This window comes from Gemmata palustris (assembly GCF_017939745.1).
In the GTDB taxonomy this organism is placed as follows: Bacteria; Planctomycetota; Planctomycetia; order Gemmatales; family Gemmataceae; genus Gemmata; species Gemmata palustris.
In genome coordinates this window covers 1-57,671 of the sequence record NZ_JAGKQQ010000001.1, presented here as the reverse complement: position 1 = coordinate 57,671, position 57,671 = coordinate 1, and the positions used below count along the sequence as shown (strand labels likewise).

The 57,671-nt window shown below is 64.5% G+C and carries 52 protein-coding genes (1 of these 52 running past the window's edge); 23 read left to right on the top strand and 29 right to left on the bottom strand.

The window, feature by feature from the left end; translation table 11 throughout:
• The 6 genes from J8F10_RS00270 to J8F10_RS00245 form a co-directional block, all read right to left on the bottom strand.
• A protein-coding gene (locus tag J8F10_RS00270) for a hypothetical protein (RefSeq protein ID WP_210651472.1) crosses the window boundary here: on the bottom strand, positions 1 to 51 show its beginning. It extends 330 nt beyond the left edge of the window; 51 of the gene's 381 nt are visible here — the first part of the coding sequence; the start codon lies at positions 49 to 51; its stop codon lies beyond the left edge, outside the window.
• Between the two features lie 551 nt (positions 52 to 602).
• Positions 603 to 818, bottom strand: a complete 216-nt coding sequence (locus tag J8F10_RS00265) for a hypothetical protein (RefSeq protein WP_210651471.1) — start codon at positions 816 to 818, stop codon at positions 603 to 605.
• Positions 819 to 954: 136 nt separating this feature from the next.
• On the bottom strand, positions 955 to 2,166 hold the full coding sequence (locus J8F10_RS00260; RefSeq protein WP_210651470.1) for a hypothetical protein: 1,212 nt from the start codon (positions 2,164 to 2,166) through the stop codon (positions 955 to 957).
• A gap of 140 nt (positions 2,167 to 2,306) precedes the next feature.
• Positions 2,307 to 2,666, bottom strand: coding sequence for a hypothetical protein (locus tag J8F10_RS00255; RefSeq protein ID WP_210651469.1), 360 nt, complete (start codon positions 2,664 to 2,666; stop codon positions 2,307 to 2,309).
• A gap of 54 nt (positions 2,667 to 2,720) precedes the next feature.
• On the bottom strand, positions 2,721 to 2,942 hold the full coding sequence (locus J8F10_RS00250) for a hypothetical protein (RefSeq protein ID WP_210651468.1): 222 nt from the start codon (positions 2,940 to 2,942) through the stop codon (positions 2,721 to 2,723).
• A gap of 222 nt (positions 2,943 to 3,164) precedes the next feature.
• Positions 3,165 to 3,401, bottom strand: coding sequence for a hypothetical protein (locus tag J8F10_RS00245; RefSeq protein WP_210651467.1), 237 nt, complete (start codon positions 3,399 to 3,401; stop codon positions 3,165 to 3,167).
• A 142-nt stretch (positions 3,402 to 3,543) separates the two neighbouring features.
• Here J8F10_RS00245 and J8F10_RS00240 point away from each other — a divergent pair, with 142 nt between their 5' ends.
• Complete coding sequence (locus J8F10_RS00240) at positions 3,544 to 4,011, top strand: helix-turn-helix domain-containing protein (RefSeq protein ID WP_210651466.1); 468 nt, start codon at positions 3,544 to 3,546, stop codon at positions 4,009 to 4,011.
• Between the two features lie 156 nt (positions 4,012 to 4,167).
• On the opposite strand, the gene J8F10_RS00235 is transcribed toward J8F10_RS00240, so the two are convergent.
• Positions 4,168 to 5,391, bottom strand: a complete 1,224-nt coding sequence (locus J8F10_RS00235) for a GIY-YIG nuclease family protein (RefSeq protein ID WP_210651465.1) — start codon at positions 5,389 to 5,391, stop codon at positions 4,168 to 4,170.
• Between the two features lie 106 nt (positions 5,392 to 5,497).
• Between J8F10_RS00235 and J8F10_RS00230 the strand changes: the two genes are divergently transcribed.
• Positions 5,498 to 5,989 (top strand): fasciclin domain-containing protein, encoded by a 492-nt coding sequence (locus tag J8F10_RS00230; RefSeq protein WP_210651463.1) that lies wholly within the window; start codon positions 5,498 to 5,500, stop codon positions 5,987 to 5,989.
• A gap of 100 nt (positions 5,990 to 6,089) precedes the next feature.
• Here J8F10_RS00230 and J8F10_RS00225 read toward each other — a convergent pair whose 3' ends face one another.
• Positions 6,090 to 6,317 carry a BON domain-containing protein gene (locus J8F10_RS00225; RefSeq protein ID WP_210651460.1) on the bottom strand — a complete coding sequence of 76 codons (228 nt, stop codon included), beginning with the start codon at positions 6,315 to 6,317 and terminating at the stop codon, positions 6,090 to 6,092.
• Positions 6,318 to 6,631: 314 nt separating this feature from the next.
• On the opposite strand from J8F10_RS00225, the gene J8F10_RS00220 reads away from it, so the two are divergent.
• From J8F10_RS00220 to J8F10_RS00210, 3 genes are all read left to right on the top strand, one after another.
• Complete coding sequence (locus J8F10_RS00220) at positions 6,632 to 7,483, top strand: DUF4337 family protein (protein WP_210651458.1); 852 nt, start codon at positions 6,632 to 6,634, stop codon at positions 7,481 to 7,483.
• A gap of 5 nt (positions 7,484 to 7,488) precedes the next feature.
• A complete protein-coding gene (locus tag J8F10_RS00215) occupies positions 7,489 to 9,447 on the top strand; it encodes a hypothetical protein (RefSeq protein ID WP_210651456.1) in 1,959 nt (652 codons plus the stop codon).
• A 280-nt stretch (positions 9,448 to 9,727) separates the two neighbouring features.
• Positions 9,728 to 11,389, top strand: coding sequence for a hypothetical protein (locus J8F10_RS00210; RefSeq protein ID WP_210651453.1), 1,662 nt, complete (start codon positions 9,728 to 9,730; stop codon positions 11,387 to 11,389).
• A gap of 169 nt (positions 11,390 to 11,558) precedes the next feature.
• Here J8F10_RS00210 and J8F10_RS00205 read toward each other — a convergent pair whose 3' ends face one another.
• Complete coding sequence (locus J8F10_RS00205) at positions 11,559 to 11,717, bottom strand: hypothetical protein (RefSeq protein ID WP_210651452.1); 159 nt, start codon at positions 11,715 to 11,717, stop codon at positions 11,559 to 11,561.
• A gap of 197 nt (positions 11,718 to 11,914) precedes the next feature.
• On the opposite strand from J8F10_RS00205, the gene J8F10_RS38175 reads away from it, so the two are divergent.
• Positions 11,915 to 14,599 (top strand): ATP-binding protein, encoded by a 2,685-nt coding sequence (locus J8F10_RS38175; protein WP_246522719.1) that lies wholly within the window; start codon positions 11,915 to 11,917, stop codon positions 14,597 to 14,599.
• 845 nt (positions 14,600 to 15,444) lie between these two features.
• Here the strand turns inward: J8F10_RS38175 and J8F10_RS00190 are convergent.
• Together J8F10_RS00190 and ilvD are read right to left on the bottom strand one after the other, a co-directional pair.
• Positions 15,445 to 15,855, bottom strand: coding sequence for a hypothetical protein (locus tag J8F10_RS00190; protein WP_210651451.1), 411 nt, complete (start codon positions 15,853 to 15,855; stop codon positions 15,445 to 15,447).
• Between the two features lie 17 nt (positions 15,856 to 15,872).
• Positions 15,873 to 17,555, bottom strand: a complete 1,683-nt coding sequence (ilvD, locus tag J8F10_RS00185; RefSeq protein ID WP_210651450.1) for a dihydroxy-acid dehydratase — start codon at positions 17,553 to 17,555, stop codon at positions 15,873 to 15,875.
• Between the two features lie 263 nt (positions 17,556 to 17,818).
• Between ilvD and J8F10_RS00180 the strand changes: the two genes are divergently transcribed.
• Positions 17,819 to 18,007, top strand: a complete 189-nt coding sequence (locus tag J8F10_RS00180; RefSeq protein WP_210651447.1) for a Flp family type IVb pilin — start codon at positions 17,819 to 17,821, stop codon at positions 18,005 to 18,007.
• Between the two features lie 79 nt (positions 18,008 to 18,086).
• Here the strand turns inward: J8F10_RS00180 and J8F10_RS00175 are convergent, their stop codons facing one another.
• Entirely contained in the window at positions 18,087 to 18,620 is a 534-nt protein-coding gene (locus J8F10_RS00175; protein ID WP_210651446.1) for a TlpA family protein disulfide reductase, read from the bottom strand.
• Between the two features lie 31 nt (positions 18,621 to 18,651).
• Complete coding sequence (locus J8F10_RS00170; protein ID WP_210651443.1) at positions 18,652 to 19,191, bottom strand: TlpA family protein disulfide reductase; 540 nt, start codon at positions 19,189 to 19,191, stop codon at positions 18,652 to 18,654.
• A 156-nt stretch (positions 19,192 to 19,347) separates the two neighbouring features.
• Here J8F10_RS00170 and lepA point away from each other — a divergent pair, with 156 nt between their 5' ends.
• The 10 genes from lepA to ggt all read left to right on the top strand — a co-directional run bounded on the left by lepA (position 19,348) and on the right by ggt (position 32,944).
• Complete coding sequence (gene lepA, locus J8F10_RS00165) at positions 19,348 to 21,150, top strand: translation elongation factor 4 (RefSeq protein ID WP_210651442.1); 1,803 nt, start codon at positions 19,348 to 19,350, stop codon at positions 21,148 to 21,150.
• A gap of 301 nt (positions 21,151 to 21,451) precedes the next feature.
• A complete protein-coding gene (locus tag J8F10_RS00160) occupies positions 21,452 to 23,074 on the top strand; it encodes a S26 family signal peptidase (RefSeq protein ID WP_210651438.1) in 1,623 nt (540 codons plus the stop codon).
• Positions 23,075 to 23,237: 163 nt separating this feature from the next.
• The gene (locus tag J8F10_RS00155; RefSeq protein WP_210651436.1) at positions 23,238 to 25,004 is read left to right on the top strand and encodes a S26 family signal peptidase; all 1,767 of its coding nucleotides are present in this window, start codon (positions 23,238 to 23,240) and stop codon (positions 25,002 to 25,004) included.
• A gap of 31 nt (positions 25,005 to 25,035) precedes the next feature.
• Complete coding sequence (locus J8F10_RS00150; RefSeq protein ID WP_315854047.1) at positions 25,036 to 25,458, top strand: acyl-CoA thioesterase; 423 nt, start codon at positions 25,036 to 25,038, stop codon at positions 25,456 to 25,458.
• Positions 25,459 to 25,729: 271 nt separating this feature from the next.
• Positions 25,730 to 26,269: a MotA/TolQ/ExbB proton channel family protein gene (locus tag J8F10_RS00145; RefSeq protein ID WP_210651434.1), complete on the top strand. Its 540-nt coding sequence runs from the start codon at positions 25,730 to 25,732 to the stop codon at positions 26,267 to 26,269.
• Entirely contained in the window at positions 26,266 to 26,778 is a 513-nt protein-coding gene (locus J8F10_RS00140) for a hypothetical protein (protein ID WP_210651425.1), read from the top strand. The genes J8F10_RS00145 and J8F10_RS00140 overlap by 4 nt, the downstream gene beginning before the upstream one ends.
• A gap of 25 nt (positions 26,779 to 26,803) precedes the next feature.
• Positions 26,804 to 27,472, top strand: a complete 669-nt coding sequence (locus J8F10_RS00135) for a hypothetical protein (RefSeq protein WP_210651423.1) — start codon at positions 26,804 to 26,806, stop codon at positions 27,470 to 27,472.
• 224 nt (positions 27,473 to 27,696) lie between these two features.
• A complete protein-coding gene (locus J8F10_RS00130) occupies positions 27,697 to 30,162 on the top strand; it encodes a hypothetical protein (RefSeq protein ID WP_210651420.1) in 2,466 nt (821 codons plus the stop codon).
• 121 nt (positions 30,163 to 30,283) lie between these two features.
• Positions 30,284 to 31,189 carry a methylenetetrahydrofolate reductase [NAD(P)H] gene (metF, locus tag J8F10_RS00125; RefSeq protein ID WP_210651419.1) on the top strand — a complete coding sequence of 302 codons (906 nt, stop codon included), beginning with the start codon at positions 30,284 to 30,286 and terminating at the stop codon, positions 31,187 to 31,189.
• A gap of 81 nt (positions 31,190 to 31,270) precedes the next feature.
• A complete protein-coding gene (gene ggt, locus J8F10_RS00120; RefSeq protein ID WP_210651418.1) occupies positions 31,271 to 32,944 on the top strand; it encodes a gamma-glutamyltransferase in 1,674 nt (557 codons plus the stop codon).
• Positions 32,945 to 33,006: 62 nt separating this feature from the next.
• Here the strand turns inward: ggt and J8F10_RS00115 are convergent, their stop codons facing one another.
• Together J8F10_RS00115 and J8F10_RS00110 are read right to left on the bottom strand one after the other, a co-directional pair.
• Entirely contained in the window at positions 33,007 to 33,963 is a 957-nt protein-coding gene (locus tag J8F10_RS00115; protein WP_210651413.1) for an ornithine cyclodeaminase family protein, read from the bottom strand.
• Between the two features lie 88 nt (positions 33,964 to 34,051).
• Positions 34,052 to 35,248, bottom strand: coding sequence for a pyridoxal phosphate-dependent aminotransferase (locus tag J8F10_RS00110; protein ID WP_210651405.1), 1,197 nt, complete (start codon positions 35,246 to 35,248; stop codon positions 34,052 to 34,054).
• Between the two features lie 97 nt (positions 35,249 to 35,345).
• Here J8F10_RS00110 and J8F10_RS00105 point away from each other — a divergent pair, with 97 nt between their 5' ends.
• A complete protein-coding gene (locus tag J8F10_RS00105) occupies positions 35,346 to 36,674 on the top strand; it encodes a glycosyltransferase family 4 protein (protein WP_210651403.1) in 1,329 nt (442 codons plus the stop codon).
• An 82-nt stretch (positions 36,675 to 36,756) separates the two neighbouring features.
• Here J8F10_RS00105 and J8F10_RS00100 read toward each other — a convergent pair whose 3' ends face one another.
• From J8F10_RS00100 to polA, 13 genes are all read right to left on the bottom strand, one after another.
• Positions 36,757 to 37,737 (bottom strand): DUF1559 domain-containing protein, encoded by a 981-nt coding sequence (locus tag J8F10_RS00100; RefSeq protein WP_315854046.1) that lies wholly within the window; start codon positions 37,735 to 37,737, stop codon positions 36,757 to 36,759.
• Between the two features lie 48 nt (positions 37,738 to 37,785).
• Positions 37,786 to 38,226 carry an LPS translocon maturation chaperone LptM gene (gene lptM / locus J8F10_RS00095; protein ID WP_210651401.1) on the bottom strand — a complete coding sequence of 147 codons (441 nt, stop codon included), beginning with the start codon at positions 38,224 to 38,226 and terminating at the stop codon, positions 37,786 to 37,788.
• Between the two features lie 75 nt (positions 38,227 to 38,301).
• Positions 38,302 to 38,445, bottom strand: a complete 144-nt coding sequence (locus J8F10_RS00090; protein ID WP_210651399.1) for a hypothetical protein — start codon at positions 38,443 to 38,445, stop codon at positions 38,302 to 38,304.
• 187 nt (positions 38,446 to 38,632) lie between these two features.
• The gene (locus J8F10_RS00085; protein WP_210651397.1) at positions 38,633 to 39,700 is read right to left on the bottom strand and encodes a sulfate/molybdate ABC transporter ATP-binding protein; all 1,068 of its coding nucleotides are present in this window, start codon (positions 39,698 to 39,700) and stop codon (positions 38,633 to 38,635) included.
• A gap of 28 nt (positions 39,701 to 39,728) precedes the next feature.
• Positions 39,729 to 40,619 carry a sulfate ABC transporter permease subunit CysW gene (gene cysW, locus J8F10_RS00080; RefSeq protein ID WP_210651395.1) on the bottom strand — a complete coding sequence of 297 codons (891 nt, stop codon included), beginning with the start codon at positions 40,617 to 40,619 and terminating at the stop codon, positions 39,729 to 39,731.
• Between the two features lie 3 nt (positions 40,620 to 40,622).
• Positions 40,623 to 41,456 carry a sulfate ABC transporter permease subunit CysT gene (cysT, locus tag J8F10_RS00075; protein ID WP_210651393.1) on the bottom strand — a complete coding sequence of 278 codons (834 nt, stop codon included), beginning with the start codon at positions 41,454 to 41,456 and terminating at the stop codon, positions 40,623 to 40,625.
• Positions 41,457 to 41,761: 305 nt separating this feature from the next.
• Positions 41,762 to 42,931 carry a transposase gene (locus tag J8F10_RS38170; RefSeq protein WP_246522717.1) on the bottom strand — a complete coding sequence of 390 codons (1,170 nt, stop codon included), beginning with the start codon at positions 42,929 to 42,931 and terminating at the stop codon, positions 41,762 to 41,764.
• A 147-nt stretch (positions 42,932 to 43,078) separates the two neighbouring features.
• Complete coding sequence (gene ribH, locus J8F10_RS00060; RefSeq protein WP_210651391.1) at positions 43,079 to 43,543, bottom strand: 6,7-dimethyl-8-ribityllumazine synthase; 465 nt, start codon at positions 43,541 to 43,543, stop codon at positions 43,079 to 43,081.
• Between the two features lie 95 nt (positions 43,544 to 43,638).
• The gene (locus J8F10_RS00055) at positions 43,639 to 45,213 is read right to left on the bottom strand and encodes a protein kinase domain-containing protein (RefSeq protein WP_210651388.1); all 1,575 of its coding nucleotides are present in this window, start codon (positions 45,211 to 45,213) and stop codon (positions 43,639 to 43,641) included.
• A gap of 290 nt (positions 45,214 to 45,503) precedes the next feature.
• Entirely contained in the window at positions 45,504 to 47,321 is a 1,818-nt protein-coding gene (rho, locus tag J8F10_RS00050; RefSeq protein ID WP_390891088.1) for a transcription termination factor Rho, read from the bottom strand.
• Between the two features lie 203 nt (positions 47,322 to 47,524).
• On the bottom strand, positions 47,525 to 48,142 hold the full coding sequence (gene coaE, locus J8F10_RS00045) for a dephospho-CoA kinase (RefSeq protein WP_210651387.1): 618 nt from the start codon (positions 48,140 to 48,142) through the stop codon (positions 47,525 to 47,527).
• Complete coding sequence (locus J8F10_RS00040) at positions 48,139 to 48,852, bottom strand: Uma2 family endonuclease (protein ID WP_210651386.1); 714 nt, start codon at positions 48,850 to 48,852, stop codon at positions 48,139 to 48,141. Before J8F10_RS00040 ends, coaE begins: the two co-directional genes overlap by 4 nt.
• Before the next feature lie 18 nt (positions 48,853 to 48,870).
• Positions 48,871 to 51,825, bottom strand: a complete 2,955-nt coding sequence (polA, locus tag J8F10_RS00035; RefSeq protein ID WP_210651385.1) for a DNA polymerase I — start codon at positions 51,823 to 51,825, stop codon at positions 48,871 to 48,873.
• Positions 51,826 to 52,686: 861 nt separating this feature from the next.
• On the opposite strand from polA, the gene J8F10_RS00030 reads away from it, so the two are divergent.
• On the top strand, positions 52,687 to 54,360 hold the full coding sequence (locus J8F10_RS00030) for a hypothetical protein (RefSeq protein ID WP_210651384.1): 1,674 nt from the start codon (positions 52,687 to 52,689) through the stop codon (positions 54,358 to 54,360).
• A gap of 569 nt (positions 54,361 to 54,929) precedes the next feature.
• Here J8F10_RS00030 and lexA read toward each other — a convergent pair.
• Positions 54,930 to 55,541: a transcriptional repressor LexA gene (lexA, locus tag J8F10_RS00025; protein WP_210651382.1), complete on the bottom strand. Its 612-nt coding sequence runs from the start codon at positions 55,539 to 55,541 to the stop codon at positions 54,930 to 54,932.
• 189 nt (positions 55,542 to 55,730) lie between these two features.
• Here lexA and J8F10_RS00020 point away from each other — a divergent pair, with 189 nt between their 5' ends.
• The 4 genes from J8F10_RS00020 (at position 55,731) to J8F10_RS00005 (ending at position 57,642) form a co-directional block, all read left to right on the top strand.
• A complete protein-coding gene (locus J8F10_RS00020; protein ID WP_210651379.1) occupies positions 55,731 to 55,982 on the top strand; it encodes a hypothetical protein in 252 nt (83 codons plus the stop codon).
• 206 nt (positions 55,983 to 56,188) lie between these two features.
• Complete coding sequence (locus J8F10_RS00015; protein ID WP_210651377.1) at positions 56,189 to 56,347, top strand: hypothetical protein; 159 nt, start codon at positions 56,189 to 56,191, stop codon at positions 56,345 to 56,347.
• Positions 56,348 to 56,638: 291 nt separating this feature from the next.
• The gene (locus tag J8F10_RS00010) at positions 56,639 to 56,875 is read left to right on the top strand and encodes a hypothetical protein (RefSeq protein WP_210651375.1); all 237 of its coding nucleotides are present in this window, start codon (positions 56,639 to 56,641) and stop codon (positions 56,873 to 56,875) included.
• A 176-nt stretch (positions 56,876 to 57,051) separates the two neighbouring features.
• Complete coding sequence (locus J8F10_RS00005) at positions 57,052 to 57,642, top strand: TIGR02996 domain-containing protein (protein WP_210651373.1); 591 nt, start codon at positions 57,052 to 57,054, stop codon at positions 57,640 to 57,642.
• Positions 57,643 to 57,671: the final 29 nt, after the last annotated feature.

The following is a 57,671-nucleotide window of genomic DNA, read 5'->3' as shown; positions in this document are numbered from 1 at the left end:
GAGGTCGTGGAGTTGGCGGAGTTCCTCGGGCGTGAAGCGGGGCGTCGGCATGGCTCGTCCTGCCTTGAGGTTGCGTCGACGACGGGTTGGGGATTTCCTATCCCGCCCTCGAAACACTGCTAGCCCCCAACAAACCGTGAACTGACCTCGACCTGGCTCGGGTCGCACTCGCTTTCATTGACCCCGCCGCCGGGGCGATGTACCGTCACTTGGTGGCCTCTACGTTGTGGTGACCGTGGTGGCTTCGGTGTGTCCGGACAGTGGGCTACGGGCCGGGGAGTGGTTCCCCCGGCCCGTAGTCATTTCCTCGCGGCGATCGGCCGCACATTCTCAGATCGCAACTGCTCAAGCCATAAACGAACGCGCGGGTCCATCACGGGTGCGGTCAGCGCTGCCGCCAACGCGGCGCCGAGTGGGTCGGGCGCACGCGCCTTCGGCTTCGTTTCAGTGGCTTGTTTGCACTTTCGATGTCTCACGGCGTTCAGGGGCATGGGCTGCATTCCAATAGTTAATTGCGATCGAATTTGATAAATTAATAGGTATAACATATTGCAATGAGCAAAATGAAGCGCGGTTAGTACCGCGCTCCAGATTCACCAGGTTCAGGCCGCGATCGGTTCGGGCTGCAGCTTGATGAGCCCCTGAGCGATCAGCCGTGCCTTGATCGAGTCGATCTTGTCCGAGGGGTACAGGAAGTACCGCCCGGCTTGCACAGCCTCAGGAATGTGGCCCTTGAAACGTAACCGCTCGAGCTTCGCGAAATGGACTCCAAGGCGGTCGGCGGCGTCCTGTCGGAGCAAAAGCGTCTGGGAACCCATCTTCAGTCTCCCGTTAAGCGTCATGGCATGCGGTACGCCACTAGTATCGCTCAGGAATGCGCTGAAACCCGCCGTCAAGCGTGCAACGGGTGAAACGGTTTCTGCAACGTGATGCAAGAAGCGAAAGAGCCGATTATTAGGGCCAAATCGCGTAGCCCTCGCCCTGAAAAGGGCCCGGATCTTCAGGCGTCCTGATGCAGTCGCGGATGTTGTCGTCCTTGAGCTTTGCCTTAATCCTGCTCACGTGGCTACGGAAGCTCGTCCACGGAGCCGCTAAACCCTTCAAACGAAGCCCATCCTTGCCGGCTGACATCAGGGCTTCCAGAGCCCTTTTCTCCCCGGGAGTGATCGGGATGCCTGATGACGTCTCGATGAGCACGAGCTGGTAGTCTTCGATTCGGTAGATCCCAAATATGTCAGCCCAAACTATCTGCCCAGTGCTGGGCAGATTGCCGAGCCCTTTTCTCTCCTCTTCCTGTGGCTCACGAAGATCAACGGTGAGTTCCTGGCTGGCCTCGGCCGTTCCTCCTTCTGCTTCCGAGTGGAGACCAGATTGACTGGCACGGCTATGTCGGTCCGCTTCGTTTGCTCTGAAAACCAGATCATTGACAAGATCTATAAGCAAATCATCAGCGTATAATGTAGGGAGCGGATCAGCTACGTAGCCCCGGAAAGCTAACTCAAGCACAGCATCGCGGCAGAATTGGAGCAAGTCACGCCGCCATCGAGGTAGGTGGTTGAGTTCTGCAAACTGGTAATAGGGCTCGTCCGGTTGTGGGTCGTGAATGGGCTCATATCGCAAGAGTTTCCCGATCCACTCACAGGTTTCTTCATTTAGCCGATTCTGCTGCACAGATTTGTTAATTCGCAGGACGAAATCACTTATGCGCAGGCTGTTGGCCTCATAGAGCACTTCGGACTGACTCATTCCGCTGGCTTCGCAGAAGTCAAAAACTGAAGGAATCGCTTTCAGGTAGTAGTGGGCTGGAATGACCTCCGGAAGTTCAAGAAGCAAAAAATCCTTCGGAGCCCGGTCCAACTCCCTGCCCAAAGGCTCCCAGCTCTGCGTCTCTCTGACGGCAAAGGCAAGCGTCCGAAGATCTGCTACGGTTTTAAAGTACCCCCTGCCGCTGAACAGAATGTCTCTCCATTCGCCGACCCATGCCAAATGTAGCATTTCAGGTAAGCAACTCAGGTTTCGCCATTTACCGAAAGAGATGCGGGTTGAGGCGTTTTTCCATTCAGATCGCAAGTTGAGCGCAGTCATGTACTTAGATTGAAACGATTCGTTCCAAGCCTTTAACAACTCGGTAGGTGACGGAAAGCGTAGACCGTTGCTGTTCGACATCAGTATCCCTCGTACATGGAGTAGCCGCGCCGGCGGCGGCCTCGGGCGAGCGGGTACGAGACCGCCGTTCCTCGGCCGCCGCCTTCACCGAGTAGCTACTCCCGGTGGCGCGGTGGTCGCACAGTTTACACTCAGTCCCCTCACCGCGCGAACCGCGGTTTGCTCTTCAGCGTGTCGGACTTTTCGGGCACCGGCCACATCACGTCGAAGATCGTGACGTAGATCATCGGTAGCACCGTGCGTAGCGCTCCAACGCCCCGGAAGATGTCGTCCAGCCGAATGCCCTCGTCCTCGGTCAGTTCCGGGGCGAGGCCGGCGTCGCGGAGCTCCTCTCTGAGCCGCTCTCGCTCCTCCGGTTCCCTAAAGTCCTGGAGCTTGTCGCGGACCTGGAGGACGAGCTGGCACAGCTCGGCGCCCATGATGTTCGGGCCACTCGCACTGAACACGTCCGCGCGCGAACGCGGCTTCTGTTCCTGTTGCTTCTTCCCTTTGGCTTTCATGCTGCCCTCCGGTCGGACGTATACCGTTGTTGGTTCGTGGTGATCCCGGGCAGTTCAAGCGCCCAACCGCTCCCGCACGATGTTCAGCACCGGTTGCCAGATCCGGAGCTCCTCCGCCGTGCCTTGGGTGTGCTCCGGGCCGCAACCAGTAGGGGACCGTTCGGTATTAGGATTCAGCCCCGCTGCGACGATAGCGGCGACTCGCGCAGCTTCGGCCGCGGCATCGTCGGGCCACTGCTCGAGGAACCGGTCCACCTCGGTGGTTAGCAGTCGCAACGCGGCACCGATCCGGGCCGCAGACTTCCCGATGTCGCTCGCCGTGACCGCAAGCCCACGCGCGTGCTTTCGTATTGCTCACACGCTCGGCGTGAAAGTTGACGAGTTCTCAGCATGTGACGAAGTAGTCCTGCCAACCAAATCGGGAGAGAAATCAGCCCCGGGGAAAAAGCCCCCGAAGAAGTAGCCCGGCGTCACACGTCCGCCGAGCCGCTCCCAATTTCACGCGGTCTTCAACTCCGTTTCGCTCGGCTCCTCGGCGATCTCGGCTTCCAGTTCGACCACCTTCGGCTTCGGCACTTTGACCTTCACCGCAACCATCCGGGTCGCGTTCGGGGCCAGTTCGGCGATATTCTCTTCCCAACGGGTCTTGAGATCGTCGGTGTCGGTGCCGATCTCAAAGTTCCCGTCTGCGTCAACCATCACCACCAAATCCACCTCAACCATTTCCGTTGCCATGTTCGTCACTCCTTGTCCGGCGTCCCGTTCGCGTCACGATGGAAATATAGGTGCGGTATAGGTGAAATGTCAATACGGAACCGGGAGAATAATTTGGTGCAACTTAGGTGCGTTGCTAGGATGGGTTGAAGGAGGTGCCGCGATGCCGATTCGACCGTCGAAGAACGTCGTTCAGAAGATGATCGAGTTCCCGCCCGACCAGGTGGCCGAGGTGGAGAAGTTCGCAGCCTCCCGCGGCGAGTCGTTCAAGAGTGTCGTGTTGCACGCGCTTCGGCGCCATCTCAAGTACCCGCCTCCGCCGCCTGATCCTGCGCCGACAGAACCGCTTCCTCCGGAGAAACAGGGAAGCCACGCAGGTTACGTTTTGCAAGAGTACCGCTCAGAACATAATCTGAGTGTCGCCCAGGTGGCTGAATCGCTGGGGCTCACTTCAGAGCAGGTTGAGGCACTCGAGGCCGGTCGAGAGGCGACCGTTGGCGAAGCTGTGCTTATCGCGCACGGAATCGGTGACCCGTTCACGTTTCTGAGTAGCCCCGAGCGCGATCAGTGGTCGAAAGCTAAAGCAGCAAGGGAAACAGCAGTGAAAGAATCGCGAAAGCGAAAGAAGTGATCTACCGGAGTGTTCCAAAATGTTGAGGTGCTCCGGTTCATCCGCGCGAAAAACGAGTGGGTGTTTGCTCGAATCGTAGTGCGCGAAGTGAGTGCAGCGGGCCAAGTGCAGCGCGTTGTTTTGCGGCTTTTGCTACCTGATCCGGCTCCATCCGTATCACGGCGCGGGCGTTTCGCGGGGCGCCCCCTCGGTCGCGCACACCTCTTCGGCCTTCGCACGCGGGAGCAGTTTCGCGCGCTCGTCGGAATACTTGCGGAACCAGGACGAGACGAGGAGCACGCTGTCCACCGCGACGTCCGACAGCACCGCGGGCGCGGGGTGATCGGCGAACGTGGCCGCGAGCAGCGCCGACACCGATTCGGCCGAGCCCGCGGTCGGCGGGACCGCAACCGCCTGGACCTCACCGCGGTGGATCAGGTACCAGCGCGAGCGCCCGTCAGCGCCGGTGAGCGGGTACACGAACGAGTTGCGGTCGCGCGCGGTGCGCAGCAGGCTGAGCCGGTCGTCGAGCCACTGGAGCGCCTGGAGCTTGTCGCGAAGGGACGTCGCCTTCTCGAACTGAAACTCGGACGCGGCCTCTTCCATCTGGCCTTGGAGCGTGCGCAGCACCGACCGGTTGCGCCCATCAAGGAACGCTTTCACCGCGCGGACCCCGTCGGAATAGTCCTTCCGCGAGCACGCGCTCACACACGGCCCGCAGCACGTTCCCAGCTCAAACCGCAAGCACTTCGCCCCGCGATCCGGGTCGAACAACTCGCCCTGCTCCGCGAACGACAGCGCCACCGTTTGCGGACAGTCGCGGAGCTTGAACCAGTCGTTCAGTCGGCGCGCCGCGTCGTCGGACTTGCCCCATTTCACAAGTGGTCCGTAGGTTCCGAGTTCCTTCCCGGTCGGCGTAGAAGTGACATAAACGTAGGGAGCGGGGGTGCGCCCCACGCAAATGTAATGGTGCCGCTGAAAGCCGGGCACGCCCAGCACGTTGTACCGCGGGCGCAGGCGCTGAATGAGTTCGAGTTCGCGGAGCAGCGCAGCGAACTCGTCCCCACACTGCTCCCACACGAGCCGCTTCGTCTGCTCGATGATCTTCCCGGCCTTCGGGTCGCGACTGTTCTCGCGGAAGTAGCACAGCAGCCGGCTGCGCAGGTTCTTCGCCTTGCCGACGTAGATGAGCCGGTCGCGGCTGTCGAGCATCCCGTACACGCCGGGCGCTTTCGGGGCGTTCTTCTTCGTTCCGCGTTTCAACCGGCTAAAGCGCTTGCCCCGGACCTCGAACACGGGAACGACCTCGCTGGCCGGGCGGAACCGGCTCGGCCCGAAACCGTCGAAGCCGTCCGCGAAGAGCCGCGGGTGCGAGCGCCCGTCCCTGGGTGTGCGGCTCATATTTAATGTTCGCGCCTTGTTCGGGTTGGTGTACGCAGGTATTCTAACACTCAACCTGCCCGCGCGCGAACTCCGAAAACGGTCCAAAACACGGGAGTGCGGTTTCATGCGTCCCAAACTCACCGCCGGTGCGGTACTCGCCACCGTCCTCGCGCTCGCACTGCCGGCGCGCACCGCCGACACCGGCACGATCTACGACACGCTCACCACGCGCGACGGGCACACGGTTCTGTCCGTCGCCGTGAAGGAAGCCGCCGAATCCGCCGCGCTCAAGGGCACGACCCAGTACACGCTGTTCGCGCCGCTCGATTCGGCGTTCAAAAAACTCGACGACACCACGATTGGTGAGATCGCGACCAAAAAGGACGTGGTGCAACGGCTCCTCCGCTCGCACCTCGTCATGGGAAAGTACACCACTGCGGATCTGAAGAAACTGGACGGCAAAGAACTGAAGACGGTCCACGGGAACGTACTGAAGGTGGAGGACACGAAAGACGGGTTGCTCGTCGGCGGGGTGAAGATCGTGACCGCAGATATCGTGTGCAGCAACGGAGTTATTCACACAACCGACGCGATACTCCCAATGCCGAAAGAGTGAGATTCACCCTGTCACTTTCTGCGTGAATCAAAAATTCGCGCCCGCGCCGTCCCAACAATTATTGGGACGGCGCGGGCGCGGCTGTTTATCTCATTCCGTTTCAGGCCGCGTCTGCAGCGCAGACTTCCACGCGGTTCAAGAGTCTCCGCACGCCCACGGCGATGCGAATGGTTTCCTGTGCCATTTGCTTGAGGTAGTAACTGGACACTTGGCCCGTGAGGACGACCTCGTTCTCGTTTTCGGTCACGCGCAGGCGGCGGAGTTGACCGAGGGGGCTGCTCGTCAGCGCGTCGATCAGTTCGGATGTCATGATCGGGCAGGTGTTCATCGCGGCGCTCCTTCGGGGGTAGATCTCGGACGAGGGCTTCCGAACCGAAAGTGCGGCTGCCGGTTATGGGGGTTACCGGCGGTCGCGGAAAAACGAGTTCCGCTGCAAGATCGGACAGACTTCAAAGAGATAGGACGGGAGTCCTTCCAGATGCGATGCGAATCGAAAATCCGTTTTTCAACTACGGATGCTATACCCCGTCGGTAACGATTGCAACGACTTTCGGGATAATTCCGATAATTTTCTGCACCTTGAACGCCGCGCCGCGTGCCCGTAGACTTCCGCGGCTGCCGAAGCAAGCCCCGGAGCCGTTCATGGCGAACACGCACGAGCACCTGGAACACGCCGAACACGCCGAACACCACGCCTCCGACCCGTTCAACCAGCGGGTCGCGGTTTCAATGGCGATCGTCGCTGCGATCCTCGCCGCAATCAGCATGGTGGGGCACCGCACGCACAACAAAGTGTTGCAGCTCCAAGGGGACTCGAACCGACTACTCGGTGACGTCAACCGGATCATCGGCGACGCGAACAGAATCGGCACAGACGCGGGGCACGCCGAGGTGGAAAAGAGCAACCTGTTCGCGTGGTACCAGTCCAAACGGCTCCGTCAGTCGGAATTCGAGATATCTGCGGCACTGATGGAACTCGTGCCCTCCCCCGAAATCGTGCGCAAGGACGCCGACGAAGACACGAAGAAGAAAGCGACCGAAATCAGCGCGGCGCGAGCGAAGGCGGCCACCGACTGGAAGAAACGGGCCGCTGAGTACAACAAATCGAACGACAAGAAGGACAATTTACCGGACCTGCTCGAACGGGGTGACGAGGCCAGTAAGCGGGCCGAGAAGCTGCACGCCGAGGCGACCCGCGTGGGGACCGAGGCCGCCAAATTTCGCCAACAAGCCGCCGAAAAGAGCGAAGAAGCCGAACACGTTCACCACCAGGCCGACCGGTTCGATGTCGCGCACCTGTCGGCCGAAATCGGTCTGGTGCTCTGCTCAATCGCCCTTCTAACCAAGAAGCGCGCGTACTGGTTCATCGGACTCACGGCCGCGGTGGTGGCAATCGGGTTGACCGCGTCCGCGTATATGATTCCTCATCACCCGCACGCGGCGCCCGATGCGCCCGTTCACGCCACTCCCAACGAGCAGGGGAAGCCCCACTGACCGCGATGACCGAACCCGAACGCCCCCGCCCGTGGCGCCTTTGGCGCTCCGCGTCCCTCGGCTGGCTCGTGACCGGCGCCGTTCTCCTCGCCGGCGTGCCGCTATTTCTGGCGATGCCGCCGTGGTGCGACGTCACGCTCTACCAGATGGCGGCGCGCAATATCCTCAACGGTGGTGTCCACTACCGCGACATCTTCGACACCAACTTGCCCGGTTTCGTGTGGGCAATGGCCGGGTTGAAGCTGGTCTTCGGCTGGAACTACGAAGCCCTCCGTGCGGTCGATTTGCTCGTGATCGGCTCATCGGTCGCGCTGCTGTGCGGGTGGGTCCGGCGCTGCGGCTCCCCGAGTTACACGGTCGCGTGGCTGGTGGCCGCGGTCGCGCTGTATTACCCGTTCACGACCGAATTCAGCCACATCCAGCGCGACCCGTGGATGCTCCTCCCCGCGGCGCTCGCGGCCCGATTGCGGTTGCGGCGCGTAACGGGGGAACCTACCCCCCTAACCCCCTTCCCTAAAATGGAAGGGGGAACAGAACTAAAGACACAGACAACCGCGCCGCAAGCGCCGATTTCAAGCCCCTCTCCCCTTGGGGGAGGGGTTGGGGAGGGGTCGCTTCTCCGTTCTTCCATCCTCGAAGGATTCCTGTGGGGCGCGGCGGTGTGGCTGAAGCCGCACATGGTGGTGCCCGCGTTCGTGGTGTGGGTGACGTCGGCAGTCTTCCTCGCCCGGCGCGAACCACTGACCCGCGTGCTCGCGGACCTCGGGAGAGTGATTACCGGCGGGTTGCTCGCGGGGGCGCCGGGGATCGCGTGGCTGATCGGCACCGGCGCGTGGCCGTACTTCCTCGACATCTTCCTGAACTGGAACCCCGCCTACTTCGCCGATTCCGGTTCGCTCTACGATCGGGGCGGAACGCTCTTCAAGTGTTTCCGCCCGTGGAGCCTCCTGCACCACGTTGCGATCGCCCTCGCGGTGCTCGCGCTGTGGGAATCGCGCGTCTGGTCGCGCAAACCCGGCCGGCCCGCGCGCCTTCCGCGCCCGCGGTGGTGGTACGCGCCCGCCGAAAGTGAGCGCGTCGCGTCGGCCCGCGCACTGTTGGCCGCGTTCTACCTGGGCTGGCTGGCACAGGCGGTGTTCCTGCAACGGGGGTTCGAGTACGTTCACGCGCCGCTGCTGCTACTCGCGTTCGCGGTGATCGCGAGCCAGCGGTGGTGCTTCGGGTTCATCTACCTACTGTGGTTCGTTGCGGTGGGCGCGCTGATGAACGGCGCGGAGGTGTACCCGCCCGCGGCGCAAGTGGCGGACGCGCTCAACCCGGAATGCCCCTACGTGAAGTTCGCTAAGCACCCGCTCGCGGACCGGTCGGTGATGAAGTTGTGGCCGCGCGCGTGGACCGAGGGCGGGTCGCCGGAACTCCGCGACCGGCTCGGCCAGTACACCGACATCCACTGCGGAACGAAGTGGTGCGAACTCACTGATGTGGCGAACTACTTGAAGACGATCGATCCGCCCATCGGACCGGGCGAACTCAACTGCTGGCACGACAGCACGCACCCAGTGTACCTGATGCTCGATGTGGACCCGGCCACGCGGTACATGCACTACGGCACAGTGTTCGCTATTCGGGAGAAGGCCGAACTCCCGCCGGGCGAGAAGCCCAAGCGCCAACAAATCGTGGACGCCGTGGCCAACTCCCGTCAGCGCTACGTCGTCAGCGACCTGCTCCGTACTTGCTGGAACGGGGACACGCCGTACCACGCGAGTTCGTGGGCCGACGGCGACCCGCTCCCGGTGTGGTTACCGGCGAACGAGCGCCAAAAGTTCCCGTGGAACCAGCCGGTCGTGTTTCGCTCCGGGCGCTACGTCGTTCACAAGATCGATCCGAACATTCCACTCGGCACGATCCGCGTACCCGATTGGGACACGTTGGACCAGCTCCCGTTCTTCGGCCCGAACGAGTAAGGGGCGCACCGGAGCGCCTCCGGACTTGAATCGGATTCCGCTTTTTCGCGCGCCGCCGCCAGGGATTTTTGGTTCCCCGCGGGCGCAACAAATCGATTAGCGCGACTGTGCGGATTAGTGCGGCGCGGTTGTATCACCTGCACAGCGGGTGCCGCGCAGCGCGCCATCACGAAGTGCGATCAGCACTTGTGTCCGCCCGGACGCAGTTTACAATCAATATCAATGCCTCACGCACTCGCGCGGCATCAAATTCCCATCCCACCGTCGCCACGAGTTTCCCATGGCGCAGCAGATGATTACGCTCGAGGAAGCCGCGGAACGACTCGGCATCTCCCCCGAGGAGATGAAGAAGCGGCTCAAGACCGATTCCGAGTTCAAGAAACTCAGTCAGATCCGCGACGGGTCCACCGTGCGGTTCAAAGTCACGGCCATCGACGAACTCGGGCGCCAGCTCGGGCTGGCCAGCGAGGACGGGCTCCCGATGGCGGAGCAAGAACTGGAGCCCCCGGGCTCGGACGACTTCAAGGTGGTCGAGGACAAGCACAAGGCGCCCAAGAAGAGCGCCTCCGACGAAGCGCCGTTGGACTTCGGGGCCAGTGACGACGAAGTGTTCTCGCTCGCCGACGATCCCAAACCGGCCCCGCCGAAGTCCGGCAAGATCGCGCCGAAGGCCCCCAAGAGCATGTCCGATAGCTCCCACGGCAGCTCGGACAGCGACGTGCGGCTCGACAGCGGGAAGCTCAAGAAGGTCAAGGCCCCCGAGCCCAAGAGCGACGAGGCCGCGATCCCGACCGAAGAAATCGCGCTCGATTTCGGTGGCCCCGGTAGCGCGATCATCAAGGGTGGGAGCTCGGCCAAATTGTCCGCCCCCAAGAGCGGGAACTCGTCCGGCAAACTCGACCCGAGCAAGGGCAAGGGCGGGAAGTCCGGTAAGCCGCCGGTGGAGAACGACAGCAGCGAATTCGAGCTGAGCCTCGACGCGGACAGTGACGACTTCGACCTCCAGATGAACCCGGACGGCGACGAGGTGGACCTCGGCGCCCTGCCCAAGGGTAAGGGCGGGAGCGACAAGCGCAGCAGCGCCAGCGGGATCAACCTCAGCGACCCGGCCGACAGCGGCATCTCGCTCGAGAAGAGCAAGAACAAAAAAAAGGTCGAGGAAGACAGCGACGAATCGGACGTCGATTTCGAGCTGAGTCTCGATTCGTCCGCGGTCTCGTCGAGCACCAAGCTCGGTGCGCCCAAGTCGGGCAAACTGGTGCTCGATTCGGACTCCGACAGCGAGTTCGAGCTGACCCTCGACGACTCCGGCGGCTCGCTCGAGCAAGCCGCAATGGAATCCGAAGCGCTGGCGGAAGAGGACAAGGGCGACATCTTCGAGACCGACTTCGAGATCCCCTCGATGCCGGACGAGTCCGGGTCCGAAGCGGTCGCGCTCGAATCGGACACGGACCTGGAAAAGTCCGACTTTGAACTCGAGATGGCCGACGGTGACGATAGCGGAGAGGAGTCCGGTAGCGAAGTCGTGCTACTCGAGGACGAAGAGGCAGAGAAGCCCGCACGCGGAAAGGGCAAAGCGAAGCCCCAGCCGCTTAAGGGGAAAAAGAAGCCCGTCGTGGACGACGACGGCGACGTCGATCTGGCCGACGACTCGGTAACTGACGAGGACGACGCCTCGGCGTCCAAGGCCCTGCGCGGCGCGAAGGCCGGGCGGCGCGGGAAGGCGGATGCCGAGGATGAAGAAGTGCTCGCCTCGACCAAGCCCTGGGGCATTGTCCCGGTGCTGTTCCTGGCCCCGGCGCTCCTCTTCACGCTCGTCGGTGCGCTGATGGGCTTTGAGCTGCTCCAGACAATGTGGGGGTATCAGCAGCCGCGCAAACCGGCCGCACCGATCGTTCGCGGGCTCGCCACGCAACTCGACATGGAACTCCGCGATCAGTAATTCGCGCAGGCAACTACGAACACCGGGGGCCGTGGGGATAAATTCCCACGGCCCCCGGTGTTCGTAGTCGGAATTGGACTTCTTGAGGCTCTTCACCAAGTTCCCTCATCGCGGTTCGCCCATCTCTGAGGCGAACCGCGATGAGCGGGTGGTACCGTTCTGCGCCCACTCACCGAGCCGGCGCACCAGTGCCGGTAATCGGCGTCCACGACGGCGGATCACTGCACGGGAACGATTCGTCCGATGCCTCATCGACCACGTCGAGCGATTGAACCCGTTCCGTCGCTGCGAGAGTAATTTTTTCGGCGTCGGTGTTCATGACGTTCATGGTGTGCATCCTGTTTATTGGTCAACCGCTCGGCAGACAGCCGGCGGGCTTTGCCGAAATGGGAAGCAATCACCGTGCCAGCGGCCCGACACTTCGGTAAACGGTAGAATCCTGAAAACCGGGCGTCGAGGCGGGCTACTTACGGTTGGGATCGGTCCTTTGATTGCAAGTTGTTGCGACGGCATTGGGAGAGTCGAATGCGTCAGCGATTCGATCGCAACACGGTCATCGGGCTGGTCGTACTCGCGGCCATGATGGTGGGCGTTCCCGTCACTACCTATTTCAACGCCCGGGACCTTCGCAACGACGCCATCGACGCGGCCCACAGCCACGAAGTGATCGACGCGGTCGCCGCCGTTCGGTCCGACGCCCGCAAGCTCCAGGCCGCGCAGCGGGCGTACATCATCACCGGGGGCGAGGACCGGTTGCCGCCGTACCACGAAGCGATATCGGCACTCCGCGTCAGCGGCTCCCAGCTCCGAACCTTGACCGCAGGCGACCCGGACCAAAACCAGCGCACGGAATCCGCGGTGCGGGAGATCGAATCCGGGATCGCCAGTCTGGACGCGGTCACGACCCTGCGCCGCGAAAAGGGCCTCGGCGCCATCCTCGAGTTCTCCCGCGGTCGGGAGAACCGGAGTTTCGTGGACCCGCTACTGGAGACGCTCGCGGCGATGGAGGGCTACGAGCGGGATCGGCTCGCCGCACGGAACACCGAGACCACGGAAGCGTATACTCGTACCGTCTACTACGGGATCGCGGGGGCGGTCCTCGGGCTCGTCGCGCTCGGGATGTTCGTGTGGCTGCTCGCCCGGAGCTTGCGCGCGAGCGCCGCGGCCGCCGCTCTGGTCCGCGAACAGCGGGAGTGGTTCCGTACCACTCTCGGCAGCGTCGGGGACGCGATCATTGCGACCGACACCGCCGGGAACGTGACCTTCCTCAACCCGGTCGCCGAAAAACTCACCGGCTGGCCCACCGCGGACGCGGTCGGGCGCTCGCTGCACGAAGTGTTTCGCATCGTCAACGAATCAACCCGCGCCCCTGTGGATAACCCCGCGCGGCGGGCGCTGGCCGAAGGGGTCGTCGTCGGGCTGGCGAACCACACGATCCTGATCGCGCGGGACGGGACCGAGCGCCCGATCGACGACTCGGCCGCGCCGATCCGGGACGGCGCGGGAGGGGTGACCGGGGCGGTTCTGGTGTTCCACGACATCACCGACCGGAAGCGCGCCGAGGAGTCGATGCGGTTCCTGGCGGACGCCAGTTCGCAACTGGTCGAACTCGTCGATTACGAGAGCACGCTCCGGCGGATCGCGAACCTGGCCGTCGGGCGGTTCGCCGATTGGTGCGTGGTGGACCTCGTCGACGATGCCGGGAACCGCCGGCGCCTCTCATCGAACCCCGAAGCGCTTGCCGTCGCGGGTCCGCGGCCCGTGGACCCGGCGCTCGGCCCCGACCCGAACGCGCCCGACGGCATCCCGCACGTCCTGCGCACCGGCGCGCCCGACGTGGTGCCGGACCTCGACGCGCTCGACCCGCGCGCGGCCCCACTGGGACCGGACCGGATCGCCCGGCTCCGGGGCTGGGGCATCAAGTCGTACCTGGCCATTCCCCTCGCGTCCCGCGGGCGGACCATCGGGGGCGTCACCTTCCTCAGCACCTCGGCGGCCCGGCGCTACGGCCCCGCGGAACTGGTGGTGGCCCAGGACCTGGCCGCCCGGATCGCGGTGGCGATCGAGAACACGATCCTGTACCGGACCCTCCAGGAACAGGACCGGCGGAAGGACGAGTTCCTCGCGACCCTCGCACACGAGTTGCGGAACCCGCTCGCGCCGATCCGAAACGGGCTCCAGATCCTCCGCATCGGGCGCCCGCCCGGCGACCCGGCCGAGCGCACCCTGGCCATGATGGACCGCCAGATCGGGCAGATGGTCCACCTGGTCGACGACCTGATGGACGTGTCGCGCGTGTCGCGCGGGAAGGTGATTCTGCGGAAGGAACGGGTCGGGGTCCGCGCGCTCGCCGAGGCCGCGGTGGAAACGTCCCGCCAGATGATCGAGACCGGAAAACACGAACTCGTAGTGTGCGTGCCGGCGGACCCACTATTCGTGGACGCGGACCGCACCCGACTGGTGCAGGTGCTGGCGAACCTGCTGAACAACGCCGCAAAGTACACCCCACCGGGCGGGCGCATCGAACTGTCCGCGGAGCCGCGGGGTGCGGACGCGGTCGTCCGCGTCACCGATAACGGGCTGGGCATTCCAACCGAGATGCTGCCCAAAATCTTCGAGATGTTCACGCAGGTCGGGAGTTCCCTGGATCGGTCTCAGGGCGGGCTCGGAATCGGCCTCACACTGGTTCGGCGCCTGGTCGAGTTGCACGGCGGCACGGTGTCGGCCGAGAGCCCCGGCCCGAACCGCGGGAGCACGTTCACGGTTCGCATCCCGCTCGCTGTCGAAGCGGGCACAGCGAGCACACATCCCCCGGGAACCGCTGAACCGTCCGCGGGCGCACCGAAGTTGAACATCTTGGTCGTGGACGACAACCGGGACGCGGCCGACAGCCTGGCGCTATTACTGGAAGTGAAGGGCCACGAGGTGCGGATGGCCCACGACGGCCCCGAAGCCCTGCGCGTACTCGAAACGTTCCGCCCGGACCTGATCGTGCTCGACATCGGCTTGCCCGGGATGAACGGGTACGAGGTCGCGCGCCGCGTCCGCGGAAGCACGGAACTGCGCGCCGTCACCCTGGTCGCGCTGACTGGCTGGGGGCAAGAAGAGGACCGGCGCCGCACCCGGGACGCGGGCTTCGACTACCACCTCGTTAAACCCGCGGACGTGACGGAAATCGAGAAGGTACTGAAGACGCTAACGAAAAAATAATCACCGCACCACGACACACTTAAACAAATTAGCCCATTCGCAATCAACCGAAATTATCATCGAAATACGTTCCCAATCCAAATACTATCATCTCTACTAGCATGGGTAACATTTGCTAACAATTTTGCCCCCGGGCGTTGCGAGGGCAGGCGAAGTTCGTGGCATTTCGCCAATTCCCGAGATTTCAAGCCGATTGACCTTTTTGTCCCGCACGGCACGCCGTGCTTGCGGCTAACATTCGCTAACAATCTATGCGTTTCCGCTCCTGATACCGGATCGTGCGAATTGCCGTATTTTCTGTAGCCGGCCTCTGTCAGCAGATGCAAACTTGGGCTGTAATTGGCTTCGGATTGCGCCCTCTCGCGTTGTCCTCCCCGGTCCGGTCAGCGGAGCTCTCGCGTGCCTTCGCATCGGGGCCGTCGAGAAACATGTCGATGCTGGATGGGCGTCGGTACACGAACCCGGTGGCTTCCATTGCGATTATCGCCGCGTCAAAATCCGCGCGCCGGAGAAGAATGTCCACGTCCCGCGTATTGCGCACTGCCACCTGATCGACGCGACCGACCCATTCGGCCACCGCGTTCCCGCCGATCACGGCTTAGGACACATTTGCCCCATCGAGTGCGGCCACCGCACGCCGCAACCGGTCCCGTACTTGCGCCGCGGCGAGGGCCACCCTTTCCCAACCAGAGACAGTTGAGTTTACCATCGCACGTCCTCCAACCTGCACTCTACCAGATTCGCGCCGGTCCAACACGCACACGCCAAGAGCCGCGCGAACGATCACGGGCGTCTTTGGGGGCTCGGGAACAGATCAACCACGAAATCGCTGTGACAGTAGATGCCTACAACGGCTCCCAGCCGACCGTTGTGTCTAATTGCCCCTGCCAGAAGTCCCAAACCACGCGGAGCGCGGCCGCCTCTTCGAGAAGGTAGGCGCGCGGAAGCGTCGTGGCGACGCCCCCGCAGATGATGGTCACTTCCTCGTCCAATTGGAGCGGGTTGGCGAGCGATTGGAACTGGAACCCATCGGCCCGCTCGTAGAGCGCAAAGAACAGCCCGTCGGAGCCATCAATCAGCAGGAACGAGCCGTCTTGGGCCGTAACCGTGATCCCGGCGAACGCGCGCTCGCGCCTCTGGGTCGTGTCGAACCCGTCAAGGAATCGCTCCCACGACGGGTTCGGAATCGTTGAGGAGACGAGTCGATTTTTCTCGTCGTACTCGTGCATTTCGATCGCGCGGATCATCGAGCTCATCACCTCAGTTCGTCACCTCAGCTCGTCACAGCGCCTTCGCTCGCGGACTTCACGAGCCGGGCGTACTTCGCGAGCACGCCGCGCTCGACGCGGAGGGCCGGCGCCGTCCACTTGCCCTTACGCGCCTGAAGTTCCGCGTCCGGGACGTTCAGCGTGAGGAGTTTCGCGTCGCCGTCGATGGTGATCGAGTCGCCGGGCTGCACGAGCGCGATCGGACCGCCGGTCCACGCTTCCGGGGCGACGTGGCCCACAACGAGCCCGTGCGTACCGCCGCTGAACCGGCCGTCGGTGATGAGGCCCACGCTTTCGCCCAGGCCCTGACCCATCAGCGCGCCGGTGATGCTCAGCATCTCGCGCATCCCGGGTCCGCCCACCGGCCCCTCGCCCCGAATGACGACAACGTCGCCGGCCACGATCTTCCGTGCCTTGATCGCCTCGAAGCACGCCTCCTCGCCGTCGAAGACTTTGGCGGGGCCGGTGATCGAGCGCTGCTTCAGCCCCGCGACCTTCGCCACGGCGCCTTCCGGGGCGAGGTTGCCCTTCAGGATCACGTGAATGCCGTGGCTGAAGAGCGGCTCCTCGAACGGGCGCACCACCTTTTGCGGCTTCGCGAACACGCTCGGCACGTCCGCGAGGTTCTCCGCGAGCGTGTTCCCCGTCACCGTGATGCAGTCGCCGTGCAAGTACCCCTTGTCGAGCAGCGCCTTCAAAACGGCCGGGGTGCCGCCGACGCGGTAGAGGTCGAACATCACGTACTTGCCGCCCGGCTTCAGGTCCGCGAGGTGCGGAACTTTCGCGCCGAGCCGGTCGAAGTCGTCGAGGGTCCAGGGCACCCCGGCCTCGCGCGCGATCGCCATCAGGTGCAGCACCGCGTTCGTGCTGCCGCCGAGCGCGAGAACGAAGGTGTAGGCGTTCTCCAGGCTCTTGCGCGTGATGACGTCCCGGGGCCGGATGTTCTTCTCGATGCAGCGCATCACCGCCTTGCCCGCGAGGAACGCTTCGCGCTCTTTCGCGGCGCCCACGGCCGGGTTACTCGCACCGTAAGGCAGCGCGAGCCCCATCGCCTCGATCGCGCTGGACATCGTGTTGGCGGTGTACATGCCGCCGCAGGAGCCGTGCCCGGGGCAGCTCGCGCACTCCACCTTGTGGAGCGTCTTCTCGTCGATCGTGCCGGCCTGGAACTTCCCGACGGCCTCGAAGATGGACACGATGTCCACGTCCTCGCCGGTCGGCCCGACGCCGGGCATGATGCTCCCGCCGTAGACGAACACGCTCGGGATGTTGAGCCGGGCCATCGCCATCACGCACCCGGGCATGTTCTTGTCGCACCCGCCGAACGCGACCAGCCCGTCGTGGTTCATCGCGCCCGCGACCGTCTCGAGCGCGTCGGCGATCACCTCGCGCGACACGAGCGAGTACCGCATCCCTTTGTGGCCCATACTGATGCCGTCGGAGACGGTGGGGGCGCCGAACGTCTGCGGGACGCCGCCGCCCGCGCGCACGCCCTCGCGCCCCTTCGCCGCGAGCCGGTCCAGGTGCGCGTTACAGGGCGTGATGTCACTGAACAGGGACGCGATGCCCACGACCGGCTTGTCGAAGTCCTCGTCGGTGAACCCGACCGCCCGGAGCATGGCCCGGTTCGGCGCGCGGCCGGAGCCGCCCGTGGTGGTGAGACTGGTGCGTGTCGATCCGTCGGACATGGAGAGACCCCTCATAACCGCGCGCTTCTGGCGAACGGATTTCGATTGTGCAACCCGATTCTCTCTGTTATCCGGATTGGGATCGCGCCGGCCACGAGAACGGGTGCGAGTTTTCCGGGAAGCGCGAACGGGCGGGATTGCGCGGGAAAAAACGGCCCGCACGTTTGCACCGATTCTCCGCGTGAACTAGGTAGTTGGTGTTCTCGCTCACCCGACCAAGCACGGTCGGGGCGAGTTCCCGACCCTAAATCCAGGAGTGTTTGATGCGCAGCTTGACCAAGAACGTGGTGTCGTTCCTGAAGGCCGAAGACGGCCCGACGGCCGTTGAGTACGCGGTGATGTTGGCCCTCATCGTCGTGGTGTGCATCGCCGCCATCACCACCCTCGGCTCCAACGCTAACAGCACCTTCTCCTTCGTCGGCTCCTCGATCGCACCGCCGGCCGGTAGCTGATGCGGGGTCCGTACTCCCGAAACACGAGCGGCCGGTTCCACCTCCGAGGGAACCGGCCGCTCGCGTTTTTCTGACCGCGTCACTTCGCCAGTTCGGTCTCGATGAGCTTGTCGAGTTCCTCGTCCGTCAGTTCTTTCTCTTCGCTGGTCCACACCCGCTTCCCGTCCTTACCGAAGAGCGCCTTGAACGGGATGCCCCCGTCGAGCCCGAACCGCTTCGTGACCTTGTCCTCGTCGTCCCGGAACCCGAGCAGGACGAAGTTCGGGAACGCCGCGCCCTTGTCCTTCAGGAACTTGAGGACCGAGTCCTTGTCGTACTTGTCTTCCTTCCCCTTCGGGTCCAGGCTCACGCTCACGCAGACGAGCCCCTTGTCCGCGTACTTCTTCTGCGTGGCCACGAAGTGCGGGAAGCTCTTCACGCACGGCCCGCACCACGTCGCCCAAAAATCCACCAGAACGACCTTCTTTTTCTGGTCGGCGACGGCCTTATCGAGCGCGTCGAATTTCACCTCGGCCACCGTAACGGCCTTTCCCGGCTCGTCGGCCGCGCGACCCAGGGCCGCACCGAGCCCGCCGGCCGCCACCACACCCGCGAGAATCATGATTCGGCGCACGAGTAACTCCCGTTGAAAAAGACTCGATCGGTCACTTCGCCAGTTCGGATTCAATGAGTTTGTTCAGTTCCGCTTCGGTCAGCTCCTTCTCTTCCCTGGTCCATACCCGCGTCCCGTCCTTCCCGAAGAGCACCTGGAACGGGATCGAGTGTTCGAGCCCGAAGAGCCGGCCGTACAGTTCGTCGTCGCGTTCGGTGGCGATGAAATTCGGGAACGTCGCACTCTTCTCTTCGAGGAACTTCAGCACTCGGTCCTTGTCGTAGCTCCCTTTTTTCCGCTCCCACGTTTTGTCCATACTGACGCTCAGACAAACCAGGCCGCGGTCCGCGTACTTCTTGTGAAGGTCCACGAACTCCGGGAACGTCTTCACACACGGCGGGCACCACGTCGCCCAGAAGTCCATCAGGACCACCTTTCCCTTGCGCTCCTTGAGGGCAGCGGCGAGCGCGTTGTGGTCCGCATCGGTCACCGAGACCGGGATCGCGGCGGCCGGTTGGGGCAGGTTGGGGCGGGGCTTGCACCCCGCCCCAACCGCAAGTGCCAGCAGAACCGCGGTACCGAGCGTTCGCATGGTCGGGTGCTCCGGGAGGAAGGGATAAGGAATAATAGCGCGGCCGGTGCCGGGTACGCGGACTATTCAGCGCCGGTCGGTAGTGCTAGGATATGGGGGATTGATCGGGCGGCCGGGACGAGCCCGACCGACCGCTTTCCCCGTGAGCACTGCAGAATGCCGACGCCGACCGCGATCATCCGCAATTTCTGCATCATCGCACACATCGACCACGGCAAGAGCACGCTGGCCGACCAGTTCCTACTGAAAACCGGCACCATCTCCGAGCGCGACATCAAGGCGCAGACCCTCGACAGCATGGACCTGGAGCGCTCGCGCGGCATCACCATCCGCATGCACCCGGTCACGGTTTACTACACGCTGAACGGCACGCGCTACGAGCTGAACCTGATCGACACGCCCGGCCACGTCGACTTCAACTACGAAGTGAGCCGCAGCCTCGCCGCGTGCGAGGGCGCGATCCTCCTCGTCGATGCGTTCCAGGGGGTGCAGGCCCAAACGGTGGCGAACGCCTTCCTCGCGATGGACGGCGGGCTCAAAATTCTCCCCACGCTGAACAAGATCGACCTGCCGCACGCGCGCCCGGACTTCGTCATCGGCGAGATGGAACAGGCGCTGATGGTCGACCCGGAGGACGTGCTCCGCGTCAGCGGGAAGGCCGGGATCGGAATCGAGGACATGCTCGCGGCGATCGTGGAGCGCGTCCCCCCGCCACCCGGCGACCCGACCGCGCCCGTGAAGGCGCTCATTTACAACAGCCACTTCGACACCTACAAGGGCGTCGTCGTCTACATCCGCATGATGGACGGGCTGCTCAAGCCGGGCCAGCGCGTCAAGCTGATGCGCACGGGGCGCGAGTACGTCATTACCGAGATGGGCCAGTTCCGGCCCGAAATGCAGAAGTGCGACGAGCTCTCCGCGGGGCAGGTCGGGTTCTTCACGGCCAACATTAAGAACATCGAGAACGTGAACATCGGCGACACGGTGACCGACGCCGCGAACCCGACGGCCGAACCGCTCGCGGGGTACAAAGAGCCGAAGCCGATGGTGTACTCCGGGCTGTTCCCGGTCAACAACAACGAGTTTGAAGACCTGCGAGAAGCGCTCGGCAAGCTGAAGTTGAATGACAGCTCGTTCACGTTCCAGCCGGAAGTGTCCGACGGGCTGGGGTTCGGGTTCCGCTGCGGGTTCCTCGGGATGCTCCACCGCGAGATCATCCAGCAGCGTCTGGAGCAGGACAGCAACTTGAACCTCGTCCAGACCGCGCCGAACGTATCGTTCGAGATCAAGAAGCGCGACGGCGAGATCGTCACGGTCCACGGGCCGCAGGAGGTCCCCGACGCGGGTCTGATCGACGAGTTCCGCGAGCCCATCGTCCGCATCAGCTTCCTGATCCCGGCGGGGAACATCGGCACCCTGATGGGCATGTGTACGGAGCGCCGCGGAACGTTCGTCCGCACCGAATACCTGAGCCAGCAGCGCGTCATCCTCGTGTACGAAATGCCGCTCGCGGAAGTCATTTACGACCTGTACGACAAGTTGAAGTCCGTCACCCACGGGTACGGCACGATGGACTACGAGATCCTGGGCTTCAAGTCCGCGGACCTCGTGAAGATGGACATCCTCGTTCACGGGCAGAAGGTGGACGCGCTCTCGGTCATCGTCCACCGGACGAGCGCCGAGCGCCGCGGGCGGCTCATTCTCAAGAAGCTGCGCGAGGAGATCGACCGGCACCTCTTTGAAGTCTCGCTCCAGGCCGCGATCGGCGCGCGGGTGGTCGCACGCGAGAATATTGCCGCGATGCGCAAGAACGTGACCGCGAAGTGCTACGGCGGCGACATCACGCGGAAGCGCAAGCTCTGGGCGAAGCAGGCCGAGGGCAAGAAGCGCATGAAGCAGATCGGGCAAGTGGAAGTACCGCAGGAAGCGTTCCTGGCGGTGCTCGAATCGGAAGAGTGATCCCCGAAGTTGCTGGGGCCGATCGTTATGACCAGAGCCTTGTTTCGCTTTGCCCTCTCCCCTTGCGGGAGAGGGTCGCCGCGCTTCGCGGCGGGGTGAGGGGTAAGCCCCTTGTGCGTGGAAGCAACCCCTCACCCGGCTCGCAAAGCCTCGCCACCCTCTCCCGCAAGGGGAGAGGGCAAGAACACAGGTCGCTACGCGGGTGCTTTGATTTGGTGCCGGTCTTTGAAATGAGGCCCGCTCGGGGCAGGAAACCAACTACGACCGTCCTCTCGGTGTGCGGTTACCGCCAAGACGCGACATGGATCACACCGACACCCCGCTACCCGTCGCGATGGACCTTCCGCCGGAAGAACCCGCGCCGGTGAGTGAAGTCACCGCCGCAGAGGTCCCGGTCCCCGCTGCCGGCGCGCCCGAAGTCGCCCCCGTCACTCAGCCCCCAAAAACCGCTCACACCGCACGAAACACGAGCCCCTTCCGCGCGCTGATCGTCGTGGTGGCGGGGTTCGTCGGTCTGTTTCTCGTGTTGCGCACGATCGCGGTGGAACCGTTCGGCGTGCCGACCGGCAGCATGGCCCCCGCGCTCAGCGGCCACCACCGCGACGGGCTGTGCCCGCGGTGCGGGTACACGGTCCGCGTCGGGCGCCCCGGTACGGGGAGCGCCACCGAGCACTTCAGGAAAGTGACCTGCCCGAACTGCGACCGCGACGTGTCACTGGTGGACGCACGCGACCTCAGCGGCGACCGGCTCCTCGTGGACAAGAACATCTACGACCTGCGCGCGCCGCGCCGGTGGGAAATGGTCGTGTTCCGGTGCCCGAACCCGAACCCGACGGAGTTCGGGAAACCGTATGTGAAGCGCCTCATCGGGCTGCCCGGCGAAACGATCCTCATCCGGGACGGCGACGTGTACTTGAAGCGCGCGGGCGACACATCCGCTCACGGCGAAATCGCCCGAAAGGGGCTCGCCGAGGTGCGCGAAACGGTGGTGCCGGTCTTCGACATGAACTTCGCCCCGAACCCCGGCGGTTGGGGGAGCCGCTGGCTCGTCAGCTCCGGCGACCCGCGCTTGCCAATGGGCACGGGGCCGGACCCGACCACGCCCCCGGTGATCGAAAACTACGCGCTCGTGCTGGATGCGTCTGATGCGCCGCAATCGACGCTCACGGCGTGGTACCGGCACTGGCACCTCGACGAGCGCCGTGAGAACCCGGTTCGCGTGTGGAACGCCTACGACGGTACACCCCGCCGGCCCAACGATCTCCCCGCCGCACACGACTTCTACGTGACGTGCGAAGTCGAAGTAACTGCCACGGTGGGGAGCGCGGGCGAGGCCAGCTTCGAGTGCCGGCTCGCCGACGGCGCCGATGGAGTTACGGCCGAAATCGCCGTGGGGCCGAAAGCGACGGGGCGCGCGGTGCTCGTTCACGAGTACCACGGCGGGTTGGGGAACGTGAGCGGGGTTGCGCTCGAAAAAGGGCGGAAGTACCACCTCGAGTTCGCCTTCGTGGACCGCCGGGCGACCCTCGCACTGGACGGCCGCGTGGTCGTGCCGCCCGCGGACCTGGAACCGGCGCCCAAGCGCGGGGACGTGTCCCGCCCGGTGCGCTTCGGCGCCCGCGGGTGCCGCGTCGTGGTCCGCGACATCAAACTGTACCGCGACATCCACTACATGTCGGACTACGGCGAGCACGGCACCCGGCACCCGGCGGTGCTCGGCCCGCACGAATACTACGTCCTCGGGGACAACAGCGGGAACTCCGAGGACAGCCGGAAATGGCCGACCCCGGGCGTGCCGGAAAGCGCCTTCATCGGTAAACCATTCCTCATTCACCAACCGCTCCGGCTCGGCCGGGTGTCGGTCGGCGGGCGCGAGCGCGTCTTCCAAACGCTCGACTGGTCCCGCCTGCGGTGGCTGCACTGACCCGCGCTACGGGCCGACCGACCAGATTGGTTCTCGTCACTGAACTCGAACCGGTGGGATCAATAGCGGTTCCGCCGGCCGTCGCCATAGAATTTCGGTTCGGACCGGGCGAACACTCAGTATCGCCGGCTCCCGCCCGGACGCTGCCCGAAGTGAGGTCCGAATGTCCAGCGCTTCCGCCCAGCACGCGACCGACGACAAGAAGAAGTTGCCGCGCGACCCGGCCCGCGAGGTCGTGGAGACGGTCGTGTTCGTCGTGGTCCTGGTGCTCCTACTGAAGCTGTTCGTCACGGAAGCGTTCGTCATCCCCACGGGATCGATGGCGGAAACGCTCTACGGCTACCAGAAGGTCATCACCTGCCCGAAGTGCGGGCACGCATTCCCGATCAACTCGCACGACGAGGTCGAGGGGGTCGCGCCGCAGAACAACCCGAACGGGAAGAAAGAGATCGTCCCGCTCACCCGGTACGTGTGCCCGAACTGCCGGCACTACGGGCTGATTTCCGACCTCAACCCGCGCCCCGATAACAACAGCGGCGACCGCGTGCTCGTGCTCAAGCCGCTGTACCACATTCGCTCCCCGCGGCGCGGCGACGTGGTCGTGTTCAAGTACCCACAGGCTCCGCAAACGCAGCAGACGGCCCAGAACTACATCAAACGGGCAATGGGCTTCGGCGGCGAGACGCTCGCCGTTCACCGCGGCGACCTGTTCGTGACGTCCTCGCTCACGTACCCGGACGACGACCCCGCGTTCGCCCGACCGGACGACCCGGTCGATTTGTGGAAGCCCGAGTACCGCTACCGGAACAGCACGAAGGCGACATCACTGTTCGCCGCGTCCCGCGCCGCCGGGTTCACGGGCGCCGTGCCGGGCGGGTTCCAAATCGTGCGCAAGGGCGAAGAGCAGATGCTCGCCGACCTCCGCATCGTCTGGGACAACGACAAACAACCGACCGAGTTAGGCGGACCGGTGAAGTCCCGGTGGCAAGCCGCCCCCGAAGGCGCGGCCCAGTGGCGCGCGGACGACCCGCGCTCGCCCCGGGCGTTCGGCCATACCGGGGACGCGCTCGACTGGATTCGGTACCAGCACCTGTCGGCGCTGTGGAAGACGGCCCCCGCCAACAAGATCGACGACACCCCCGCGACCGACCCGAAGGTGCTGGCCGAGCAGAAAGCGACTTACGTCGACAACTTCCTCGGGTACAACATCGGGCGCTCGAGCGGCGCCCACGAGCAGTCGTGGGTCGGCGATCTGAGCCTGGAGTGCGAGGTCGAACTCCAGGCCGGGGCCGAAGTCGCCCTCGAGCTGTCGAAGGGCGCGGACCGGTTCCGGGCGACGTTCGGCGGCGGGAAGGTGGTGCTCACCCGGTCCGGGCCGAGAGCGGGCGAGTTGGGCAGCAAGCCGTGTAAGGTGAGCACGGGTACCTACAAGGTCCGGTTCGCGAACGTGGACGCCCGGTTGTGGGTGTGGGTGGACGGGAAGCGGATCGACTTCGGCCCCGAGGCCGACTACGAACCGACCCAACTGAAAGACACGGAGTACGACCGCGACGACACCCACAAAGAGGGGTGGGTCCGCGCCAACGACATCGACGCCCCGGCAAACATCGGGGCGCGGGGCCAAGTGACCGCGATCCGCCACATCGCGCTCCACCGCGACATTTACTACACGTGGTCGCCCCCCGGGACGCAGTCCCTCCCGGCCGACTTCAACGAAGCGGACATCTTCTACGTGCAGCCCGGGCACTACTTCTGCATGGGCGACAACAGCGCCCACAGCTCCGACAGCCGCGAGTGGGGCGTCGTCCCGGACCGGCTGATGCTCGGCAAGGCCGTGTTCGTGTTCTACCCCGTGGCCTTCGACTGGAAGCTCGGCTGGCCGCCCGTTCGCTTCAAGGCGGGGAAGAACCGCGTCGGGTTCATCAAATAGCGCGGTTCAAGATCGGTGTCGCGAGAAAGACGTGTTTGCGCCGATCGCGCAGCGCGGAGGGAGCACGATGCTAACCGGCGAGATCCAGATCCGCGTGCGGTACGCCGAGACGGACCGAATGGGCCTGCTCCACCACGCGAACTACCTGGTGTACTTCGAGCAGGCCCGAACGGAGTTGCTCCGCGGGCGGCACGCATCGTATAAGGAACTGGAGGACCAGGGGTACTTCCTGGTCGTCGCGAAGGCCGAGGTGAAGTTCAAGAGCCCTGCGCACTACGACGACGTGCTGACGATCCGCACCACCGTGACGCGCACCTCCGCCGTCCGGCTGGAGCACAAGTACGAGGTGTTCCGCGACGGCGCGCTCATTACCGAGGGCGCGACGACGCTCGCGTGCGTGGGGCGCGACGGGAAGCTCCGCGAGATGCCGCAGTGGTTGTCTGAAACGAAATAGGCCGGGGGGAAGCCGACCCGGTTTCGTGATTGCGATAACGTGTTGAACGAGCCGCGACCGCGAGGGAGCGGGGACTGCGGCTCCCAGATTGAATCGCGACCGCGAAGAACCAGTTGTGCCTCCCGCTCCCTTGCGGTCGCGGCTCGTTACCAGGGGCGCGGCCCGCGACAAGAGACTCGGAGCCGGGCCGTCGGTGGAACCGACGCCCGAATAACGGCCCACCACTCACGGACCGGCCGCCCCCGGCCGTTCGCCAACGCAGGGAGGTTCCGTGCGCCGGTTCTGGATTCATCAGGTGCTCCCCGCGGTGTTCGCCGCGGTGCCGGTACTGGCCGCGGCGCTCGTCTTCGTCGCGGTGCCCGCCGACGCGCGGCGCGACTACCTCGCGCGCGTCGAGACGTCCCCCATCGACTGGATCATCGTCGGCGTCGGGTTCACGCTGTTCGTGGCGCAGGTCTTCCTGGCGTGGCGCGCGATGCGCTGGCTGGAAACGGACTTCGACCTCAAGGCCGATCGCTGGCTCGGCCACTTGTGCCAGGCCGCGGAGTGGTTCCCGCTGCTGGGGCTCATCGGGACGGTCGCGGCGATCCTCCAGACGTTCAGTTCGATCACCCCGGGCGCCAACCCGACCCCGCAGGACATCATCCGCAAGTACGCCCCCGCGATCACCGCGACCGGCGGCGGGCTGTACATGGCGTTCATCAACATTTTGCCCGTGTGGGTGGTCGCCATCGGGCGCGACCTGATCCGCTCACTGGCCGGCATCGCGCCGCCCCCCGAACCGCCCGGCGCGCCGGGGGCCAAACTGTGATTACCCCGCCGCGCCGGGCCGTCACCCGGTTCTTCATTCCCCTCATCGACGTCCTCATTCTGCTGTTCTGCATCTTCCTGCTGATGCCGTTCGTCAGCGGCGGGTCCGCGCCCGAAGCGACGGACACCAAACCGGCCCCACCGAAAGAACCGCTGCCCGACAACGTGCAGGAGCTGCAGCGCCAACTCGCCGAGGCCCGCGATCGCCTCGCGCGGACGGAAAAGCTCGCACAAGCTCGCGTAACAGACCGGCTCGTGGTGCGAGTGCTCCACACCGATCGCAAAGACGGCACGCTCTACTACTTCGACCCGGACCGGCAAGAGATTCGCACCGAGGCCGACGCCCAGCGGTTCCTGATTCACCAGAAGACGCTGGCGAGCAAGGCCGGCGGGGTGAAGGACCTCTACTTCCTGATCCTCTACCCGGAAAACTCGCTGGGGTTCCCGACGAAGACTCAGGAAGACCTAATCCACCACTGGTTCCGCGACATCCCGCACGAGTTCCAGTAGCCCCGCACGACGAGGCACAACCGCCATGTGTGAAACTCTGATCGCCGACGGGTTCGCGTCCGGGTTGAGCGAGAAACTCGCCGGGTACGTCATCAAGTGCTTGGCCGTCGGCGGCGGGTTCCTCGTCGGCTACTTCGTCGGCGGCGCGGTCGCGTGGGCACTCGACCGCTGGGTGTTCGCGCACAAGGCTCCCGTTCAGCTCAAGAAGTTGTGCTCCTTTCTCTGCGGTCTCGTTCTGGCCATCATTGTTGCTCTCATCGTGTTCGGTGATGGCGGCGGGGGGCTGCTCGGCGGGGGAGGAGCCCCGGGCGACGGGAAGGGAACGCCCGCACCGGAAGACAAAGGCAAACAACAGCCAACGCCGCCCGTCCCTCCGCAGGACGATCCGAAGATCGTACTGCCAAAAGTCGAACCCAAGCCGTCGGACCCGAAGCCGACGCCGGGGGACGTTCGGGTGGCCATCCTCAGCGGGGCCGACGTCCGCGACGGCAAGTTCTACGTGCTCGACTCCGAGGCCACACCGAAGACGTTCGACGAGCTGAAGAAGGCGATCACCGACCGCCGCGCGAACACTAAAATCGAACTGACGCTCGTCTTCCGGTTCGCAAAAGACCCGCTGTCCAACAGCCACCCGGAGATGAAGCGACTCAGCGCGTGGGTGCAAGAATCCAAGTTGCGCTTCCGCTACGAGTGAGCGACGCCCCATAACCGATCGAACGAACCGCGGCCGCAAAGGGAGTCACGGTCCCCGACAACGAGCCGCGACCGCAAGGGAGCGGGAGGCACAACCGAGCCCTCGCGGTCGCGATTCAATCTGGGAGCCACTGTTCCCGCTCCCTTGCGGTCGCGGCTCGTTGTCGGGGACCGTGACGGCTCGCCAAAGATTCCGAAACCACCTCAGCGCGACAATCTGCACTTATGGAGACACCCGATCCCCCTCCGTTCGATGTTCCCCGCGTGTTGCTGTTCGGGCACCGCGGATCGGGTAAATCCGCGCTCATTGGCGCACTGCTACAAGCGGGCGAGACGCAGGGCGAGACGCTTCGGGGTGAGGTGGTTAGCTCGTCGGTCGATTTGCCGCGCATCCGCGAGGCGGCGTACAGCGGAAAGCTCGAGTCCGCGAACACCGAGCTCTCCAGTTTCACGATCCGCTTGCGCCCGTGGCGCGTCGGCAAGCAAGCACTGATGGAACCGCTCACGGTCGTGCTCGACGACTGCGACGGCAAGGCGGCCGAAGCCCTGATGGACCACCCGGCCCCGATCACGCAGCGCGCGCCGGGCAGCCCGCTCGCGCGGGCCGTGGTGGAGACCGACGCCATTGTGCTGCTCGTGGACGCATCGAGCACGCGCGAGGAACTGGCCGAAGCGTTCGCCGAGTTCGATGCGTTCCTCACGACGGTCGAGCGGGCGAAGACCGATAGCCGCGCCGTCGGCGGGTTCCCGATTTTCCTCGTTCTGACGCAGTGCGACCGGCTCGCGCAGCCCGGCGATACGCAGAAGACGTGGGAAGCGCGCGTGAAAGACCGCGTGGATTATGCGTGGAAGGCGTTCGAGGAGTACCTGAAGGACGCGGACCCGGAAGACGGGCGCGAGTCGCCGTTTTTGGCGTTCGGCAGCGTCGAACTCGACGTGTCCGCGGTCGCCATTCGTCGGCCGCCGCTCACCGAGCACCCCGCCCCGGGGGACCAGCCGTACCAGGTCGCCGAACTGTTCCGCGATTGTTTTTCTGGGGCGAAGGCGCACCACGACCGCGTGCGCCGGTCCGACCGGCGCTTGTGGTGGACGGTGCGACTCGCGCTCACCGGGCTGACGTTCTTGCTCCTCACGCTCGGAACGATCGGGCTGTTCCCGCCGGAAACGACCGGTCCCGACCTCGCGGCAAAAATCGACGACTACGAGCGCCAGGAGCGCCCCGCCGCGGACCGCCTCGCGGACGAACACATCGAGCGCAACAAAAAGGCGCTGAACCGATTTGCGGGAGACAGCGCGTTCGCGCGCCTGTCCGAAGACCGGCGCGCGTTCGTGACGAGTCGGTTGAAGGAGATCGAGGATTACCAGGCGTACCGGACAAAGCTCGCGGGCGCAATTGCCCCGGCCGCCGCACGCAGCCTACCCGAGCTTGCAAAAGTCAAGGAATCACTGCGAGCCGAACTCGCCCTTCCCGCCGAATACTCCTGGGGCGAAACGAGTGCGGCCCAACTCCGCGACAAGTGGCTCTCAGACTGCTCCGCGCTCGAAGCCGCTCAATCGGCGTTCGTGGACAAGTACCGTACCTTCGACCGCGACGGCACCGTGCTCATGCTGAAACGGAGCTTTGACGAGAACTGGTTGAAAGACATTGACGCCCTCTTCGCGACGGCCGAGAAGCCGCCCTTTCCTCTCAACGCACCGATTCCGAACTCGCCCGCCGTGACTCAACCGCGTGGCGAAGCCATCACGTACCGCGTGCCTTATGAATTCGATGAAGCGTACAAGGCGCGCCGGTACTGGGAACAAACGCGCGATCAGATTATCCACTTGCGCGACCTCGCCGACGCACTCGGATTGATCTCTGCCCCGAACCGCCCGGAAGCAGTGCTCGTGCTCCCGGAACCCAACGGTGCGGACTCCGCGGCGCTCGCGGCAACGCGCTGGGCCGCGCTCGTGCGGACCTACACGCGACAAACCGAGGGCTTCCCGGAATGGGACGCGCAACACTTCCCCGACCCGGCGCGCGGGGAACTCGTCGCGCGCCTGCGGAAATCGTTTGAAACCGGCACCAAGCACGTTCACAAGTTGTTCGCGGTGAAGGACACCGCAGAAGGCTGGACGGCACTCGGGGCATCACTCACCGAGCCGAAATTCCGCGAGTGGGGCAAACTGCTGCACCTCCTGGCGCGCCTCCAGGACCCGAACGCTCCGGACCCGGTCGCGGAACTCGCGGCGTTCCTACACAACCTCGACAAGAAAGTGTTCGAGCTCGATTTGCAAGGTTTCGAGCTAACCGTCCCACTCGATCTCACGTTCGACCGCGTGGACCCGAACGGCCAATTCACGGTGACCGTCACGCACGCGAACCAGGCGACCGACGTCGCGAAGTTTACGGTCGGTAAGGGCGTGATGCGCGGCACAACGACCGTGTATCAACTGTTACCGGACGGCCCCACCAAGCTCACTTACCGCGCCGGGGATAGTTTGCGTGCGGAACTGCCGATCAAGGCCGGCGCGCGCGATCTGAAACTGCTCTGGGAAAACGGACCGACGAACACGTTCCAGTTCGACCGCCTCACGCGCGAACCGCGCCTTACGAAAACCACCCCGGGCACCGAACCGGCAACCGGCGTGCGACTCACACTCAACGCGGGCAGCGTACCGAAGTTCCCGGTGCTATTTCCTCTGAAGTAGCGTTTCGATTGTCCCGGGCGGGCGCTCTCGTGGGTAACTGCACCTGTCGCCGCCCGCCGAATTGGGTAAACTTCTCGTACAAGACTCTTCCAAAACCAACGCGAACACCGGCGCACACGCCATGCACATACAGGACATTTTCGCCCAGCACCGCACCACGTTCAGCTTCGAGTTCTTCCCCCCGAAGACCGATGAAGCGAGCGAGGAACTGTTCCGCACGATCGCGGCGCTGCAATCGCTTCAGCCGTCGTTCGTGTCGGTGACCTACGGGGCCGGCGGATCGACGCGCGACCGCACGCACGACCTCGTGGTGCGCATCGAGCGCGACACCAACCTCACCGCGGTGTCGCACCTCACCTGCGTGTGTCACTCGCTGCCGGAAATGACCGCCATCCTCGACCGCTACGCGACCAGCGGGATCGAAAACGTGCTCGCGCTGAGCGGCGACCCGCCCAAGAATCTCGCGAACTACGATCGCGCGAAGGATGCGTTCCACTACGCAGAAGAACTGGTGAAGTTCCTCCGCACCCGGCCCGGGGCGAACGGGCGCGGGTTCGGGATCGGGGTCGCGGGGTTCCCGGAGGGGCACCCCGGGTGCCCGAACCGGCTCCAGGAAATGGACAACCTGAAGCGCAAGGTGGACGCGGGCGCGGACTACATCTGCACCCAACTGTTCTTCGAGAACCGCGACTTCTACGACTTCCGCGAGCGCTGCGACCTGGCCGGGATCAAGGTTCCGATCATCGCAGGGATCATGCCGATCACGTCGAAGTCGGGCATGGTCCGCATGGCGGAACTGGCGGCCGGAGCGCACTTCCCCGCCAAACTGATTCGCGCGGTCGGCCGGTGTGCGGACGACGACGCGGTGGCCCGCGTGGGGATCAGTTGGGCGACCGAGCAGTGCGCGGACCTGCTACACAACAACGTGCGCGGGATTCACTTTTACACGCTCAACAAGTCCGACGCGACGCGCCAGATCTATCAGAACCTCGGGGTCGAAAGTTCGGCCGCGTTGCGTGCGGGGTGATCTTCGTTCGAGCGGGCCGGGAGCAAAACCCCGGCCCGCCGTGCTCCTGCACGTCCACCACTCGCGGGTACCAAACTCACCATGATTCGCGCTGCTCTGCTCCTCGCGCTACTTCTTCTCCAACCTCTCACCGCTACCGCGCAGCCCAAAGCGGAAACCGTTACGTCAAAAGGTGGCGTGGTGGTGTGCGTATCGCCGCCCGCGGCCGATGTGGGGCTGAAAGTGCTGAAGGCCGGCGGCAACGCGGTGGACGCCGCAGTCGCGACCGCGTTCGCGATGGCCGTGACATGGCCCGAAGCCGGTAACATCGGCGGCGGCGGGTTCATGATGATCGCGCCGGCCGGTAAAGACCCGACGTGCATCGAGTACCGCGAAACGTCCCCGGTCGCCGCGAAGCCCGATCTGTTCGCGGACGGCAAGGTGACGTGGTTGAACCATAAGGCCGCGGGCGTGCCGGGTACGGTGCGCGGGCTGGCACTCGCTCACAAGAAATACGGCAAGCTCGAATGGAAAACGCTCGTGCTGCCGGCAGCGGAACTCGCCGAGAACGGCTTCACCGTGAACGCGGTCCTCGCGGGCGGACTGAACAAGGTGCTCGCTGACGCAAAGACCACGAACGCGGAGTTCAAGCGCGTCTACGGCAAGCCGGGCGGCGAGAAGTGGCGCGGGGGCGATAAGCTCGTGCTGAAAGACCTCGGCCACACGCTGCGTGTGATCGCGGAGAAGGGCGCGGATGCGTTCTACACGGGCGAACTCGCGGACCTGCTCGAAAAAGAGATGAAGGCCGAAGGCGGGCTCATCACGAAGGCGGACCTGGAAGCCTACAAAGCGAACGAGCGCAAGCCGATCCACGCCACGTTCCGCGGGTTCGATGTGTACGGCCCTCCTCCTCCGAGTTCGGGCGGGGTGGCCATCGCCGAGATGCTCAACATCCTCGAAAACTTCGACCTCAAGAAGCAGGGGCGCTGGGCACCCGAAACCTCGCACCTCATGATCGAAGCCATGAAGCGCGCCTACACGGACCGCGCGCGGCACCTCGGCGACCCGGACTTCACCAAGATCCCCGCCGAACTCACCACCAAGGACTACGCGAAGAAACTCGCGGCGACGATCGACCTCCAGAAAGCGACCCCGAGTGCGGAACTCGCGCCGGAAATCCCACTCGACAAGCAGAGCGACAGCACCACGCACTTCTCGGTCGTCGACAAAGACGGGCTGGCGGTGAGCAACACGTACACGCTCGAAAACAGTTACGGCAACCGCGTCGTGGTTCACGGCGCGGGTTACATTCTCAACAACGAGATGACCGACTTCAACACGCGCCCGGGGTTCACGAGCACGAAGGGCGACATCGGCACGAAGCCGAACCAGATCGCCCCGGGCAAGCGGATGCTCTCGTCCATGACGCCGGTCATCGTGCTGAAGGACGGCAAACCGGTGCTCATCACCGGTAGTCCCGGCGGGCGCACGATCATCAACACGGTGCTGTGCATCGTGCTGAACGTGACCGAGTTCGGAATGCCCATCGATGAAGCCGTGAGCGCGCCGCGCCTGCACCACCAGTGGTTCCCGGATGCCGCACGGTTCGAGGGCGTGAAGTCACACCCGGAACTGGTGACGAAACTGAAGGCACTCGGCCACACCATCACCGAAGCGCGACAAGGCGATGGGCACTCGATCTGGATCGACCCCAAGACGGGTCTGCGGACCGGAGCTGCGGATAAGCGCCTGGATGGAAAGGCTGTGGGGGAGTGATGTAGGGTGGGTCAAGGCCCTACGTAGAGCCCTAACCCACCCTACAAGAAATCACAAACCAGTTACACAAGCAGTTCCTTGCCCAAGCCCTGTTGCTTCGCTAGTTCGACGACCTTTACGGCCAGCGCGATGTCCTCAATGCCCAGCCCCAACGACTTGAACAGCGTCACGTCTTGGGGCGATTCGCGGCCCGTGTAGCGCCCGACCAGTAGAGGCGCGAGTTCCAACACGTTGCCCCACTGGAGCACGCCCAACCTCAGCGGTTCCACGAAGTCTCCCGCCTCCATTTTCGCTTGGTCCTTGCTGTCCACGCTCACGAGCCGCGTGCGGCGAAACACTTCAACATCGGTCTCCGTCTTGGTGTTGATGTTCGAGCCAATGATGTTCAAGTGCTGGCCCTCGCTCACCCATTCGCCGAATAACACGGGTTCGCGTGCGGCGGTCGCGGTGATAACGATGTCCAGTCCCTTCGCGGCCTCCTCCGGCTTCTCGACGGGGACGACCTCGACCCCGGTTTCCTGCGCGAGTTGGGCCGCGAACTCCTTTCGGCGCTCGGCATCCCGGCCGTAAACGTAAGCCTTCTTGATGCGGCGCACTTTGCACACGGCGAGCAGTTGCGTGCGGGCCTGCTTCCCCGTACCGAACAGCCCGACGGTGCTGGAATCGGCACGGGCGAGCTTCTTCGTCGCGACCCCGCTCGCGGCACCGGTGCGGAACTGGCCGAGTAGGTCGGCCTCGACGATCGCGGTCATTCCGCCTTGCTTCGGGTCGAACAGGGTGACGTGAAACTTCGCGCCGATTTTTGATGTGGTGTACGCCTTGAACCCGAGCGCGCCGAGCGTCTTGGCCGCGGCCGGCAGCACGTGCAGCATCACGTGATCGGTCTGGCACCGCTGCCGCGGGTTGTTGACGGCTTCTTCGAGTGCGAGTTTGCGGAACGCCGCGGACACCGCGTCGAGCGCGAGGTCCATCGTGAGAACGCGCGCGACGTCGGCTTCGGTCAGATAGAGGATGGGCATAGCTGCACTCCGAGCGAACCCCGGCCGCGGGGCCGGTGGGTGTGGGCACACGGGTACGAACACCCGCCGGCCGCGAGGTGGGGTTCGCCTAGCGCCCGGTGCCGAGCCATTCCTTCAGTTTGGCGATCCCGGCCTCGATCGTCGCGCGGTTGGTCGCGAACGACATCCGCACGAACCCCTCTGCTCCGAACGCGGCACCAGGCACCAGGTTCACGTGCGCCTGCTCCAGTAGAGCGTTGCAGAACGTGAGCGAGTCCGTGACCTGCGTGGTCCCGAACGTCTTGCCGAAGTACGCGGACACGTCGAAGAAAGCGTAGAACGCGCCTTCGGGTGCGGGCAACTTCACGCCCGGAATCTGGCCGAGCAGCCCGAGCGTTAGTTCCCGGCGCCCGGCGAACTCCGTCCGCATCTCCGCGACGCACTCCTGCGGCCCGCTGAGCGCGGCCACCAGTGCGGCCTGACTCACGCTCGACGGGCAGCTCGTTTCCTGGCTCTGGATCGTGTCCATCGCCTTCACGACGGCCGCGGGCGCGATCGCCCAACCCATGCGCCAACCGGTCATCGCGTAGCTCTTGCTCGCGCCGCTCACGGTGATGGTGCGGTCCTTCAACCACGGTCGGAGCGTCGCGATGCACGTGGGCTTCGCGGTGCCGTAGGTGAGTTGCTCGTAAATCTCGTCACTGAGGATAGCAGCATCCGTGCCGTCCATCGCGTCCACGATAGCTTCCAGCTCGGCGCGCGAGTAGACCGTGCCGGTCGGGTTGCACGGCGAGTTCAGCATGAGCATCCGCGTGCGCGGCGTGGTCGCGGCGCGGAGCTGCGCTGGGGTCATCTTGAACCCGCTCTCGGGGGTCGTCGTCACCAGCACGGGCGTGGCGCCGGTCATGCTCACGAGGTCGGAATAACTCACCCAGTACGGGGTCGGGATGATGACCTCGTCGCCCGGTCCGACGGTCGCGGCGAGCGCGTTGTGGAGCGAGTGCTTCGCGCCGTTCGACACGATCACGTTTTCCGGGCCGCAATCGAGGCCGTGGAACGTCTTGTACCACTTCGCGATGGCCGCTTTCACCTCCGCGGTGCCCGCGGTGGGGGTGTAGTGCGTTTGGCCCCCGGCCGCCGCGTGTTCGGCCGCGGCGCAGATGTGTTTGGGCGTATCAAAGTCCGGTTCGCCGAGGCTGAAGTCGAATACCTTCACGCCGGCCGCCTTCAGTTGACGGGCCTTCGTGCCCGCGGCTATTGTGGCGGACGGCTTCACGGAACTGGCCAACTGCGAAATACGGATCATGTCGCGTTCAGTCCTGAAACGAGTGGGAGTGGACCTCGAAGTTCCATCGTACCGGATTCGCCGGGCGCTGGAATCCCCTATCCCCTCGGAAGGTGGAATGCACGTCGCGCAATTCGTCCAGCGGTACCCTCCGGCCCTCGGCGGTTCGGAAGCGTACACCGCGCGCTTGTGCGAGTACCTGGCCGCGTGCGGCGACGGCGTGAGCGTATGGACGAGCACCGCCGTTGAACTGAGCGAGATGTGGGGGAGAGAAGACACCCCCTCCCCAACCCCTCCCCTAAACGGAGAGGGGCTTAAAACCGAAGAGCGCGCAGAGGCTGCTGTGTTTGGCTCTGCTCCCCCTTCCTTCTTAGGGAAGGGGGCCGGGGGGTTAGGTCGTCTTAATCTCCTCCGCTACCCTCCCCTGCACTTCCGCGGTCGGCGGTATGTCCTCAAAGCCCTCTCGCTGCTCCCGCTGCGCCGGTGGCAGTGTTTCACCACACCGTGCAACCCGATTTCCCTCGCGATGTGGCAGGACGCCGCGCGCTACGATGGTCCGCTCGACGCAGTACACGCGACCGCGTTCCCGTACTCGTTCCCGATCGCGTGTGGGTTGAAGCTCGCCCGGCGGCGCGGGGTGCCGTTCCTGCTCACGCCGTTCCTGCACCTCGGTGACCCGACCGACCCAATCGACCACACACGCAAGCAGTACACCAAACCGCACCTGCGTTGGCTCCTGAAGCAAGCCGATCGCGTGTTCGTACAGACCCGCGCCGAGCGCGATGCCGCGGTGTCACTTGGCGTCGCGGAGAAGAAAGTTGTGCTGCAAGGTTTGGGGGTCGATGCAAGCGAATGCACCGGCGGCAATCGTGGAAGCACGCGACGAGGGTGGGGTATCGGAGAGGGAGAGGCGGTCGTCGGGCATTTGGCCAACAACAGCGCCGAGAAAGGGACCGTCGATCTGCTGCTTGCCGCAGAACGAGCGTGGGCGCGGGGGCACCGGTTCCATGTCGTGTTGGCGGGGCCGGAGATGCCGAACTTCCGCACGTTCTGGAACACGTTCGGGCCGAAAGATCGCGTGACGCGACTCGGCACGCTCACCGATGAGCAGAAGCGCGACTTCTTCGCGGGGATTGATTGCTTCGCACTGCCGTCGCGCTGCGATTCGTTCGGGCTGGTGCTGCTCGAAGCGTGGGCCAATGAGAAACCAAACCTCGTCTACCGCGCGGGTGGACCGGCCGAACTCGTTCGCCACAACATTGATGGGCTTCAGGCCGCGTGCGGTGACGTTACGGAACTCGCGGAACACCTCGGTCGATTGGTCACTGACGCGAACTTCCGGCAAGCACTCGGTGATACCGGGCGGTCGCGAGTCGTGCGTGAGTTTCAGTGGAGTGAAAAGTTGGAATTGGTGCGAGAAACGATTCGCGAAGTGATGACCAAGTAGAAGCAATCGGGTCGACGAGTTCGTGTGCCGCTCCAGTGGGACACGAACTCGTCGACCCGATGTAATCAGCGATCTCAAAGGATTAATTGTTGTCGCTGAGCGTTTCGCCGCCGTTGCGCGTCACCATCGCGGCCAATGCCCGAATGCTGATCGACTGGCGGATGAAGCGGACCGAGCCGTCGGCGAACAGCGCGTTCGTGCCCCCGGTGTGGAAGCTGTAAATGTGGCCGGTGCCGTCCGTGTTGTAGAACGGGTGCGGGTAACTGCCGAGCGCTTCGCCGTTGGTCGCGTTGACCGCGCTCGCGCCGGGGAAGGTGGTACCCGTGGCATCGGACCCACGCAGGATGTTCAGTTCCGAGGCGGGCCGGCACCAGCCGCCGCCGTTCACGCGGTTGAGGCCACTCGCGGTAATCACCAACCTGCCGTTCCGGTAAATGTTCGGGCGGCCCGCGCTCTCCGTCAGGTGCAGCGTGTTGCTCAGCCCGTCGCTGAAGGCGCTGAAGTTCAGCTTGGTCGTCTTCGAGATCGCGCCGTTATCGACCTTGCCCGTCCCGGTGGTGATGAGGCCGAGCGTCTCCAGTTCCGGGGACACGCCGTAGAACCCGCTGTAGTCACCGTTGGCGACGATGTTCGTCCACGCGGGCGACGTGTCCGGCGCGCCGTCCACCACTTGTCCGTTCGGGGCCGACGGGCACTCGAACGCCTTCAACTTGGTGCCGAACGTCCCCGGCTGTAAGTGCCAGTTCGTCGTCAGGCTCACCTGCTTGTAGAGGTTGTCCTGCTCGATGTACGGGAGCAGGTACGTCGCCCAGCGCACGCGGACCGTACTGACCGCGTCCGGGCGGATGTTGCTCGGCAGCCCGTTGTTGGGGTCGTGGTAGTTGTGGAACGCCAAGCCGAATTGCTTCAGGTTGTTACTGCACGTCATGCGGGCGGCCGCTTCGCGAACCTTTTGGACCGCGGGGAGGAGTAACCCGATCAAGATCGCAATGATGGCGATCACCACCAGGAGCTCGATTAGGGTAAACGCGCGGCGGTTCAGCGGGCGAATTCGGGTCGTCACAGACAGTTCCTCGATTGGTTAGGAGAGAGTTCGTCAGGTAGTTAGTGTTCAGCGCTTCACAGTAAACGGGGTCAGTTCGGTCGGGCCGGCGTTCACGGTCGCCTTCAGGCCCGACGAATCGGGTTTCGCGTACTTGTCGGACAAGCGGTTCGCCGGCGGGTCGTCACCCTTCCCGCTCAGCCACAATTCGACCGTTACGCGGTACTCGCCGGGCGCCGCGCCGTCACCGGTGGTGTAGCTGGTCAGGGTGAACGACCCGTCCGCGCCCACCTTACCCCGCGGCTTTACCGCGTTCGGGTCGGTCGCATCGACCGGGTGGAACACCACGGTCGCGTGCTCGAGCGACTTCCCATCGGGCGCCGTGACCTTCCCGGTCACGGGATAAAGGACCGGCCCCTTCTGACCGCACCCGGTGAGCGCGGCGCAAACCGCGAAGAGGGCGAATGAAACGATGACTCGGCCGCGCCGGTGTGTGTAGCTGGGTGTCATTGGACTTCGGTAAAGGAAGACGCGAGCGGGCGCATCGCGCGGTGGTAGGTCGGACTCGGATCGAACATCAGCGCGTCAACAAAGACACTCCGGAGCCATCGAACTGGCGACTTCAGCGGCGCTCGTGTCGTCCGCCGGTTCTGCGATCACACCGTATTCCGCGGCCGGCAACCGACCGGACAGGAGGCGGAAGTAGCGGTCGAGTAGTCCCTCAGTCATGGTCTTGCTCCGAATCATCACTTCGCAAAGCGTCTTAGTCGGGCTCAGGAAGTGTATCGGCAGATTAATCACTTAACAAGTGCGAAATGTGATAATGAATTCATCAGCCGCATAAAAGCAGAAACAGCTTGCGGTTATATCCGCAAGCTGTTTGCTGGAAAGACACTTGGTGGGCAATGCCGACTGCTCAAATTATGTATTCCGCCTCGAAGATCCGAGCGCTCTTCGGCGTAACGTACACGGTTTCATTCTGTTTGAGTGCGAGCGCGTGGTAGCGGTCCGGGGTGACGTCCACATTAATCATGAGGCCGAAGTCTTCGGCCAGGAGCCGGACCTTCACAACCGAGCCGGCGGGGTTGATGTGAACGATCTTGCTGAGCAAACAATTCCCGCCCTCGGCGGTGCGCGAGATGTCGAGTTCGTGCGGGCGGATGTAGGCGTCCGTGCGCCCGTTCTCGTTCGTGCCGAACAGTTTGGCGGGGAGTTCGACCGTGCCGGTTTCCCCCAGCAGCGCCCGACCGCCTTCGACCCGGACCGGCAACTTGTTCACGTTCCCCAAAAAGTCCATTACGAACTCGTTCTTCGGGTGCTCGAACACCTCGATCGGCCGGCCGTCTTGCTCCACGCGCCCCTTGTTCAGCACCACCACCCGGTCTGCGACCTCGAACGCTTCTTCCTGATCGTGCGTGACGAAAATGCTCGTGACGTGCAGTTCGTTGTGGAGCCGGCGGAGCCAGTCGCGCAGTTCGGCCCGCACCTTCGCATCAAGGGCACCGAACGGTTCATCGAGTAGCAGCACCTTCGGTTCGGGCGCCAGCGCGCGAACAAGCGCGATGCGCTGCTTCTGACCGCCCGACAGGTTCGCGGGATAGAGTGGCGCCTTCTCTTCGAGGCGCACGAGACGAAGCAGTTCCTTCACGCGATCGCGGACGCGCTCTTCCGGCCACTTCCGCACGCGCAGCCCGAACGCCACGTTCTCGAACACGGTCATGTGCCGGAACAGTGCGTAGTGCTGGAACACGAACCCCACGTTGCGGTCGCGTGCGGAGTGTTTGGTGATGTCGTCGTCGCGGAAGAGTACGGTACCCGAGTCGGGCACTTCTAGCCCCGCGATCACGCGGAGCAGGGTGGTCTTCCCGGACCCGGACGGGCCGAGGAGCGCCACCAGTTCCCCGACCGGGCAATCGACGCTCACGTTATCGAGCGCGACGAACCCACCGAACCGCTTCGTTACGTTTTGGGCTGTAATTGACATAGTTTGGTTCACAGCAGAGAGCGCGAGATCAGTTCGCGTTCGCCTTCGTTTTCTCTGCGCTCTCCGTGCCCTCTGCGGTGGAGTTCTTCTTTCCTTCGACCCAGACCTTGAGCAACAGCGTGACGACCGCGAGCATCGTCAGCACGGACGCGAGCGCGAACGCGGCCGGACTGTTGAAGTCCTGGAACAGCACTTCCACTTGAAGCGGCATCGTACAGGTTTCGCCCGCGATCCGGCCCGATACGACGTACACCGCACCGAACTCGCCCATCGCACGGGCGTTGCACAGGATGACGCCGTAGAGCAGGCCCCACTTGATGTTCGGCAGCGTGATGCGCCAGAAGATCTGCCGACCGTTCGCGCCCAAACTCAGGGCGGCGAATTCTTCATCCGGGCCAATCGCTTCCATCACGGGAATCAGTTCGCGTGCAACGAACGGCAGCGTGACGAACGTGGTCGCGAGCACCAGCCCCGGCACGGTAAAGAGCACCTGAAAACCGTTCGCGCGGAGCCACGGCCCCAATAAGCCTTGCAAGCCAAAGAGGAGCACAAACATCAACCCCGCGACCACCGGTGACACCGAAAAGGGCACGTCGATGAGCGTCACTAACAGTGTGCGCCCGGGGAACTTGAACCGCGTAATCGCCCACGCTGCGGCGACACCGAACACCAAGTTCGACAGCACCGCGAGCGGCGCGACCGTAAGCGTGAGCAGCACCGAGTGGCGCGTGTCCGCGTCGCCCGTGAGGTTGCTCCAGTACGCGCCGACGCCATCAGCGAGTGCTTCCGCGAACACGCTCACCACGGGAATCACGACCAGCACCGTGAGCACGAGTAGCGCGAGCGATGTGAGCGTGACCCGAACCCAGAGCGGGTCGGTGCGTCGGGCGGTACGGCGGTTGGCTTCAGTGGGCGTCATGGGTCACCCACTCCATTTTCGCGAACGGGCTTCGAGGCGGTTGATGAACACGAGCATCAGGAACGACGCGACCAAGAGAACCGTAGCGATCGCGGTCGCTTCGCGGTACGAGTTCGGGCGCCCCTCTTCGAGCCGGCTGACGATCAGGAACGCGGCGATCTCTGTTTTGAACGGCATGTTCCCCGAAACGAAGACCACGCTGCCGTACTCACCCAGTCCGCGTGCGAATGCCAGCGCGAACCCGGTGAGCAATCCGGGGAGTAGTGCGGGGAACGTGATCCGGCGGAACGTCTGCCACCGGCTCGCGCCGAGCAGCGCAGCGGCTTCTTCTGCTTCCGCATCAAGCGCGCCAAGCACGGGCTGAAGTGTCCGCACGACGAACGGGAACCCGATGAAGGTCAGCACCAGCACCACCGCGAGCCGCGAGTACGAGCCTTCGATACCGAGCGGAACGAGGAACTGGCCGAGCCACCCGTTCGCGACGTAGAGGTTCGAGAACACCAACCCCGCGACCGCAGTGGGAAGCGCGAACGGCAAATCGACGAGCGCGTCGAAAATGCGCCGACCGGGGAACTCGTAACGCACCAACACCCAGGCGATGAGCAGCCCGAGAACGGCACTAATGAGGGCGGCGGCAAGTGAAGCGCCGAACGTGAGTGCGTAAGCGGCCCGAGCCCGCTCGGTCCACACCGCAGCGCGGAACTGATCCCAACTGAGCTGCGTCGCGGTCACAACGCACGCGCCCAACGGTATAATCACCAGCACACTCAAATACACGAGCGTGAAACTGATGCTCAACCGGTAACCGGGCAAAATTCGAGGGTTTACCTGTGCCATCGTATCCTGGTTTACGAGGACTTCCGCCCATTTGCAACTTCAGCGATTAACTTTGTCACGTTAACACCGGGCCACGGTCATTTTTATTGGCAAGAAGGCTCTCCGCCTCGGGCGCCGGTACGCGCCCGCCCAGAACGGAAGTTCCCGCTGCTGTGAATCTTGCTGATTGTTCATTATGCGAATCGCTTGGAAATGGGACTCGTTCGGTGCCCACAAGCAACGCGGAGTCACCGAAACGCAGCAGCGATTTGAACGAGCCGCGACCGCAAGGGAGCGGGGACGTCTCCGCTCCCTTGCCAGTAGTTTCAAGGCGTTGCGTTGGTTGTAAGTGTATTGTGTGGCAGGGTAATACATCGTGTGCGTGGGTATCGTGAGCGGATCCGTTGCGTGAGCCAGTCGAGCATCTCGGCCAACGGGAACTGGGCGACCCAGGCGGTCGGCGCGAGCCCGCGTGCCCGAGCGATCCGGAGCGTCAGGTACACCCACACCTGGCGCAACAGCAGGGCCACGCCCTCGAGCAGCAACCGGTACTCGGGGTTGGTGCTGGTGGTCCACCCGCGGGCCTGGTTCTTCTGCCGATAGCTGGTCTCGATCCCGAACCGCTCTCGGTACCGCCGGCGCCCCAACCGAGCCCGGTTCGCCTCCGACACGGCGGTCGCATCGCCCCACCCGCGGAACGCGTACACCCGGGCGTGCGATTCGCCCTTCCGTTGCCACACGAGCACCCGAGTCGATACCGCCTTGCGGCTCTTCTCGGTGACCCACTCCATGGTGGTGATGGTGCCGTGGGGTTGGGTGTAGCTGGCGTTGCGGCGGTTGGTACCGGTGCCCTTCTTGCGCATCGGGACCGTGTAGCTCAGGTTCCGTTCCTGCAACAGCAACAGGGTCTCCCCGCTGTCGAACCCGGCGTCCAGAACCACCCCGCGGACCGTGAGCCCGCGGGCCGCCACCTGGTCCAGAAGGGTCTGCACCTGCTGGTGCGGCTTGGTTCCTTTCGTCACGCTCATCAGCCCCACGGTGTACCGCCGGTGCTTGTGAATCAGTACCCCGGTGGCGTACGCGTGAAAGAACGAGGTCCCGGCCTTCTTGGGTCCGCCGATGATCCCCGGGGTGCTGCGATCCCCATAAAAGGGGACGTAATGCACATCGATGGCACACGTCCACCGGCGCCTCCGGTCCCGGCGCGTGAACCCCGCCACCTGGTGAAGGGCATCCACCAACCGGGCCGTGAGTTGGTCCCGGGAACCCCGGTTGGCGTGCATCGCCTGTCGCGCGGTCTCGTGGGAGAACCCGAAGTACCGGGTCACTACCGCGAACAACGTGCGGGTGGTGCCCGCGATCAACAGCACCAGGTCGAGCAACTGGGTGCGCGTGACCGACCGCTTGTAGTCGGTCCAACCCAGGGCCCGTTCCAACGTTCGGCGCGTCAGTGCGTGGACCACCGCCGGGGTGATCGTAGAGTAACCACGTCGCATGGGAGGCTCCCGTTCAAGTGCCTGAGAACCTTGAACTTAGGAACTCCCATGCGGCACTGCCAAATCACTTGAAACTACTGTTGCGGTCGCGGCTCGTAACAAGAAACCCGAAATCGGCCATTCGCTGGTGAACCACAATCCCAGAGGTTACCCCGGCAATTTCTTGAGCAGGTTCACCATTTCGACCGCACACACTGCGGCTTCAAAGCCCTTGTTGCCGGCCTTCGCGCCGGCGCGGTGAATCGCCTGCTCCAGGGTGTCACACGTTAACACGCCGAAGATGACCGGCACGCCGCTGTTGAGCGCGGCCTGCGCGATGCCGCTCGTAGCGGCCCCGGCGACGTGGTCGTAGTGATCCGTGTCCCCGCGAATCACGCACCCGAGGCAGATGACGGCGGCGTACTTCCCGCTCTTGCCGAGTTTCTGTGCGACCAGCGGGATCTCGTAGGAGCCGGGCACGCGCACGGTGTCGATGCGGTCCGCGGACACGCCGTGGCGCTGAAGGGCGTCCGCGGCGCCGGCGGCGAGTTGTTCGACCACGAACCCGTTGAACCGGGCCACGACCAGCACGAACCGGCCCGCGGGGGAAGAGAAATCGCCTTCGTAGATCATGAGTCGCCGCGATGGTGTGAGTAGAGTGGAGCGCGTGACGCTCGCCGCCCGGCGAAGCGCCGGCGCTCGCTGAATACTCACACTACTTACGCGCACTAGCGCGGCCACGTCACCACGGGCAGGGCGTCGGTCGCGTCCGGGTCGCGGGGCGGCGCCGGCTCCGGGCGCGGGGGCGTGTCGTCGAGGGTGGGTGCGAGCGCGGCGAGAGCACTCGCGAGCTCCTGCGCGGTCGGGCGGTCGATGGGGTTCCACGCGAGCGCCCGTTCGATCAGCGCCGACAGTTCCACGGGAACCGCTTTCCGAAACCGGGATATCGGTCGCGGGTGCGGGGCGAAGGCCAACCCCGCAGCGATCTCGCGTTCTTGCTCGGGCGCCCACGGCGACGCGCCACAAACGAGTTCGTAGAGCAGAGTGCCCAGGCTGTACACGTCCGAGCGCCCGTCGTCGGTTCCGCCGCGCACCCGCTCCGGGGCGACGAACCGCGGCGTGCCGAGGTACTCGCCGGTGCGCGTCAGGCGATCGTCCGTGCTCTGCGGGCCGTCGAAAAATTTTGCGATGCCGAAGTCCACGACCTTCACGACCTCCCGCCCGGCGGTGTCGTAGTGGAGGAACACGTTGTCCGGTTTGATGTCGCGGTGAACGATACTCTGCCGGTGCGCTGCGTTCAGCACGTCCGCGACGACGGCGGCCACGGTCGCCGCCCGGCGCAGCGAGAGCGCGCCGACCGCGGCCAGTTCGCGCGCCAGTGATCGGCCGGAGAGCAGTTCCATTGCCAGGAACGCGATCCCACCGGACGACACCCCCGAATCGAGAACCCGAACCACGTTCGGGTGGCTGATCCGTGCAGCGGTTGCGCCTTCGCGTAAGAAGCGTTGAAGTTCCAGGGCCGAGTCGTTGCCCGAAATGGGCCGGAATACTTTTACCGCGATGGGACAATCCAGCGCCAGGTGTCGAGCGCGAAACACGACGCCGAACCCGCCGGCGCCGAGTTCCTCGTCGAGCCGGTACTTGCCGTCGAGCACCGTACCCGGCAGCACCTTCGCGTAGGCCGCGAACACGCGATCGGCCTGCTGGTGCGCGGCCGTCAGGTTGGCGTTGGCCGCAACGAGTTGCGCGTTCGCGGCGACGAGTTCGGCCGTGCGCGCCTTCACGCGCGCTTCGAGCTCGGTGAACACGCGGACGTTTTCGAGGGCGACCGCGGTGGTGCCGGCGAGCGCTTCGAGCACCCGGACCTCTTCATCCGTCGGGTGCCGCTGGGTCGCCCAGTACGTGCCGATCGCGCCGAGCGGGTCGGCGACGCGAACGGGCACCATGACCATACTTTTCACGAACGTGGCGCGGTAGCCCTGGTCCGGAACGCGCGGGTCGGCGAACACGTCATCGATCACCGCCGTGCGGCGGTTCATCATTGCCCACCCGCTGACGGACGCAGACATGGGGAACCGCTGCCCCTTCCACAGCGGACCGATGGCGTCCTCGTCGACGTAATGGCACTGGTCGCCGTCGCAGAGGACGAACGTGGCACCATCGGCCCCGGTGAGCCGGCGCGCGGCCGTTCGCACGATGTCCTGCACGGTGGCGACGTCGCGCGCCTGCGACAACCGCTGGATGACGTCGATGAGGTCCGTCACCCGGTGCGGGGCGACGGCCAGTGGTTGGTCAGCGCTCATATTTCGCCCGGCGACAAAAATCCCGACCTATTCTAACACTCGTTTTTTGTCGGCGCCCGTTACCAACAATTCGTCTCGCGCGTCAAGGATTTCAATCCAGAAACACATAGCACCCGTTCTGGACATTTGGGATCGATTGGTTGCGCGAAGACCGGCAGCGCCCGAAAGTGTTATCAGCGCAGGTCGATTGGCTCTGCGCAGAAAGCAAAAGGAGCTGCGAACCGGCCCCGGGTGACCCATTGGGCGCCGTGGGCCGGTTCGCAACTCCTACCGGTGTGATCGAGCGCAACTCACGTCAGCGTGACGCTGTTGAGGAACTCGGCATTGGTCTTGTGCTTGCTCAGTTGCTTCAGGAGCAGTTCCATCGCCTCGACCGGGTTCATGTCCGCCAGGATGCGGTGCATGATGTGAACGAGGCGCAGTTCGTCCTCGCCGCGGAGCAGTTCCTCCTTGCGCGTGCCACTGGCGTTCACGTCGACCGCCGGGTACACGCGCCGGTCCACCATCCGCCGTTCGAGGTGGATCTCCATGTTCCCCGTGCCCTTGAACTCCTCGAAGATCACCTCGTCCATCTTCGAGCCGGTATCGACCAGCGCGGTCGCGAGAATGGTGAGCGACCCGCCCTCCTCGATGTTCCGGGCCGCGCCGAAGAACCGTTTCGGTTTGTAGAGCGCGGTCGCGTCCAACCCACCGGAGAGCAACTTACCGGACCCCGGCGACACGGTGTTGTAAGCGCGTGCGAGGCGCGTGATCGAGTCGAGCAGGATGACCACGTCGGTCCCGTACTCGACCAGGCGCTTCGCCTTCTCGATCACCATCTCGCTGACCTGGACGTGGCGCTCCGGCGGCTCGTCGAACGTGCTCGACACGACCTCCACGCGCGGCCCCTTCACGGTCCGGCTCATGTCGGTCACTTCTTCGGGCCGCTCGTCGATCAGGAGGACGATGACGTAGCACTCCGGGTGGTTCTGGATGATGGAGTTCGCCATCTTCTGGAGCAGAACCGTCTTGCCGGTGCGCGGCGGGGCCACGATCAGCCCGCGCTGCCCCTTGCCGATGGGCGTGATGAGGTCGATGACGCGGGTGTTCAGTTCGTCCGCGCTCGTTTCGAGTTTCAACCGGCGCTCGGGGTGGAGCGGGGTCAGGTCGTCGAACACGACCTTCTGCGTGAGCAGGTCGGGTTCGGCATAGTTAATGGCTTCGACGCGGAGCAGCGCGAAGTAGCGCTCGTTCTCCTTCGGCGGGCGCGTTTGCCCGGCGACCACGGCCCCGGTGCGCAGCCCGAACCGGCGGATCTGCGACGGCGAGATGTAGATGTCGTCCGGGCACGGGAGGTAGTTGTAGTCCGGGCTGCGGAGGAACCCGAAGCCGTCCGGGAGCACTTCGAGCGTGCCCTCGCCGAACATCAGCCCATTGGCTTTCGTGAGTTCGCGCAGGATGCGGTACACCAGATCCTGCTTCTTCAGCCCAAAATACTCTTCGCGCGGTATCCCCTCATCCTTCGCGGCCTTCTGCAACTGCGCGATCGTCATGTGCTGCAGTTCGGTGATGTACGTGTTGCCGCGCTTGATCTCCTCGTACCGCGAATTCGTCTCGGCGTCGAAGCCCTGTTCGTTGGGGTCAACGCGCACGGGCGCGGGGGTAACTGCCGGCGGTGCGACCGGTGGGAACGCGGGCGGGGGCACCACTGCGCGCGGTACCGGCGGGGGGGCCGTGGGCCGTGGGGCGGGCGGAGTAATCTCCGCGCGCGGCGCTGGAGGCGGCACCGCGTCAGCGCGCGGAACCTCTCGCGGTTCCGGGGTGCGTTCGCTGCGGCTACCGCGTTCGGTACGGGCACTCTCGCGCGGTTCGGCGCGGCGCGGCTCGCGTACTTCAGGCGCCGGGACAGGCGGTGGCGGTACGACCGGCGCTGCGGGCTCCGGCGGCGCGGGCACGACGTCCACGATCCCGGTCGCGAACCCGTCGTCCTCTGCGACCTCGCTCGCGACCGGGGCCGCGGGCACGGGAGCGACGACCTGGGGCTCCGCGGGCGGCTCCGCGGTTTTACGCGCGCGGCTACGGGTCGTCGTGCGCGCGGGCTTGGCAACGTCGGGCTTGGTATCGGACATGGGTAAACCCCTTACCGGCAGGCACTATGGAAGGCAGTCACTGTGAGCTACGGGGCCGTCGCGGGCGGGAAACGCGGTCGCGCTCCTTGAACGCCGGCGACACATCAGGCAAGAACCGGACCCGTACCCGCGAATCACTCGCTGTCTTGATTAGCAATATACCAGGACGAACTTTAAGAACTTACAGCCACCGCACGTTCTCATCACGTTCTCAAGATGTCTTCGAGCACCCGGTCCACTTGATCCTGTAACTCGGTCGGGCCGGCGTCGTTGACGACGATCGCGTGCGCCCGAACTTTCTTCTCCTCGGCGGGCAGTTGCGCCGATTCGCGGGCACTCAGTTCGGCCTCGTTCCAGCCGCTCCGGGTCGCGAGCCGCGCGAGCCGTGTGGCCCGAGGGGCATCGATATAGACGAGTGAATCGACCATATCGCCCCACCCCGCTTCGAGCAGTACCGCCGCGTCCAGGACGACGAACGACACATTCGGGTTCGCTTGCGCCGCGAAAATATCATGTCGCGTGCGCGCCCCGATGTAGGGAAAAACCGTACTTTCGAGCGCGTTCCGCTGTTCCCGGTCGGCGAACACGATGCGCCCGATCGTGCGACGATCGAGCGAGCCGTCTGCGCTGAGAATCCCTGTCCCCCACAACTTCACGAGCGCCGCGACGATCTCCGGTTGGCGCAGCGCCTCGTGTCCGAGGGCGTCCGCGTCGATCACGTGCCCCCCACGGGCCGCGAAACACTTGGCCGCAGTGCTCTTCCCCGCGCCGATCGCACCGATCAACCCGATGAGGGGCTTCGGGCCGTGTTTGAAACTCAACCCTCGCTCCCGTTCGTGTGATCCAATTGCTGTAAACGAGCGCGAAGTCGTTCGACTTCCTCCTGAAGCGCATCTGCACGCTGCTTTTCTGCTTCTGCTTGACGCTGCGCCGCTTCCGCTTGACGTTGCGCTGTTTCGGCCGCTTCCGCACGAGTCGGGATCGGTTGGCCGGTCTTGAGGTCGATCAACCGCAGCATCGTGTCCTCGGCCCGGAGACCGAAACCGAGCGCACTCGTCAGTTGGTTTTGCCGAATGCGCCGGTACGCGCTGCCGTGGAGCCGGTACCCTTGCACCCGTGGAACGAGGTACAGCCCCTCCGGGTCGAAAAGGAAATACTCCTTCACACCCAACTCTTCGTAGCGGTCGTACTTGTCGTCCAAATCGTCCTGCCAAGTGCCTTCAGAGGCCATCTCGAACACAATCGCGGGAACCGCGCCGTTCTCTTCCCACGAAAAGAACGAGCGGCGCGGGCGCACTCCTACCCCCGGGATCGCCATCACGTCCGGCGCGATCTTCAGGTCCGCCCTTCCCTCCTGCCAGTACCAGTACATGTCCGAAGCGATAAACACGTCCGAGCGCGGCCCGAAGAAATCTTCGAGCGCTTGGTGTAGCCACATGATCGCGCGCACATGGAGCCACGTTTCGGCCATCGGCTGACCGTCCCCGCTGGGGTACTCGATCGGTGGTGTCGTAGATGCGGCAATCGACATTCGCCCCTCCAGCCAACCTCATACGTCCTCAACGTCCAGCCAGTTCGGGCCGGCGGCCACGTCCACGCGGAGCGGCACGTCCAGTTTCATCGCGGCGGTCATCTCCTCGCGGGCGAGTCGCGCCAGGGCCTCCACCTCTTCCGGAGGTGCTTCAAACACGAGTTCGTCGTGAACGGTAAGCAACATCCTCGCGTGCATTTTTTGCGCCGCGAGCCGCTTCTGCACCGCGAGCATGGCCCGCTTAATCAGGTCCGCGGCCGAACCCTGGATCTCGTAGTTGATCGCTTCGCGCTCCGCTTGCCCGCGACCCTGGTACCGCGAGTTCGGGTTAATCGCGCCCGCGTTCAGCACCCGCTTGCGCCCGAGCAGGGTGCGCACTTCGCCCGTTTTGTGAGCGTGCGCCAGGAGCTTTTGCTGGTACTCCAGTACCTTCGGGTAGCGGGCGAAGTAGGCGTCGATGAACTCTTCCGCCTCCTTGCGGGGGATTGCCAGCCGAACGGCCAATCCGGTCGCGCTCATGCCGTATATGACGCCGAAGTTGACCGTTTTCGCCACACCGCGTTGCGCTTTCGTGACCTCGGCCTCGGGCACTTTGAAAATTTGTGCGGCGACCGCGGTGTGAACGTCGCGGTCCTCGGCGAACGCGGCCTTCAGCGTCTCGTCGCCACAGAACTGGGCGAGTAACCGCAACTCGATCTGCGAATAGTCGGCGGTAACAAGGGTCCAGCCGTCGCGCGGGATGAAGGCTTTACGGAGTTGCGCGCCCTGCTCCGTTCGCATCGGGATGTTCTGCAGGTTCGGATCGCTCGAACTCAATCGGCCGGTCTCGGCGGTCGCCTGGTTGAAGGACGTGTGAACGCGCCCGGACTCGTCCGCCATGACGGGGAGCACGTCAACGTAAGTGCCCTTAAGCTTCGTCACCTTGCGGTGCGCGATCAGCTTCTTGGGCAGTTCGTGACCGAGCGCCGCGAGCCGCTCGAGTGATTCCTGGTCGGTGCTCGGCTCGTTCTTGATCCCCGTGCGCTTTTGAACCGGGAGCTTTTGTTCCTCGAAGAGGATCTTCTGCAGTTCCTTCAAGGAAGCGATGTTGAACTCGCGCCCGGCGAGCGCGTGAATGTCTTTTTCCAGTCCCGCGAGTTCCGCGCCCATTTGCTCGCCGAGCTGCGTGAGAAAGGGCACGTCCACGCGGATGCCGGTGCGCTCCATGTCGGCCAGTACGCCGATGAGCGGCACTTCGAGCGTGTCGTACAGTTCACGGAAGCCCTTCTCGGCCAGTTGTGGCTCGAAAAGGGCCGCGAGTTGGAACGCGGCGTCGGCGTCCTCGCACGCATAATCTCGGACGCGCGCGACCCGCACCGTATTCATCGTGGTTTGCTTCTTCCCCTTCCCGATCAGTTCGGAAATCGCGATGTTTTTGTGCCCGAGCACGTCGAGTGTGAGGTCGTCCAACCCGTGGACCCGGGCGCCGGGGTCGAGGAGGTAGTGCGCGAGCATCGAATCGCCCGCCACGCCCACTAGTTCGACGCCGTTGGCCGCGAGAACGATTTGGTCGAACTTGATGTTGTGGTTCCGCTTCTCGATCTCCGGGTTCTCGAAGATCGGCTTGAGTGCGGCGAGCGTCGCGCTCGGGTCGAGCGCAGCGTCCTCTTGCGGGGCGCGCACGGGGAGGTAGTACGCCCTTCCCTTCTCCCAGCAGAACGCGAAGCCGACGATCGGATCGTGGATCGGGTCCAGGCCCGTCGTTTCCAGATCGAAGACGAACGCCTTCTGTTTCTTTAACTCCGCACAGAACTGCTCGAGCCGCGCCTCGGTGTCCACGACCTCGTAGCCCGAGTAATCCCACGTGTCGGTGGGTACTGCGGCCTCAATGAGTGGCGCGACTTCGGCCGATTGCGCGCTCTCGCTCGGCGCCTCTTCCATTAACAAATCGAACAACCCGGGCGTGACTTTCTTGCCCTTCCCCTTTGGCTGTTTTGCGGGCTTAGGCGAAGCAGGCGCCGCACCCGGCACACCTCTCTCGCTGTTGTCGCCAACAGCCGGCGCAAGGCCCGCGGTCGCGAGCGCCTCGGCGTTCTTCTTCGCCCCGCTGCCGGCCAGAGTCTTGCGCACGCGCTCGGCGAACCCGCGGAACCCGAACTCGTGGAAGAGTTCGAGGAGCCGCTGCCCGTCCCAGTCCCTTCGGCGCCACCCCTCCCAGTCGAACGCGATCGGCACGTTCTTGTCGAGCGTGACGAGTTGCTTGCTCTTCGCGAGGTTACCGTTAGCAATGGCGTCTTTGAGCGCCTGGCGCGTCTTCGGGCCGCCGGGCGCTTCGTCCGCGTGCGCGATGAGTTCGTCGAGCGTGCCGTACTGCTGGAGCCACTTCGCGGCGGTCTTCGGCCCCACGCCCATCACGCCGGGGATGTTGTCCACCGAATCGCCGACGAGCGACTGGAAGTCGACCACCTGATCGGGCCGAACGCCCCAGCCCGCGATGATGCCCGCCGCGTCCAGAACTTCGTAGTCCTTTCGCAGGTTCAGCATCTTCACTTTGTCGGTGACGAGCTGTCGGCAATCCTTGTCCGCCGTGCAGAGGAACACGTTCAGCCCGCGCGCGGCGGCCTCGGACGCAACCGTCGCCATCAGGTCGTCGGCTTCGTAGCCCTTCGCGATCAGGAACGGAATCCGCATCGCCTCCATTACCTGCTGAATGAGCGGTTCTTGGAGGAGCAGGTCGCCGGGGGGCGGGTCGCGGTGGGCCTTGTAATTCGAGTCGATGGTCTCGCGGAACGTCGGCTCGGCGTGGTCGAGTGCGGCAATGAGGTAATCGGCACCGCGGTCGTAGAGGTTCATCAACGAGCGCGCGACGCCGAACACGGCGTTGGTGGGCCGCCCGTCGGGTGCGTTCATCGGCCCGACGCCGAAGAACATTTGGAAGATGAGTCCGTGGGCGTCCAACAAATACAGGTTGCCCGCGGAAACCGGGTCCGACATCGGAATGGAGCCTGTGGGGAGAACGTCACGCGGCTGTGGCGGGGAGCCGCATCGAGTACAGCTAGACCTGAACGCAACGCATGGAACAAATGTGGAGATAGTGTAGCGAAGGCGGCCGCAAACGGTCAAGGGCGACTGGGTCAACTTAACCGAACGCGCTAAAACAAAACAACGACAATTATGCTCGCGGCCGTCAATCCCAAAAAGAGTATGGGTCTACCTTCGCCCTTCAAACAAGGGCACCGAGCACCAACTCGGGTCGCCGGCTAACAAACGCTAACATTTTTGGACCACCCAGAGGTGACGCACCCGAACCACCGCGCGAGGATCGCACCAACTCCTGGCATTTCAGGCCCTTCAGTGCCATCCGCCCACTGCAACTCCTCAAACAGACCTCCGATCAAGGCTGACAATCGCTAACATTTCCACGATTCTCGTCTCGCGCCGAGCGAATTTCCCGCGCACCTTCGACTCACCTGCATTCTGAGATCCCAAAGTCCCGCCTGCTACGCCTCAATTGTATACATATGAACAAAGCAAGGCAAATGGTTTATCCGCACGACTTCGCCCCGAACGCTCCCGCGCCTGACGTAACGTTGCGATCTTTCACCTCTCCTCGCACGCGACCGGACACTGCCTCGAACCAACGCGGTTGCGTCGCGCGCCGTTATAATTCCAGGGAGCACGCGCGGCGCGACCGGCGCCGTCGGCACATCCCTTCGCCCGGCGCCGAGTTACGGCTCCTTATCGTGTTGACACCCCTTCTAAGGGGTTTAAGCTCAAAGATGAGTGAAAGGTGCGGCCCGCCGCGCGCCATCAGGTCTCACGCCCGCACCACAACGTTCACCGCATGAGGAACACATGGCCAAATCGAAAGAGACAAATGTCCCGTTGATCTCCGCGCTAGTGTTCTTCGTGCTCACGACGATCGCGTTCGGTGTGATGTGGTACCTCTCGTTCTCCGAGATGGAGACCCATGTCAACGCCAAGAAGACGGCGGAGAAGGACCTGGCGGGGGTCCGCACGGCGAAGGACGAGGCCGAGCGCCTGGCCCGCGTGTACCGGATCTACCTCGGGGCCGCCAAAGACGACGACGTGACCGCAATCGAAGCCGAGTCGAAAGCGGGCGACAAGATCGCCGGCGAGATCAAGCAACTGAACGACGCGATGGCGAGCAAGATGGCGACCAGCGTCGACCGGGAGCAAAAAGAAGCCAAAGAGTTCGTCGATAAGAAGCTGCCGACGATGACCGAGGCCGCCCTGCGGGAGTACGTTACCGCGGAGAAACTGAACGATAGCATCACCAAGCTATTAACGTTCTGGCAGGTCGATGCCAACGGCAAGGCGAACAAGCCCTCGAGCCAGGGGTTGATGGACCAGGTCGCCTATTTCAAGAACGGTGACGCGGCCTACACCGCGGCCGCGAAGGAGCGCGACAATTACCGGGCGCAGGTCGCGCTGCTAGCGGCGGACGCGAAGGCGTTAAAAGCCGTGGCGGGTCAGTTCAAGTCCGAAATCGACAAACTGCCCGCCGAGGTGAAGTCGAAAATCGACGCGGTCGTCACCGGCTTCGACAAGCGCACCGCGGACTACGTCAAGGCCGAGGCCGCGGCGGGCAAATCGCTGACGGAAGCCAAGGACGAACTCGACAAGGTCAAGCGCGATTTGTTCCAGGCGCAGAAACGAGTGGACGTCCTCACCACCGACAACCAGAAGCTCTTCGCTGAAAAGTCCAAGAGCGAGCGCGAAACCTTCACCTTCGACGAACCGCAGGGCAAGATCCTGCGCAAGGTGCCGGGAACAGAGGGCGTGGTCGAGATCAACCTCGGGTCCGCGGCCGGCGTGCGCCCCGGGCTCACGTTCACGGTCCTGCCGACCGACTTCCCGGAGAAGGGCCGCCAGTCGCGCGTTCGGGTGCTCCGCGTGCCCGACGGAAAGGGCGGGTACAAGTCAGTGGAAACGTTCGTACCGAAGGGTTCGATCGAAATCTACGAGGTGGTCAACGAGCGGCTCTCACTGGCCCGCATCCAGTCCGGCTCCGAACTCGACCCGATCCGCGACGGCGTCACGTCGGGCGACCTGCTCTACAACTCGGTGTGGCGCAAGGGCGTGGCCGATCACATTGCCCTCGTCGGCATCTTCGACGTGAACGGGGACGGGACCGACGACATCGAGAGCGTCGTTCGCGACCTCACCAAGATGGGCATCCCGGTCGATGCGTACTTCGACATGAAGAAGCGGGCGTGGGTCGGTCAGGTGACCGAGCGCACCCGGTACATTGTCGAAGGGTACTTCCCGATCAACGCGGCACTGGACGCGAACCGCGAGGACAAAACGAAGCTGAGCGAGGCGATGTCGAAAGCCATCAACGACGCCAAGCAGAAGGGCGTGAACAGCGTCAACTTCCGCGACTTCTTCGGCCGCATGGGGTACAAGTTCCGGCTCGACGTCACCGACGACAAGATCAACCAGGCGACCGTGCCGTACCTGGGTAATGTCGGCGTCGGCATGCCGCTCACCCCGCCGGAAAAGTAAACCGAGCAGGCGAGCAATCGGCCACGGATCAGAGATCAGAAAACAGAGGTCAGAGGACAGAAAACAAGGACCAGAGGACAGAAAACAAGAACCAGAGGGCCGGTTTTTGTAGCCCCGGATGGGACGACCGATGGTAGCCAGGGGTGGAGCGTAGCCGAAGGCGAAGCGCAACCCCTGGCGGGCTCCCGCGAACCCCGGGACTCTTAAACGAAATGCGACCGAGCCCCGTGAGGGGCGGCAGAGCCTTCGGTTGGCCCTGTCGCCCCTCACGGGGCTCGGTCTTTTTCTGATCGGTTCCAGCGGTTGCGCTAGCGCTCCACCCCTGGCTACCATCGGTCGCCCCTCACGGGGCTACAAAAACCAACGCGGTGCGTCCTCTGTCCTCTGTCCTCTGTCCTCTGTCCTCTGTCCTCTGTCCTCTGTCCTCTGTCCTCTGTCCTCTGTCCTCTGTCCTCTGTCCTCTGTCCTCTGTCCTCTGTCCTCTGTCCTCTGTCCTCTGTTCCGTCTTTGTCTTGATCGGCGTTATCTGCGTTGATCCGCGGCTCTTCCCTCTTCATCCCCGCGCGCACTCAGTTCCCCGCGCGGACCACGCCCACGAGCACGCCGATCACGCGGTTGTCCTTCTTCGGGTCCAGCTTGATGCCGGCGAGTTTCGAGTTGCACGGCTGGAGCCAGATCGCGCCGCCCGCGCGCCGGCGGAACACCTTCAGTGTGAGTTCGCCGTCGATCATCGCCACCACCTTCTCGCCGTCGGCGGCGTCCGGGGCGCGCCGGACGGCCACGAAGTCGCCGGGGCCGATCAGCGCTTCGATCATACTGTCACCTCGAACCCGGAGCATGAAGACGTCCTCGCCCCCGAACACCTTCTCGAACTCGAAGTGCTCGGGCTCGCCGTCGCCCGGGGGCGGGATCGGCACCCCCGCGGCCACCGTGCCGAGCACCGGGAGCGAGAACCCGGCCGGCTCGCCGACCAGGGCGATGCCCCCCTGCCCCCCCGTCAGGCGCACGTAGCCCTTGTGCGCGAGCTGGTCCAGGGTGTAGCCCACGGAGCGCGTCGAGGACCACCCGCACGCGCGCGCGATCTTGGGCCACGACGGGACCCCGCGCCGGGCGCGCGCCTCCGCGCGCAGGAACTCCAGCAGTTTCTCCTGGGACGCGGTCAGGGGTTCGCGCTCGGTCACGCCGCGCACCTCGTTACTAGTTTTAGTAATTCTACTTGACAGGCCGGCGCCCATCGCGTACTAATTCTAGTAATACTGAACGCGCGGTCAGAAAACAAGCGCGGGAGTACATTCCACCGGGGCCGAACGGCCCCCGCTTCCAACGGGCGCGTTCCGCCCCGCCCACAGATCTTTCAGGAACCCCCAATCGTGGCGAAGAGAAGCCGCATCGAGATCGGCCGGGCGATCCTGCGCCTGGCGGCCGACGGGGAGCTGCGCCCGCTGGCCGAGCTGACCGCGGAGGCCGGCGCCCCGCCGGTGGTGATGCTCCGGTGGGTCATCGAGGGGCGGCGCGGGGTCCACCTCGACGGCGTGAAGCGCCGGGGCGAGTGGTGGACCTCTCGCGCGGCCGTGGCCCGCTTCCTCAAGGCGCCCCCGGCGCGCGTCGAGGCCCCGGCGTAACGCGCCCGGGGGGAGTCCGCCAGGGGTTTCACCCCTGGCTACAAGCCCGCGCCCCTACCGGGGCTGAAAACCACCAATGTAGCCCCGAATGGGGCGGCCGCGTGTAGCCAGGGGTGAAACCCCTGGCGGACATCCACCCGGGCGCGCCTCCGCGCAATCCCGGCGCCCAGGCACCCCCACCGTTCCCAACACCCAGGAGCCCGATCGTGGACGAGTACCAGCGCAAGATCACCCAATTGCTCGATCAGGCGGCCGACGAACTGGGCGCCGACGACTTCGACGAATTGCTCGACAACATCAGCGACGAAATCATCGAGCGCCAGGACATCAGCGAAGACGGGGACGACGACTTCGACGACGAGTGACGGACCCGGCGAACGGCCGGTGTGAGCCGGCCGGTGCAAGGCCCAATGCCCCCGCGCCCACAACGCGCAACGCCTTCACCAGCCGGCTCACGCCGGCCGTTCGCCCCACGCGATCCCTTCCGAAGCGCGCCCGGCGCCGGGGCACAGGGCCAGAGTCGCGGCCCACAGGCGCGGGTGAGCGGTGAGTGCCCGGAGCTACGCACCACGAACCACCGCAGCCGGGGCGCGGGTAACAGCCTCACCCGCGGCCCCGGCACTTTTTCGATCCCGTTATGATGGAGGTACTTCAACGTGTCCCAGCGCGCCGTCAGTAACCGCTGCAACCACCCGCGCGTGCTCCTGTGCGTCGACCCCAACGACACAGAAATCTGGCGCTGCCCGATCTGCACGGCGCGCGAGCCCGCGCCCTGGGTGCCGCCCCGGTTCGGGCAGCGCAGGTCGTTCCGCGAGCGCCCGTGCCACGATTCCGAGGACGACCCGGTGTTCGAGAACGCGGTCCGCGCGCTCGAAGATGCGTTCCAGGACTGAATGCGAGCTGCCAAGTCGCGGGCCAACGACGTTACAAACTTCAACATTCTGACTTTTGACCGCTCACAAGTGAACCCGCAATTCGCGTTCTGCTAATAGGCGGTCCGATGCACCCGAAGCCCCGGACCGAATAACGGTTCGGGCCGAGATCGAATCCGCGTTGGGAGGGCACACCCGTGAACGAGCGCAGCGCGTTCCTGACCGCGATCCGCGAGCAGCCCGGCGACGACACCCCGCGCCTGGTGTTCGCCGACTGGCTGGACGAAAACGCCGAGACCGACCGCGACCGCGCGACCGCGGAGTTCATCCGGGTCTCGTGCCTGGGGCGCAACACCGCGTCGGGGTTCATGCCCCGGCAGGCCTACCAGTGGTTGGGCGCGGAGCCCGAACACGCGCACGCGCCCGGCGCGCGGAACTGGATGCGGCTGGTGCCGACGGTTCTGGCGCGGCACGTGGACCGCGTGGTGCGGCCCGGCCCCCGGGGGGAACCCGCGTGCGACGACGTGCGCTGGGTGCGCCTGGGGCGCGTGGTGTACCTCACGATCCGGCTGCCCGTGAGCGCGGAGCCGGTGAACGCCCCGGGCGAGCTGCGGTGGTACGCGATGGCCCTCACGTTCACGCGCGGCGTGCTGAAGAGCGCCGCCGTGTCCGGGCACTCCGCGGCCTACCAACTGGCTACCGCGCTGGCGGTGGACCAGCCCATGAGCCGGCTGGTCCCGAAGCAGCAGGCGCGCGAACCCTGGGATCTGGCACGCGGCGCGGCGTGAGGGCACAGGGGCATGGTTTTATGTAGGGT

Coding starts and splice junctions, on each gene's coding strand:
- J8F10_RS00265 (WP_210651471.1), bottom strand. CDS start 818: ATGGGTTCCCAGACGCTTTTGCTCCGACAGGACGCCGCCGACCGCCTT.
- J8F10_RS00260 (WP_210651470.1), bottom strand. CDS start 2,166: ATGTCGAACAGCAACGGTCTACGCTTTCCGTCACCTACCGAGTTGTTA.
- J8F10_RS00255 (WP_210651469.1), bottom strand. CDS start 2,666: ATGAAAGCCAAAGGGAAGAAGCAACAGGAACAGAAGCCGCGTTCGCGC.
- J8F10_RS00245 (WP_210651467.1), bottom strand. CDS start 3,401: ATGGCAACGGAAATGGTTGAGGTGGATTTGGTGGTGATGGTTGACGCA.
- J8F10_RS00240 (WP_210651466.1), top strand. CDS start 3,544: ATGCCGATTCGACCGTCGAAGAACGTCGTTCAGAAGATGATCGAGTTC.
- J8F10_RS00235 (WP_210651465.1), bottom strand. CDS start 5,391: ATGAGCCGCACACCCAGGGACGGGCGCTCGCACCCGCGGCTCTTCGCG.
- J8F10_RS00230 (WP_210651463.1), top strand. CDS start 5,498: ATGCGTCCCAAACTCACCGCCGGTGCGGTACTCGCCACCGTCCTCGCG.
- J8F10_RS00225 (WP_210651460.1), bottom strand. CDS start 6,317: ATGAACACCTGCCCGATCATGACATCCGAACTGATCGACGCGCTGACG.
- J8F10_RS00220 (WP_210651458.1), top strand. CDS start 6,632: ATGGCGAACACGCACGAGCACCTGGAACACGCCGAACACGCCGAACAC.
- J8F10_RS00215 (WP_210651456.1), top strand. CDS start 7,489: ATGACCGAACCCGAACGCCCCCGCCCGTGGCGCCTTTGGCGCTCCGCG.
- J8F10_RS00210 (WP_210651453.1), top strand. CDS start 9,728: ATGGCGCAGCAGATGATTACGCTCGAGGAAGCCGCGGAACGACTCGGC.
- J8F10_RS00205 (WP_210651452.1), bottom strand. CDS start 11,717: ATGAACGTCATGAACACCGACGCCGAAAAAATTACTCTCGCAGCGACG.
- J8F10_RS38175 (WP_246522719.1), top strand. CDS start 11,915: ATGCGTCAGCGATTCGATCGCAACACGGTCATCGGGCTGGTCGTACTC.
- J8F10_RS00190 (WP_210651451.1), bottom strand. CDS start 15,855: ATGAGCTCGATGATCCGCGCGATCGAAATGCACGAGTACGACGAGAAA.
- ilvD (WP_210651450.1), bottom strand. CDS start 17,555: ATGTCCGACGGATCGACACGCACCAGTCTCACCACCACGGGCGGCTCC.
- J8F10_RS00180 (WP_210651447.1), top strand. CDS start 17,819: ATGCGCAGCTTGACCAAGAACGTGGTGTCGTTCCTGAAGGCCGAAGAC.
- J8F10_RS00170 (WP_210651443.1), bottom strand. CDS start 19,191: ATGCGAACGCTCGGTACCGCGGTTCTGCTGGCACTTGCGGTTGGGGCG.
- lepA (WP_210651442.1), top strand. CDS start 19,348: ATGCCGACGCCGACCGCGATCATCCGCAATTTCTGCATCATCGCACAC.
- J8F10_RS00160 (WP_210651438.1), top strand. CDS start 21,452: ATGGATCACACCGACACCCCGCTACCCGTCGCGATGGACCTTCCGCCG.
- J8F10_RS00155 (WP_210651436.1), top strand. CDS start 23,238: ATGTCCAGCGCTTCCGCCCAGCACGCGACCGACGACAAGAAGAAGTTG.
- J8F10_RS00135 (WP_210651423.1), top strand. CDS start 26,804: ATGTGTGAAACTCTGATCGCCGACGGGTTCGCGTCCGGGTTGAGCGAG.
- J8F10_RS00130 (WP_210651420.1), top strand. CDS start 27,697: ATGGAGACACCCGATCCCCCTCCGTTCGATGTTCCCCGCGTGTTGCTG.
- metF (WP_210651419.1), top strand. CDS start 30,284: ATGCACATACAGGACATTTTCGCCCAGCACCGCACCACGTTCAGCTTC.
- ggt (WP_210651418.1), top strand. CDS start 31,271: ATGATTCGCGCTGCTCTGCTCCTCGCGCTACTTCTTCTCCAACCTCTC.
- J8F10_RS00115 (WP_210651413.1), bottom strand. CDS start 33,963: ATGCCCATCCTCTATCTGACCGAAGCCGACGTCGCGCGCGTTCTCACG.
- J8F10_RS00110 (WP_210651405.1), bottom strand. CDS start 35,248: ATGATCCGTATTTCGCAGTTGGCCAGTTCCGTGAAGCCGTCCGCCACA.
- J8F10_RS00105 (WP_210651403.1), top strand. CDS start 35,346: ATGCACGTCGCGCAATTCGTCCAGCGGTACCCTCCGGCCCTCGGCGGT.
- lptM (WP_210651401.1), bottom strand. CDS start 38,226: ATGACACCCAGCTACACACACCGGCGCGGCCGAGTCATCGTTTCATTC.
- J8F10_RS00090 (WP_210651399.1), bottom strand. CDS start 38,445: ATGACTGAGGGACTACTCGACCGCTACTTCCGCCTCCTGTCCGGTCGG.
- J8F10_RS00085 (WP_210651397.1), bottom strand. CDS start 39,700: ATGTCAATTACAGCCCAAAACGTAACGAAGCGGTTCGGTGGGTTCGTC.
- cysW (WP_210651395.1), bottom strand. CDS start 40,619: ATGACGCCCACTGAAGCCAACCGCCGTACCGCCCGACGCACCGACCCG.
- cysT (WP_210651393.1), bottom strand. CDS start 41,456: ATGGCACAGGTAAACCCTCGAATTTTGCCCGGTTACCGGTTGAGCATC.
- J8F10_RS38170 (WP_246522717.1), bottom strand. CDS start 42,931: ATGCGACGTGGTTACTCTACGATCACCCCGGCGGTGGTCCACGCACTG.
- ribH (WP_210651391.1), bottom strand. CDS start 43,543: ATGATCTACGAAGGCGATTTCTCTTCCCCCGCGGGCCGGTTCGTGCTG.
- J8F10_RS00055 (WP_210651388.1), bottom strand. CDS start 45,213: ATGAGCGCTGACCAACCACTGGCCGTCGCCCCGCACCGGGTGACGGAC.
- rho (WP_390891088.1), bottom strand. CDS start 47,321: ATGTCCGATACCAAGCCCGACGTTGCCAAGCCCGCGCGCACGACGACC.
- J8F10_RS00040 (WP_210651386.1), bottom strand. CDS start 48,852: ATGTCGATTGCCGCATCTACGACACCACCGATCGAGTACCCCAGCGGG.
- polA (WP_210651385.1), bottom strand. CDS start 51,825: ATGTCGGACCCGGTTTCCGCGGGCAACCTGTATTTGTTGGACGCCCAC.
- J8F10_RS00030 (WP_210651384.1), top strand. CDS start 52,687: ATGGCCAAATCGAAAGAGACAAATGTCCCGTTGATCTCCGCGCTAGTG.